The organism is Streptomyces sp. CNS606 (assembly GCF_000426325.1).
In genome coordinates this window covers 114,104-157,639 of record NZ_AUFD01000015.1, presented here as the reverse complement: position 1 = coordinate 157,639, position 43,536 = coordinate 114,104, and the positions used below count along the sequence as shown (strand labels likewise).

Here is a 43,536-nt window from a genome sequence, read left to right as displayed (position 1 = left end):
ATCACGGGCAAGTGTTTCCGGGCGCATCGACCCTGCCCTCCGCCCACGCCCCCTCACGTCCCTGCCGCCGCCCCCGGCCCACCCCCGTGCCCCTGGGGGAGGGAAAGGCGAGGGGGAACCCGGCGAACACGGGCGGGTGTTTCCGGGGGTATCGGCTCTGCTCTCACGTTCCACGCTGCCGTCCTCCGCCCGGCCCTGGGGGGAGGTGGCCCGGTGAAGTGGGGGTCAGAGGAGGGTGGCGCCGGGGGTGGGGGAGGTGGTGGGGCGGGCGGTGCGGCAGGTGCCGGAGCGGCGCAGGGCGTCGGCGACGGTCTCGGCCGTGGCGGCGTCCTCGGTGAGGAAGGCGCAGGTGGGGCCCGAGCCGGAGACCAGGCCCGCGAGGGCTCCGGCGCTCTTTCCGGCCTTCAGGGTGTCCGCGAGGGAGGGCCGGAGGGAGAGGGCGGCGGCCTGGAGGTCGTTGGCCAGGGTGCCGGCGAGGGCGTGCGGGTCGCCCTTGCGGAGGGCGGTGAGGAGGGCGGGGGACGCCTGGGGTTCGGGGACGTCCGCGGTGCCGCGCAGGCGGTCGCACTCGCGGTAGACGGCGGGCGTGGACAGGCCGCCGTCCGCCACGGCGAACACCCAGTGGAAGGTGCCGCCGACCTCCAGGGGGGTCAGCAGCTCGCCGCGGCCGCGGCCCAGCGCGGCGCCGCCGACCAGGCTGAACGGGACGTCGGAGCCCAGGTCGGCGCAGAGGCCGAGGAGGTCCGGGTGGGGGGTGTGGAGGTTCCACAGGGTGTCGCAGGCGAGGAGGGCGCCGGCGGCGTCGGCGCTGCCGCCGGCCATGCCTCCGGCGACCGGGATGTCCTTGGCGATGTGCAGGTGGACGCCGGGGGTGGTGATGCCGTGGTGGGCGGCGAGGGCGTCGGCGGCGCGGGCGGCGAGGTTCGTCGGGTCGAGGGGCACGGCGTCGGCGTCGGGGCCGGTGCAGGTGAGGCGGAACGTGTCGGCGGGCGTCGCCGTCACCTCGTCGTGGAGGCCGACGGCGAGGAAGACGTTGGCCAGGTCGTGGAAGCCGTCGGCGCGGGGCGGGCCCACCGCGAGCTGCACGTTGACCTTGGCGGGGACCCGGACGGTGACGGTCACGCGGCCTCTTCCTTCCGGATGGGGGACGGCCGGTGTTCGGCGATGGCGGCGAACTCCTCGACGGTCAGGGACTCGCCGCGGGCCTTGGGGGAGACGCCGGCGGCGTTCAGCGCCTCTTCGGCGGCCGCGCCGGAGCCGGCCCAGCCGGAGAGGGCGGCGCGCAACGTCTTGCGGCGCTGCGCGAAGGCCGCGTCCACCACGGTGAAGACCTCGGTGCGGGAGGCGGTGGTGGCGGGCGGGTCGCGGCGGACGAGGGAGACCAGCCCGGAGTCGACGTTGGGCGCGGGCCAGAAGACGTTGCGGCCGATCGCCCCGGCGCGCTTCACCTCGCAGTACCAGGCGGCCTTCACCGACGGGACGCCGTACACCTTGGAGCCGGGTGGTGCCGCCAGCCGGTCGGCGACCTCGGACTGCACCATGACCAGGGTGCGTTCGATGCTGGGGAAGCCCGCGAGCATGTGCAGGAGGACCGGCACGGCCACGTTGTAGGGCAGGTTGGCGACCAGCGCGGTGGGCGGAGGGCCGGGCAGGTCGGTGACGTGGAGGGCGTCGGAGTGGACGAGGGCGAAGCGGTCCGCGCGGGACGGCAGGCGCGCCTCGACGGTGGCGGGGAGGGCGGCGGCCAGCACGTCGTCGATCTCGACGGCCGTGACGCGGCGCGCGGTCTCCAGCAGGCCCAGGGTGAGCGAGCCGAGGCCGGGGCCGATCTCCACCACGACGTCGTCCGGGAGGACCTGCGCGGTACGGATGATCCGCCGGACGGTGTTGGCGTCGATGACGAAGTTCTGCCCGCGCTGCTTGGTGGGACGCACCCCCAGCGCGGCGGCCAGTTCGCGGACGTCGGCGGGGGAGAGGAGGGGATCGGGGGCGGAGCTCACCGCAGCAGTCTACGGGCGCGGTTCGTAGCCGAACGCGCGCGCCGTGTTCGCTGCCACATGACCGGCCAGCTCGTCCTCGGACAGGCCCTTGACCTCGGCCATCGCACGGAGCGTGACCGGGACGAGGTAGGGCGCGTTGGGGCGCCCCCGGTACGGCGCGGGGGTGAGGAACGGCGCGTCGGTCTCCACCAGCAGGAGTTCCGGCGGCGCGGCGGACAGGGCGTCCCGCAGCGGCTGGGCGTTCTTGAAGGTGACGTTGCCGGCGAAGGAGAGGAACCAGCCGTGCTCGGTGCAGGTCCGGGCCAGGTCGGGGCCGCCGGAGAAGCAGTGGAAGACGGTGCGCTCCGGTGCGCCCTCCTCGCGCAGGATGCGGACGACGTCGTCGTGCGCCTCCCGGTCGTGGATGACCAGGGCCTTGTCCAGCCGCTTGGCGAGAGCGATGTGCGCGCGGAAGGAACGCTGCTGCTCGGCGATGCCGGCCTCGCCGGTGCGGAAGTAGTCCAGGCCCGTCTCGCCCACGGCGAGCACCTGCGGCAGCGCCGCCAGCTTCTCGATCTCCGCCAGTGCGGCGTCCAGCGCCTGCGGGCCGCCCTCCTCGGCCAGCCGCGGCGCCTCGTTGGGGTGCAGCGCGACCGCCGCGTGCACGGAGGGATGGGCTGCGGCGACCTCCGCCGCCCAGCCCGCCCGCTCCACGTCGCAGCCGATCTGCACGACGGTCGTCACCCCCACCGAGGCGGCCTTGGCAAGGGCCTCCTCGACGGTGCCGTCCTGCATGTCGAGGTGGGTGTGCGAGTCGGCCACCGGCACGCGGAGCGGTTCCGGCAGCGGCGGTGCGGGCTGGGCGGGAGCGGGCATGCCGCGATGATAGGTCCCCGCCCCGACCGGGGCGTCAGTGGTGCTGCCAGGCGTCCACGGCCGTGGCCACCCGCCCGGAACGCATGATCCGCAGCTTGTGACCCTCGCAGTTGGGGCAGGTCGGGTGGGTGAGCGGGGAGGGTACGCGCCGGCCGTCCGCCCAGTAGGTGATCAACGGCTTGCCGTCCGGCCCCGTGCGGTGCTCGATGTCGTACGTCTGCTCCCAGCCGTAGCCGCAGTTCATGCAGGCGAAGCTGTACGCCTCGTGCACCGTCGTTCCGGATGCTCCTGTGCCGCCGGTCTCCGTCATCGAAGCTCCCTTCTTCCCGGGCGAAAGAGCCCACGGCCAGTGGACTCCCGTGCCGGAAGAAACGCAGCAGTCTTGTGGGAAGCGTTGAGGACAATTGGCCCGGAGTTGGGCCCGGAGCGGAGAAACCGCCTCTTTCCTGGGCGAGGTTTTGCTTTTCAGGTTAACGCTTTACCGGGTGGTGCGACATGGGGAGCGGGGTGTGCGGAGCGTGCGCGATCAGTGCCCGCCGGGGCCGGCCCGCTTCGCCGCGACCACCGCGTCGAAGACCTCCCGCTTGGGCACGCCCGCGCCCTGCGCGACCGCCGCGATCGCCTCCTTGCGACGCTCCCCGGCCTCCTCGCGCACCGCCACACGGCGGGCCAGCTCAGCGCCGTCCAGGTCCTCCGGCCCGGGCGGCGCCGCGCCCTCGACGACGACGGTGATCTCGCCGCGCACGCCCTCCGCCGCCCACGCGGTCAGCTCCGCGAGCGGACCACGCCGGACCTCCTCGTAGGTCTTGGTCAGCTCCCGGCACACCGCCGCCCGGCGCCCGCCGCCGAAGACCTCCGCCATCGCCGTCAGCGCGTCGTGCAGGCGGTGCGGGGCCTCGAAGTACACCAGGGTGCGCCGCTCCCGCTCGGCCTCCCGCAGCCGGGTCAGGCGCTCCCCGCGCTTGCGGGGCAGGAAGCCCTCGAAGCAGAAACGGTCCACCGGCAGGCCGGACAGCGCGAGCGCCGTCAGCACCGCCGACGGCCCCGGCACGGCGGTGACCCGCACCCCCCGCTCCACGGCGGCCGCCACCAGCCGGTACCCCGGATCCGACACCGACGGCATGCCCGCGTCGGTCACCAGCAGCACCCGCGCCCCGCCCGCCAGGGCCTCCACCAGCTCCGGCGTCCGGGCGGACTCGTTCCCTTCGAAGTAGGACACCACCCGGCCGCCGACCTGTACGTCCAGCGCCTGCGTGAGCCGGCGCAACCGCCGGGTGTCCTCCGCTGCGACGACGTCCGCGGCCGCGAGCTCGGCGGCCAGCCGCGGCGGGGCGTCGGCGGTGTCGCCGATGGGCGTGCCGGCGAGGACGAGGGTTCCGGTGGAGGTCATGCGCGCGAGTCTCGCCGCCGGACCGCGCCCCGGGCAACTCGCGGCCCGCCCGCCACGCGGTGCCGGAGGGAAGGGGCAAAGGGGAGTGTCGGCTTGCCGTGCCGCAGGGCCGGGGGCGCGTTCCTTACGATGAGCGCTGTGACGACCCAGGAGACCGCCACCGAGGCAGCGCACGAGACCGCCCCGCCCCCCGCGCCGCCCGGGCGGCAGGCGCGGCTGCGCCGCTTCGGCTACCGCCCCGCGCCGCGCGCCGGGCTGCGCGAGCGGCTCGTACCGCCCTACCCCCGTCCCTCCCGCAGGCCGGCGGCCCTCTTCGGCTTCTCCCCGCGCGCGGCGGAGCGGCTGGCCGCCTGGTCGGCCTGGGGCGGGCCGCTGCTCGTCGCCCTGGTCGCCGGTCTGCTGAGGTTCTGGCAGCTCGGGTCGCCGCACGCGGTGATATTCGACGAGACCTACTACGCCAAGGACGCCTGGTCCCTCTGGCAGTTCGGCTACGAGGGGACCTGGGAGGACGGCGCCAACGAACGCATCCTCTCCGGAGCCGGCGACGTCGGGCTCTCCTCCGACCCCTCCTACGTCGTCCACCCCCCGGTCGGGAAGTGGATCATCGGGCTCGGCGAGGTGATGTGGGGGCTGAACCCGTTCGGCTGGCGGTTCATGACCGCCGTGCTCGGCACCCTCTCGGTGCTGATGCTCTGCCGCATCGGCCGCCGGCTGTTCCGCTCCACGGCGCTGGGCTGCCTGGCCGGGGGCCTCCTGGCCGTGGACGGCCTGCACTTCGTGATGAGCCGCACCGCCCTGCTGGACCTGGTGCTGATGTTCTGGGTCCTCGCCGCGTTCGGGTGCCTGCTCGTGGACCGGGACACGGCGCGCGCACGACTGGCGGCCGCCCTCCCGCCCGACCCCGACCGGGAGGGCGGGGCGTCCCCGGACGCGTACGTCGCGGAGCGCGTGAACCTCGGCGTGCGGCCGTGGCGCATCGCCGCCGGGGTGTGCCTCGGACTGGCCTTCGCCACCAAGTGGAACGGCCTGGTGGTCCTCGCCGCGTTCGGCGTGCTCGCCGTGCTGTGGGACATGGGCTCCCGCCGCGCGGCCGGTGCCGGACGGCCGTTCACCGCGATGCTCCGCCGCGACGCCCTGCCCGCCTTCCTCTCCACCGTGCCGGTCGCCCTGCTCACCTACGTCGCCTCGTGGACCGGCTGGTTCGCCACCGACCGCGGCTACCACCGCGACTGGGCGCGCACCGAGGGCGCAGGCCAGGGAGCAACCTGGCTGCCCGACGCGGTGCGGAGCCTGTGGCACTACGAGACGCAGGTCTACGACTTCCACGTCGGTCTCACCGACGGCCACACCTACGAGTCCAACCCGTGGAGCTGGCTGGTCCTGGGGCGCCCGGTCTCCTACTTCTACGAGTCGCCCGACAAGGGTGAGGCCGGGTGCACGGCGGCGGACGGCTGCGCCCGCGAAGTGCTCGCCCTGGGCACGCCGTTGCTGTGGTGGGCCGGCTGCGCCGCCGTGCTGTACGTGCTCTACCGCTGGCTGCTGCGCCGCGACTGGCGCGCCGGCGCGATCCTGTGCGGCATCGCCGCCGGCTACCTGCCGTGGTTCCAGTACCAGGAACGCACCATCTTCTACTTCTACGCCGTCGTCTTCGTGCCGTTCCTCTGCCTCGCGGTCACCATGATGCTCGGGGCGCTCGCCGGTCCGCCCGGTGTCACCGAACGCCGCCGCCTGGTCGGCGTCGTCGCCTCCGGAGTGCTGGTGCTGCTCGTCGTGTGGAACTTCATCTATTTCTGGCCCGTGTACACCGGCGAGACGATCCCGCTCGACGCCTGGCGGCAGCGCATGTGGCTGGACACCTGGATCTGACCGTCGCGAACCGCCGCGCCGATACACCGATTCGATACTCGAAGGAGTGATGTGGGCGCCCGGTCCGTCAAGGTTCGTGCCGTAGGGTGCCTCGGACAAGGTCCCCGGCCGCGTCGGCCGGGGCGGGGTGGAGGGGCACTATCCGGATGGGTCACAGGGAACAGGCGCGGGACAGGCAGCGCATGGCGGTCATCGGCTCCGTGGCCGCCGTCGTCATCGGCGCCACCGGCTTCGGCGTGTACGCGCTGGTCGGCGACGACGAAGCGGGCCGCGGCGGCGTGGGGGCGACGACCGCGGACGGGAAGCAGCCGGAGACCGTCGAGACCGGGCCGCCGACCGCGGAGGAAGTCCGCACGGTGGCGGGCGACTTCCTGGACGCCTGGGCCGCCGGCAAGGAGCGGCAGGCCGCCGCCCTCACCGACGACCAGACCACCGCGCTGAAGGCGCTCACCGCGTTCCGCGAGGACGCCGCCGTCGACGAGATCGCGTTCACCCCGCAGAAGCCGAAGCAGCGCGAGGTCGCCTTCGCGGCCGAGGCGAAGATCGTCCACGAGGAGACCACCGCCGACTGGTCCTACGACGGTGCCGTGAGCGTCGTACGGGACAAGAAGACCGGCGACGCACTCGTCCAGTGGGAACCGTCCGTCCTGCACCCCGGGTTGAAGGACGGCCAGAGCATCGAGACCGGCGAGGCGGGCACCCCGCCGATCAAGGCCGTCGACCGCAACGGCACCGAACTCACCAAGGACGACCACCCGGCGCTGGGCGGCATCCTCGCCGACCTGCGCAAGCGCTACGGCGACAAGGCGGGCGGGAAGCCGGGCATCGAGACCCGCATCCTCGACGCGAAGGGGGAGGAGACCGGCACCACCCTCCTCACCCTCTCCGAAGGGGAGGAGGGCACCCTCCGGACCACGATCGACCTCGGCGTGCAGCAGGCCGCCGAGTCCGCCATCGCCGGCAAGAACAAGGCCGCCGTCGTCGCCGTGAAGCCCAGCACCGGCGAGATCCTGGCCGTCGCCCACACCCCCGCGCCCGGCTTCAACATCGCCTTTCAGGGCCTCTACGCCCCCGGCTCCACGATGAAGGTCGTCACCGCGGGCATGCTCATGGACAAGGGCCTCGCCTCGCCGAACGCGGCGCACCCGTGCCCGAAGGAGTTCGAGTACGGCGACTGGCCCTTCCACAACGACGACCACTTCGAGATCAAGGGCGGCACCTTCGCGCAGAGCTTCGCCCGCTCCTGCAACACCGCGTTCATCAGCCAGGCGCCGGAACTGCAGAACGACTCGCTGACGAACTACGCCCGCGACGTCTTCGGCCTCGGCCTCACCTGGCAGGTCGGCACCTCCACCATGGACGGCCGCGTCCCGGTGCAGAGCGCCGCGCAGATGGGCGCCTCCCTCATCGGGCAGGGCGGCGTGCGGATGAACCCGCTGAACATGGCGTCCGTCTCGGCGACGGTGAAGACCGGCGTCTTCAAGCAGCCGTACATCGTCTCCCCGGAGATCGACGGCCGCACGCTGACCGGCGCCGCGCAGACGATGAAACCGGAGACCGCGAGCGGCCTGCGGCAGATGATGAACCTCACCGCGGTGAGCGGCACCGCGGCCGCGCCCATGGCCGGCATGAGCGGCGACTTCGGCGCGAAGACCGGCTCGGCCGAGGTCATGGGGCAGAAGAAGCCGGACGCGTGGTTCACCGCGTACTCCGGTGACATCGCGGCCGCGGCGGTCGTACCCGCCGTCGGCCACGGCGGCGAGTACGCGGGCCCGGTGGTCCGCAAGGTCCTCGACGCCTACGGCGGCTGACGCCGCACCCCTCCTTCGGGCCCGCCCGCACGCCCCCGCGGCGTGCGGGCGGGCCCGACCGGTGCCGTGCCGGTTCCCGGCCCGTGGGGCGTTAGCGTGGACGGATGACCGCTCCGTCCGCCGCGCACCCGCGCTTCGCCGCCGCACTGGGCCTCGATGCCGTCGAGGTACGCGCCTTTCCCGACGGCACCCGGACCGCCGCCGATGCCGCGACGGCGGTCGGCTGCGAGCTGAGCCAGATCGTGAAGTCGCTCGTCTTCGAGGCCGACGGCAAACCCGTGCTCGTGCTGATGGACGGCGCGACCCGCGTCGACCTCGCCCTGGTGCGGGAACGGCTCGGCGCGGGCACGGTCGGCCGGGCGAACGCCGACGCCGTCCGCCGGGCCACCGGCTACGCCATCGGCGGGGTGCCGCCGTTCGGCCACGTCACGCCGCTGCGCGTGCTCGCCGACCGCGGGCTGCTCGCGCACACCACCGTGTGGGCGGCGGCGGGGACGCCGCACACCGTCTTCCCGATCGGACCGGAGGCGCTGATCGCCCACGCCGGGGCCGACCTCGCCGACGTCGCCGAGACCCGGCAGGCCCCCGCCTGACGGATCTCCCGGTCACCGGGGGCGGCAGGGGTACGGCAGCCGGGCGTCTAGGCTGGGACGCCGTCCCGGAACGCGTCGCAGGAGTGAGATGGCAGTCAACCTCGTCAACCTGGAAGCCGTCGGCAAGGTGTACGGCACCCGTGCCCTGCTGGACGGCCTCTCGCTCGGCGTCAGCGAGGGCGACCGCATCGGCGTCGTCGGGCGGAACGGGGACGGCAAGACCACCCTCATTCGCATTCTCGCCCGGCAGGAGTCCCCCGACGGCGGGCGCGTCACGCACGCGGGCGGGCTGCGCCTCGGGGTGCTCACCCAGCACGACTCCCTCGACCCGGCCGCCACCGTCCGCCACGAGGTGCTGGGCGACATGGCCGACCACGAGTGGGCCGGGAACGCGAAGATCCGCGACGTGCTCACCGGTCTGTTCGGCGGGCTGGACCTGCCGGGCTTCCCGGACGGGCTGGAAACCGTGATCGGCCCGCTCTCCGGCGGGGAGCGCCGCCGCATCGCGCTCGCGCAGCTGCTGATCGCCGAGCAGGACCTGATCGTGCTCGACGAGCCGACCAACCACCTGGACGTCGAGGGCATCTCCTGGCTGGCGGGTCACCTGCGGGCGCGGCGCTCGGCGCTGGTGTGCGTCACCCACGACCGCTGGTTCCTGGACCAGGTGTGCACCCGCATGTGGGACGTGCAGCGCGGCAGCGTGCACGAGTACGACGGCGGGTACAGCGACTACGTGTTCGCCCGCGCCGAGCGGGAACGCATCGCCGCGACCGAGGAGGCCAAGCGGCAGAACCTGATGCGGAAGGAACTGGCCTGGCTCCGGCGCGGCGCCCCCGCCCGCACCAGCAAGCCGCGGTTCCGCATCGAGGCGGCGAACGCGCTGATCGCCGACGTGCCGCCGCCCCGGAACGACGCGGAGCTGATGCGGTTCGCCAACTCCCGGCTCGGGAAGACGGTCCTGGACCTGGAGGACGTCACCGTGCAGGCCGGGCCGAAGGTGCTGCTGCGGCACCTGACCTGGCAGCTGGGGCCGGGCGACCGCATCGGGCTGGTCGGCGTCAACGGTGCCGGCAAGACCTCGCTGCTGCGGGCGATGGAGGAGGCCGCGCGCAGCGGCGGCGAGAAGCAGCCCGCCGCGGGACGCGTCAAGGTCGGCAGGACGGTCAAACTGGCCTATCTCTCGCAGGAGGTGGCCGAGGTCGACCCGAATTGGCGCGTGCTGGAGGCGGTGGAGCGGGTGCGCTCCCGCGTGGAGCTGGGCAAGGGGCGGGAGATGACCGCGTCGCAGCTCTGCGAGAAGTTCGGCTTCGTGAAGGAGAAGCAGTGGACGCCGGTCGGCGACCTGTCCGGCGGCGAGCGCCGCCGACTGCAGATCCTGCGGCTGCTGATGGACGAGCCCAACGTCCTCTTCCTCGACGAGCCCACCAACGACCTGGACATCGAGACGCTGACCCAGCTCGAGGACCTGCTCGACGGCTGGGCAGGCTCCCTCGTCGTCATCTCCCACGACCGCTACTTCCTGGAACGCACCACCGACCGCGTCCACGCGCTGCTGGGCGACGGGACGTTGCGGATGCTGCCGCGCGGCGTCGACGAGTACCTGGAGCGGCGGGCCCGGGTACGCGAGCAGGCGCCCGCCGCGCAGGCCGCGACCCGTCCGGCCGGACAGAAGGGGCAGCCGGGGCAGTCCGGTCAGTCCGGTCAGTCCGGGCAGGCCGCCGCGAAACCGGCCGCGCTGTCCCGTGCCGCACAGAAGGAACTCCAGCGCATCGAGCGGCGGCTGGACAAGATCGGCGCCGAGGAGTCGACGCTGCACGGCGAGATCGCCGAGCACGCCACGGACTTCGAGCGCGTCGCCGGCCTGGACGCCCGGTTGCGCGAACTGGCCTCCGAACGCGACGACTTGGAGACCCGCTGGCTGGAACTCGCCGAAGGCGAGTAGGACCGGAGTTGCCGGTCGCGGGGGGACGGCGCGCCGCGCTTGACAGATCCGTCCCGTGGCCGTGACGGAACCGGAACGCTCCCGCGCGGCGTCCGGTGGTAGAAAGAACCTCACTCACCAGTCAGTCATGGCGGGCTCGATGTCCGATTCGCTCGGCCCTACGGGGGGTTCGGGATGCCGGGCACGACGGTCTGCCCGTTCCGCGAGGACACCGCATGTCTCAGCCGCCCCCTCCTCCCCCCAGCCAGCCGCCCCAGCCCGGTGACGGGTCCGGTGAGTCGAAGGACCCGCACGCGGAGAGCCCGGCCGCGGACAAGCCCTCCCTCGACAAGGAGTCGCCGCAGCAGCCCGCCGCCGGGGGCTACGGCTACCCGCAGCAGCCCCCGCAGGGCGGCGGCTACGGCTACCCGGGGCCGGCCGCTCCGGGCGACGTGTCGCAGCAGCCGACACAGGGCTACGGCTACCCCGGCGCGCCCGGCGCCGCTCCCGGTGCCCCGGGCGCCCCCGGCGGGTACGGCCCGCAGCCCGGCGGCTTCGGGCAGCCCGGTCAGCCCGGCCCGTACGGCCAGCCCGGCCCGTACGCCGCGCCCGGTCCCTACGGCCAGCCCGGTCCGTACGGCCAGCCCGGACCGTACGGGCACCCCGGCATGGCCCAGACCCTGCCGCCCGGCGCGGCGCCGGGCGGTCCGGCGCCCGGCCGTGACAGCAACAAGACCGTCGCGATCATCGCGGCCGCCGTGGCCACGCTGCTGATCGTGGGTGTCGGTGTCTGGTTCCTCACCCAGGACTCCGGCGGCGACCCCGACCCGCAGGGGGACACCCGCGGCACCACGCAGGGCACCACCGGCGGCGACAGCGGCGGGTCCACCGGTGGCGACGGCAACGTCGGCGACGGTCACCAGCCGTCCGGCACCGAGGGCGAGCTGCTGTTCAGCGTGGACGCCCCGAAGGTCGGCGACATCACCTCGGTCCCCGGCATGTGGGCGACCGAGGACATCTTCGTCAAGACCTCGGTCAACGCCATCCTCGGCCTCAACGCCTCCGACGGCTCCGAGGCGTGGAAGATCCCCCTCGACGGACAGGTGTGTGCGGCCGCGCTCCAGCAGACCGAGGACGGCAAGACCGCCGTCGTCACCCGCGAGACCCGCTCCAGCAAGGCGCGGTGCAACCAGATGGCCGTCCTCGACCTGGCCGCGGGCAAGAAGGTGTGGCAGAAGACCATGCCCAACGACGCCAACGTCAACAGCCTCGGTGGCAGCGTCACCATCAGCCAGGGCACCGTGGCGGCGGCCTGGATCGGCGGCTCCGTCGGCTACCCGCTGGCGGGCGGCGAACCCATCTGGGCCGGCGAGTTCGGCGGCGAGTGCCGTGACGACGGCTACGCGGGCGGCGCGAAGCTCATCGCGCTGGTCGAGTGCGGCAGCTACACCAAGCCGCAGTACCTCGTGCAGACGCTGGACCCGAAGACCGGCAAGGCGCAGAGCGAGTTCAAGGTCCCGGGCAGCGTCCGCACGGTGTCGGTGGCCTCCACCGACCCGCTGGTCCTCGTGGTCGGCGCCGGCGGCCCGTCGCCGACCGACATCATGACCGTCTCCGACGACATGAAGCTGATGGCGAAGATCTCCCTCGGCAGCCGCTACGAGGTCGACTGCGACCTGTCCGCCGAGGGCTGCCGCGGCATCGTCGCGACCGACGACGCCGTCTACATGCGCACGCAGATGCACGAGTCGAGCGCGGACTACGGCCGGACGAACGAGATCATGAAGTTCGACATCAAGACCGGCACGACCAAGTGGAAGTCGGCCGCGGGCGAGAAGCGCGCCATGACGCCGCTGCGCTACGACGAGGGCAAGCTGATCGGCTACCGCCTGCCCAGCTACGAGCAGGGCGGGGAGATCGTCGCGATCGACCCGGAGAACGGCAAGCAGACGAGCTGGCTCAAGCTCCAGCAGACGCACATGGAGGAGCAGTTCGTCGCCTACCGGCTGCTGGACAGGGCGCTGTTCGCATACGGCCGGCTGCACCTGCAGACCGACCTGCTCTCCGAGCGTGACGACGGCGACAAGCCGCTGGCGGCGGTCTTCGGCGTCGACTGATCCTCCACCGGCCCGATTTCCCGCATGATCGGGCGAACCGGCCCCGGACCGTGTAGCTTTCGTGCACATGTGTCCGGGGCCGGCGCGTGTCCATGAGCACGGCACCGGGGTGACGGGGGAGCTCGATGGGTGTGCGGGTTGTCGTGGTGGACGAGAAGCGGCTGCTGGCGGAAGCGCTGGCCACGGCGCTGCGACTGCGCGGGCACCGGGTGCTCGCCGCGGCGGCGCCCGGCGCCGGGACGGCCGAGCTGGTCGTCGCGCGGGCGCCGGAGGTGTGCCTGCTGGGCACGGCGGCGCCGTCCGCACCGGGGGCGTTCGATCCGGTGAAACGTATCCGCTCCGCGCGGCCGCAGACCGGCGTGGTGGTGCTCGGGCCGGTGCGCTGCCCGCGCGGCATCGCCGCGGCGTTCGCCGCGGGCGCGTCCGGCTACGTCCGGCAGGACGAGCGGATCGAGGGCGTCGAACGGGCCATGGCCAAGGCCCGGGCGGGCGAGGCGGCCGTGGCGCCGCAGCTGCTCCAGCGGGCGTTCGCCGAATTGCTGCACCCGCCGGCGGAGGCGGACGACGAGGCGGCGCGGCTGCTGCGCCTGCTCACCCCGCGCGAGGTGGCGGTACTGGTGCGCGTGGCCGAGGGCGAGGACACCCGGCTGATCGCCGCGGGCATGGGGATCGCCCCCAGCACCGCACGCACCCACGTGCAGCGGGTGCTGCGGAAGCTGGCCGTGACCTCCCGGCTGGAGGCGGCCGCGCTGGCGGCACGTACCGGGCTGCTGGACCGGGCCGCGAACGGGTCACTCCCCGCCGGGGAGTGACCCCGACGGGGCCCGCCCGTCCGCAGCCGGTCCGCCGCCGCCGGGGTCAGCTCCGGGGAGCGCCGGGGTCCGGGGCTGCGGGGTCCGGGGCTGCCGGGTCCGCTTCGCCGGGCCCGGGCGGTGCGGGGGGCGGCACGGCAGGGCTCAGCCGGAGCCAGAGCAGGAAGAAGACGCCGAGCGCGAGCATCCCGATCCCCGTCCACAGGTTGATGTTGATGCCCTGGGCCTTCTCGAGGTCGGCCTCGGAGGCGGTGACGCCGGCGACCGTGACGATGAGGCCGTAGACGACGAACAGGCCGCCGATGATGCGGCGTACGTCGAAGAGGCGGGCGGCGGTGCTGGAGCGTCGTTCCAGGTCCTCCATCTGCCGGGCGTACGCCGCCGGGTCGTAGTGCTCGCGCTCGTGTGCGTGCTCGTGCGGGTGCCCGCCGGGGTCCTTCGCGTTGTCGGTCACAGGAGTTCCGTCCTTCGTCGCGCGGGCGGGGTCAGAGGGAGAAGGGGATGTAGGCGGCTGCGGCGAGGAGGACCGCACCCCAGCCGAGCAGCGCGGGCTTGCGGTACCACGCCTGGTCGCCCTCCGCGGGCGGTTCCTGCATGCCCGGGGAGACCGTTCCGTAGACCAGTCCGGCCAGTTCCTCCACCGGCTTCGGCCTGGTGACCATGGTGAGCGCCGTCATGATCACGCCGCCGACGACGAACGCGACGATCGCGGAGACGAAGTTGGCTCCCTGGTCGCTGGGGAAGTCGATGATGCCCTGCTGGTAGAACCAGAAGTAGTTGACCATCGCCGCGACGGTGCCGCCGAGCAGCCCCCAGAAGCCGGCGGCAGGGGTGGTGCGCTTCCAGAACATGCCGATGATGAACACCGCGAACAGCGGCACGTTGAAGAACGAGAAGAGCGTCTGCAGGTAGTTCATGATGTTGCTGAAGCTGGAGGCGATGAACGCCGTCCCCATGCCGATCAGCACCCCGACGACGGTCACCCAGCGGGCCACGGAGACGTAGTGCTCGTCCGGCCGGTCCTTCTTCAGGTACGCGCCCCAGATGTCGTTGGTGAAGACGGTGTTGAAGGAGGAGACGTTCGCCGCCATGCCGGCCATGAAGGCGGCGATCAGTCCGGTGATGGCGATGCCCAGCACGCCGTTCGGCAGCAGGTCGCGCATCAGGACCGGGATCGCGTCGTTGTACTGGAGTCCGTCCGCGGTGCGGCCGATGCCCGGCTCCAGGACCAGGGCGATCAGGCCGGGCACCACCACGACCATCGGTATGAGGATCTTGGGGAAGGCGGCGATCAGCGGGGTCCGCTTCGCGGCGGAGAGGTTCTTCGCGGACAGCGCGCGCTGCACCTCGGCGAAGTTGGTCGTCCAGTAGCCGAAGCTGAGCACGAAGCCGAGGCCGAGCACGATGGTCAGCCAGTTGGCGCCCAGCGGGTTGTCCGTGCCGATGCCGGTGCCCTCCCAGGCGGTGACGAACTCCGGTCCCTGGGAGCCGGTGAGCTTGTCGGTCAGCCCGTCCCAGCCGCCGACGCGCTGCAGGCCGACGACGGTGAGGGGGATCAGCGCCGCCAGGATGACGAAGAACTGGAGCACCTCGTTGTAGATGGCCGAGGAGAGGCCGCCGAGGGTGATGTAGGCGAGCACGAAGAAGCCGGAGACGACGATGGCCAGCCACTGCGGCCAGCCCAGCAGGGCCTCCAGCACGATCGCGAGGGCGTACAGGTTGACCCCGGCGATGAGCAGCGAGGCGACGGCGAAGATGACCGAGCTGAGCAGGTGTGAGGACGGCCCGAAGCGGTGCAGCAGGAATTCGGGCACCGAGCGGACCTTGGAACCGTAGTAGAACGGCATCATCACCAGGCCCAGGAACACCATCGCGGGGATGGCGCCGACCCAGTACCAGTGGACGGTGTAGACGCCGTACTGCGCGCCGTTGGCGGCCATGCCGAGGATCTCGGTGGCCCCGAGGTTGGCGGCGACGAAGGCGAGGCCGGTGATCCAGGCCGGCAGCGAGCGGCCGGAGAGGAAGAAGTCCAGTGACGTCTTCACGCTGCGGCGGGCGGCGAAGCCGATGCCGAGGACGACGACGAAGTAGATGCCCAGCAGGGTGTAGTCGAGCGCGTTGACAGGAAGCCGAAGTCCTTCGGCGAGATGTTCCATGGGGGGTCACTCGCTTCCGTCGGGGTGGTTGCGTCGTGAACGTACTCGGATTCCGTCCGTGCTTGAAGGGATCTGTTGGTCAGCTTTGTTTAAAAATGATGAGCAGGCGTGGTGGATGGTCGGCGCACGCGGCGCATCTTGTCCGGTGTGTGTGCGAAGTGGTGTCGTCGTGCACGCCGCTGCTTCCGTTCGGTGAGGGCTCTGGCTATGATGATTACTGTTCGATTCTGTTGATCTCCGGAGTGAGGGCCCGTGCAGAAGACCACCAGGCGGCTCGCCGACGGCCGGGAGATCCTCTACTTCGACACGGGGGACGGCAGGCGCCACGACGCCGTCGACCGGCGCCCCCTCGACCCCACCGCCACGGCCTCGGAGATCCGGCACGACCCGCTGCTGGACGAGTGGGTCGCCGTCACCGCCCACCGCCAGAGGCGCACGTACCACCCGCCGGCCGACGAATGCCCGCTGTGCCCCTCCCGCGAGGGCCGCCGTACCGAGATCCCCGAGGCGGACTACCAGGTCGCCGTCTTCGAGAACCGCTTCCCCTCCTTCGCCGGTGGCCCCGGCCCCCTCGCCGCCCAGAATCCGGACGGCCTCTTCGGGCACCGCCCCGGCGCCGGACGCTGCGAGGTCGTCTGCTTCACCGCCGACCACGACGCGTCCTTCGCCGACCTCACGCCCGCGCGGGCCCGCCTCGTCCTCGACGCCTGGACCGACCGCACCGCCGCGCTCTCCCGCCTGCCCGGCGTCGAACAGGTCTTCTGCTTCGAGAACCGCGGCCGCGAGATCGGCGTCACCCTCGGCCACCCCCACGGGCAGATCTACGCCTATCCGTTCACCACCCCGCGCACCGCCCGCATGCTGCACACGGCCACCGCCCACCGCGAACGCACCGGCCGCAACCTCTTCGACGACGTGGTCGCCGCCGAACGCGCCGACAAGAGCCGCGTCGTCGCCGAGGGCGAGCACTGGACGGCCTTCGTCCCGCACGCCGCCCACTGGCCGTACGAGGTGCACCTCTACCCCCGGTGCCGGGTCGCCGACCTGACCGCGCTGGACGAAGGGGCCCGCGCCGAGTTCCCGCACCTCTACCTCGACGTGCTGCGCCGCTTCGACCGGATCTTCGGCCCCGGCGAGCCGCCCACCCCGTACATCTCCGCCTGGCACCAGGCCCCGCGCACCGCTTTGGGGCGCCACGACTTCGCCCTCCACCTCGAGCTTTTCACCATTCGCCGTACTTCGGGCAAGCTGAAGTTCCTCGCGGGTTCCGAATCCGGCATGAACGTGTTCATCAACGATGTGCCGCCGGAGACCGCGGCTCAGCGACTGCGAGAGGTAGGCAACGAGTGAAGTACCTGGTGACAGGCGGCGCGGGATACGTGGGCAGCGTCGTCGCCGCACACCTGCTGGAAGCGGGCCACACGGTCACCGTGCTGGACGACCTCTCCACCGGCTTCCGGGCCGGCGTCCCGCAGGGCGCCGACTTCGTCGAGGGGCGCGTGCAGGACGCCGCCCGCCACCTCGACCCCTCCTACGACGGCGTGCTGCACTTCGCCGCCTGCTCGCAGGTCGGCGAGTCCGTCGCGGACCCCGAGAAGTACTGGCGCAACAACCTCGGCGGCAGCATCGAACTCCTCGCCGCCATGCGCGAGCACGGCGTCCGCCGCCTGGTGTTCTCCTCCACGGCCGCCACCTACGGCGAGCCGGCCGGCTCCCCGATCACCGAGGACGACCCCACCGCGCCGACCAGCCCGTACGGCGCCACCAAGCTCGCCGTCGACCACATGATCACCGGCGAGTGCCGTGCGCACGGCCTGGCCGCCGCCTCGCTGCGCTACTTCAACGTCGCCGGCGCGTACGCCGCCCGCGACGGGCACGTCTACGGCGAGCGGCACGACCCCGAGTCGCACCTCATCCCGCTCGTCCTCCAGGTCGCCCAGGGCCGCCGCGAGCACATCAACGTCTTCGGCGACGACTACCCCACCCCCGACGGCACCTGCATCCGCGACTACATCCACGTCGCCGACCTCGCCGACGCCCACCTCCTCGCGCTGTCGAAGGCCGCCCCCGGCGAGCACCTGGTCTGCAACCTCGGCAACGGCAACGGCTTCTCCGTCCGCGAGGTGATCGAGACCGTCCGCAAGGTCACCGGCCACCCCGTGCCGGAGGTCGTCGCGGACCGCCGCGGCGGCGACCCTGCCGTCCTCGTCGCCTCCGCCGAACGCGCCCGACGCCTGCTCGGCTGGCAGCCCTCGCGCGCCGACCTGGCCGGCATCGTCCAGGACGCCTGGGACTTCACCCGGCACACCGCCGGGACCGACTGAGCCGGGGAGAGGGATGACCTTCCGCGAGGTGTACGGGGGCGCGCCGGACGGCGTGTGGGCGGCGCCCGGCCGGGTCAACCTGATCGGTGAACACACTGACTACAACGACGGCTTCGTGCTGCCGCTGGCCCTCCCGCACACCACGCGGGTCGCCGCGGCGCGCCGGAACGACGGCGTGCTGCGGCTGCACTCCGCGCAGACCGGCGGCCCTGCGGCTCCGGTCGAACTGCGCCTCGACACGCTCGACCCGGCCGCCGCCGACGGCTGGGCCGCCTACCCCGCCGGGGTCGTCTGGGCGCTGCGCGAGGCCGGCCACCCGGTGGGCGGAGCCGACCTGCACGTCGACTCCACCGTGCCGACCGGCGCCGGGCTGTCCTCCTCCGCCGCCCTGGAGGTCGCCACCGGCCTCGCGCTGAACGACCTGTACGGCCTCGGGCTCGACCCCGCGCGCCTCGCCGGACTCTGTCGCCGCGCGGAGAACGCCTACGTGGGCGTGCCCTGCGGGATCATGGACCAGATGGCCTCCGCCTGCTGCACCGGGGGCCACGCCCTGCACCTGGACACCCGCGACCTCACCCGCCGACAGGTCCCCCTCGACCTGGCCGCACACCGGCTGCGGCTGCTGGTCGTCGACACCCGGGTGCAGCACTCCCTCGGCGACGGCGCCTACGCCGAACGCCGGTCCGGCTGCGAGGAGGGCGCCCGCCGGCTCGGCGTGTCCGCGCTGCGCGACGTGACCGTCGAGGAGCTGGACGCGGCGACGGCCCGGCTGGGCGACGAGCCCACCCTGCGGCGCCTGGTGCGGCACGTCGTCACCGAGAACCGGCGGGTCCAGGAGACGATCGCGCTGCTCGACGCGGAGCACGTCCGCGCCGTGGGACCGGTCCTCACCGCCGGACACGCCTCGCTGCGCGACGACTTCGCCGTCTCCTGCCCCGAACTCGACCTGGCCGTCGACACCGCCCTGGAGGCGGGCGCGCTGGGCGCACGGATGACCGGCGGCGGCTTCGGCGGCTCCGCGATCGTGCTGCTCGACGAGGCGCTGACCGCCAAGGTCGGCGACGCGGTGACGGAGGCGTTCGCCGCCGCGGGCCACCGCTCGCCCCGCCTCTTCGACGCGGTCCCGTCCCCGGGCGCCCACCGCGTGCCGTCGTAGCCGGGACGTGCACGCCCGGCCGTCCGCTCCGGCGGTGTGTGCGGCCGGTCGGGGGGTTCCCCTCGGGCGAAGGTGTCGGCGTGCGCGGGCCGTTGACGGCGTCCGGGCTCTGCTGGAAGCTCCCGGGGACGACCGGCCCCACACGGGAGGACACATGGTGAGCGACGGTTCGGCACGACGGAGTACCGGCGGCAGAGGCGACGGCACGGACGGACGGCGCGGGCTGAGCCGCAAGGCGTTCCTCCGCGCGACCGCCGGGGCGGCCCTCGGCGGCGCGGCGGCACTGGGCACGGCGGGCGGCGCCCACGCCGCCACCCAGGCGTTGCAGGTCACCAAGATCAAGGACCTGACCGGCCCCGGACTGACCACACGGTTCCGGATGGAGGCCACCGACCTCGGCATCCCGGCGCGGACGCCCGACGGACGGACGCTGTTCGTCTTCGGCGACACCTTCGAGCAGGCCCGCGTCGGCGGCGGCTGGTGGCGCTCGCCCGTCGCGCTGTGGTCGGAGACCACCGACCTCGACGCCGGGGTGACCTGGTCCGGCGCCCACGGAGGCGCGGCCGCCGAACAGTTGTGGTTCTACGAGCACAACAACCCGGTGTTCTCCACGGTGCTGCCCTCCGACGTGATCACCATCGGCGGCACCATGTACCTGCACGCCATGGTCAACAAGGGCCTCGGCAACGTCGTGTGGACGGAGATCTGGCGCTCCGACGACTCCGGTGCGAGCTGGCAGCACACCGGCGCGAAGTTCCCCGCGAACCACGCCGGGGGACTGTTCCAGCTGCTGACCTGGGGCCGGGGGAACGACGGCTACGTGTACGTCTTCTCGACGGGCTTCCAGCGCGACAAGCCGCTGATCCTGCACCGGGTGCGGGAGGACCGCCTCACCGACCTCGCGGCGTACGAGCCGTGGGGCTGGCGGGACGGCGTGTGGGCGTGGGGCCACGCGCCGACGCCGGTGCTGGAGGGCCGGTTCGGCGAGCTGTGCCTGCGTCCGCTGGGCGGCAAGTGGCTGCTCACCTGGTTCAACGCCGGCGACTACCGCATCGACGGCATCCTCATGGACTACCCGACCTCCAACCTCCACACCGCGCACCGCCGCACCCTGGTGTGGGGCGGTCAGTGGGGCCAGGAGGACGACGCGCACGTGGCCCAGCTCTACGGCGGCTACGTCATCCCCGGCTCGACGCTCACCGACCTCCACCTGGCCGTCAGCCAGTGGAACACCGCGCAGGGCTGGCCGTACCGGGTGATGCAGCACCGGGTGCGCGGCTTCGTGTGAGAGACGCGCGGAGGGGCGCGGCGCAAGGGCGCGCGGAGGGGCGCGGCGTGCCCCGGCGCCGTGTGCGGGGCGTGGTGCGCGCGGTGCCGGGCCCCGGCGGGCGGGCCGGTCGCGGCAGAGTGTGGGGAACCGGCCAGTTTCGCGGTTTCCCTTCCCTCTCCGGCTCCCCGCCGTAGGGTGGACCCTTGTGCACCGCGCCGATGGGGGTCGGCGGGTGCGTTCGTCAGGGGGCGAGACAACCGGGGGCGTCACCCGGGCACGGGAGAGCGGCGGTACGTGAGACCGGCGGCGGCCGGGGTGTCGCCGTGTCCTCGTACCGGGTGACGCGTCCGCACCGTCATGGGGGCGACACATGCAACGGATCCGTGTCCTGGTGGTCGACGATCACCGGATCTTCGCCGAGTCCTTGGCCGCGGCGCTGGCCGCCGAGCAGGACGTCGAGGTGACCGCGGTGGGCAGCGGCGCGGCAGCCGTACACACTCTCGAGCGCGGCGCGGCCGAAGGGCGCCGTTTCGCCGTGCTGCTGGTCGACGCGTACCTGAGCGGCCCCGGACCCGCCCCGCCCGCGGACGAGCCGTCGTCCGCCGCCCCGCCACCGCCCGAACCTTCCGGGGCCGCATCGCCGCCGCTGGCGATTCCGTCGCCGCGCAGCGAACTCACGCCCGGTCAGCTCGCCGGCGGCCGGGACGGGTCGCCCGGCGCCGGACCGGGCTCCGCCGCCGCGGGCCCGGGCGGCCTGACGCTGCTGGCCCGGATGCGCACCGCCCATCCCGGGCTGCGCGCGGTCGTCCTCGCCGAACGCGACGATCCCGCCGTGGCCGCCGCCGCCCTCCAGGCGGGCGCCTGCGGCTGGGTTGCCAAGGACAGTTCGCTGAGCCGCCTGCTGCACGTGGTGCGCGGCGTGCTCAAGGGGGAGACGCATCTGCCGCCGCTGCTCCTCACCGGCGTGCTGGAGGAGCTGACCGCGTCGCGCGAGCACCGCTCGGAGAGCGAACGGCTGGTCCATGCGCTGACGCCCCGTGAATACGAGGTGCTGCGGTGCATGGTGGCCGGGCTGGGCCGCAAGGCCGTGGCCGAACGGCTCTACCTCTCCCCGCACACGGTGCGCACCCACATGCAGAACGTGCTGGGCAAGCTGGGCGTCCACTCCACTCTCGCCGCCGTCGCCCTGGCCCGCCGCGCCGGCGTGCCGCCGGTCGGCCCGGGCGCGGTGGATTCCTGACGGCACCCGGCGGCACGGTGCCTGCCGGGCCGCTGCCGGGGAGCGCGGCTCAGATCGGCGTGTTGTCGAAGGGGGCGGTGAGCTGGCGGAGGAGGTCGGCGAGTTCGCCGCGCTGGGTGTGGGACAGCTCCACCAGGATCGCCCGCTCCTGGTCCAGCAGGCCGGCCAGCGCGCCGTCCGCCCGGTGGCGGCCGTCGGCGGTCAGGCGCACCAGGACCCCGCGCCGGTCGCTGGGGTCGGGCAGCCGCTCGACGAGGCCCTTCTTGGCGAGCCGGTCGATGCGGTTGGTCATGGTGCCGGACGTGACCAGCGTCTGGGTGAGCAGCTGGCCGGGGGACAGCTGGTAGGGCGTGCCCGCGCGCCGCAGCGCCGTCAGCACGTCGAACTCCCACGGCTCCAGGCCGTGTTCCGCGAACGCGATCCGCCGTGCCCGGTCCAGGTGGCGGGCGAGCCTGCTGACGCGGCTGAGCACCTCCAGCGGTTCCACGTCGAGGTCCGGGCGCTCCCGGCGCCATGCTGAAACCAGTCGGTCGACCTCGTCCTCCATGGAGATCAGTGTAGTAGTTCTGTCGACGTGAAGTCTCTTGACGTCGAGATAGTTGGGGTGGATGATCGCCTCATGGAGACGCCGGACGCCCAGGAAGCCCGAGCCGTCCCGGACTGGGACCCCGCGCAGTACGCCCGCTACGCGGACCACCGCACCCGCCCGCTGCGGGACCTCCTCGCCCGTGTGCCCGACCCTCCCCCCAGGCGCGGCGAGGTGCCTCGCGTCGCCGACCTCGGCTGCGGCCCGGGCGCGCCGACCGCTCTCCTCGCCGAGCGGTGGCCCACCGCGCACCTCACCGGCTACGACAGCTCGCCGGCCATGCTGGCACGGGCGGCGGCCCACGCCGGACCGACCGCGGGCGGCGGCACGCTCGGTTTCGTCCACGCCGACCTCGCCGACTGGCGCCCCGCCCAGCCGCACGACGTCCTCTTCTCCAACGCCGCCCTCCAGTGGTGGCCGGGCCACCCCGAAGCCCTCCCCGCCTACGTCGACGCCCTCGTCCCCGGCGGCACGCTGGCCTTCCAGGTCCCCGGCAACTTCGACGCCCCCAGCCACGTCCTGCTGCACGAACTGCGCAACACCCCGCGCTGGCGCGACCGCCTCGGCGCTCCCGCGCGCACCGACGCGGTCCTGCAGCCCGCCGCATACGCCGCCGCCCTGGCGCCGCTCGGCTGCGAGGTCGACGCCTGGGAGACCACGTACGTGCAGATCCTGCACGGCGAGGACGCGGTGCTGGAATGGACGAAGGGCACCGCACTGCGGCCGGTGCTCGGCCGGCTCGCCGACGACCCGCAGGCGCGCGACGCCTTCCTCGCCGAGTACGCCGCCGCGCTCCGCGACGCCTACCCGCCCACCCCGCACGGCACCCTCTTCCCCTTCCGCCGCGTCTTCGTCGTGGCGGTCCGCCGATGACCGCCTTCGCCCTGGACGCACTCGACCACGTGCAGCTCGCCCTGCCGCCGGGCGGCGAGGAGGCGGCACACGCGTACTACACCGGCGTCCTCGGCATGCCGGAGAAGCCCAAGCCCGCCGCCCTCGCCGCGCGGGGCGGCTGCTGGTTCCGGAGCGGCGCCGTCGAACTGCACCTCGGCGTCGAGCAGGGCTTCCTCCCCGCCCGCACGGCCCACCCCGGCATCCGGATCCGCGGCCTCGACGCCCTCGCCGCGCGGCTGACGGCGTACGGCGCCCCGGTGACCTGGGACGCCGCGATCCCCGGCCGCCGCCGCTTCCACACCACGGACCCCTTCGGCAACCGCCTCGAATTCCTCGAAGACACCTGACCGCCGAACCGTCGACGCGTCCGCCGAGACCTCGAAAGAGTGACAAGAGCCCCGGAAGCCGGTCAGGACTTGCGGTGGCCGATGAGGCGGGGCTTCTGCTCCATGCCGTGCAGGCCGTGCCAGGCGAGGTTGACCAGGTGGGCGGCGACCTCGGCCTTCTTCGGCTTGCGGACGTTCAGCCACCACTGCCCGGTGAGCGCCACCATGCCCACCAGGGCCTGCGCGTACAGCGGCGACAGCTTCGGGTCGAAGCCGCGCATCTTGAACTCGCGGCCCAGGATGTCCTCGACCTGGGTGGCGATGTCGCTGATCAGCGAGGCGAAGGTGCCGGTGGACTGCGCGACGGGCGAGTCGCGCACCAGGATGCGGAAGCCGTCGGTGTACTGCTCGATGTAGTCCAGCAGCGCGAACGCCGCCTGCTCCAGCAACTCCCGCGGGTGGCCACCGGTCAGCGCGCCCGTCACCATGTCGAGGAGCTGCCGCATCTCGCGGTCCACGACCACCGCGTACAGGCCCTCCTTGCCGCCGAAGTGCTCGTAGACGACCGGCTTGGACACCCCCGCCTTGTGCGCGATCTCCTCCACCGACGTCGCTTCGAACCCGCGCTCGGCGAACAGCGAGCGCCCGATGTCGAGCAACTGCTCCCGGCGCTCCTTGCCCGTCATGCGTCTGCGGGCCCGCCGGGAGGTCGGAGCCGCGCCCGGCTTGGGGGATATGTCCTGCGGGTTGACGTGGTTCGCGCGGTCGTCGGTCGGCACGGACACCATCATGCCGCTTCGGCGGCACGCTCCTGGCGGCGGGAGTCGATTCGGTCCGGCTTGGGCCAGCGCACGTCGTACGCCCAGCCCAGCTGTTCGAACCAGCGGATGATCCGCGCGCTGGAGTCCAGCTGCCCGCGCAGCACGCCGTGACGTGCGCACGTCGGGTCGGCGTGGTGCAGGTTGTGCCACGACTCGCCGCACGACAGGACCGCCAGCCACCACACGTTGCCCGACTTGTCCCGGGATTTGAACGGCCGCTTGCCGACCGCGTGGCAGATCGAGTTGATCGACCACGTGACGTGGTGCAGCAACGCCACTCGTACGAGTGAACCCCAGAAGAAGGCGGTCAGCGCGCCCTGCCAGGACCAGGTGGCCAGCCCCCCGATCAGCGGCGGCAGCAGCAGCGACACCGCCGTCCACAGCACGAACTGCCGCGAGACCGCCCGGATGGCGGGGTCCCTGACCAGGTCCGGGGCGTACTTCTGCTGGGACGTCTGCTCCTCGTCGAACATCCAGCCCACGTGGGCCCACCACAGGCCCTTCATCAGCGCCGGCACGGTCTCGCCGTACCGCCACGGGGAGTGCGGGTCGCCCTCGGCGTCGGAGAACTTGTGGTGCTTGCGGTGGTCGGCCACCCAGCGCACCAGCGGGCCCTCCACGGCGAGCGAGCCCATCACCGCGAGCGCGATCCTCAGCGGCCGCTTCGCCTTGAACGAGCCGTGCGTGAAATAGCGGTGGAAACCGATCGTGATGCCGTGGCAACCGATGTAGTACATGGCCACGAGCAGCCCCAGGTCCAGCCAGCTCACGCCCCAGCCCCAGACCAGCGGCACCGCCGCGAGCAGCGCGAGGAAGGGGAGGACGATGAAGGCCAGCAGGGCGACCTGCTCGACCGATCGCCGCTGCTCGCCACCCAGCGTGGCGAGCTCGGGGGGCGCGGTGGGGGAAGCCGTTCGGGAGCTCGAATCCTTGTCGAGGACGTCCGGGCCAGGAGTCATGGTGCTGTCCCTCGGGGGAGCGGGGGCGGGGGTCAGAGCGTGCGGGGAGTGGCGGTCCGGGGCCCCGGCGGGGACGACGCCGCCTTCACCACACGCCCCAGCAGGCTACGGAACCGTAACCTACGGCGTCGTAAGTATGGCAGCCCTCAGCGACGGGGCAACAGGGCCGGTGTGCCCACCCAGCGTGACCGGCACCCGGACACCCGCCACGGCCTCCGCGCCCGGCGGCCTATCCTGTACGGCGTCGGACAGCGCGGTCCGTGACCAGCCGGAAGCACACCGGAAAGCCCACCCGCTTGCCAAGGAGCCCGCACCCGTGAGCAGTGCCGACAGCGACACCGCCGGCGACACCACCAGCCGGCCGGAGGAGCCCGACAACCCCGGCAGCCCCGATTTCGCCGACAACGCCGACAACGCCGACAACACAGCCCTGCGTGCCGACATCCGGCGCCTCGGCGACCTGCTCGGCGAGACCCTCGTACGCCAGGAAGGGGCCGAGCTGCTCGATCTCGTCGAGCGCGTCCGCGCCCTCACCCGCAGTGACGGCGAGGCCGCCGCCGCCGCCCTCCTGGGACGCACCGACCTGGAGACCGCCACCAAGCTCGTGCGCGCCTTCTCCATCTACTTCCACCTCGCCAACGTCACCGAGCAGGTGCACCGCGGCCGGGAGCTGCGGGCCCGCCGCGCGGCGGAGGGCGGCCTGCTCTCCCGCACCGCCGACATGCTCAAGGACGCCGATGCCCAGCACCTGCGGGAGACCGCCCGCAACCTCGGCGTCCGGCCCGTCTTCACCGCCCACCCCACCGAAGCCGCCCGCCGGTCCGTCCTCACCAAGCTCCGCAAGATCGCCGAACTGCTCGACGCCGACGAGAACGACCGCCGCCGCACCGACCTGCGCCTCGCCGAGAACATCGACCTGGTCTGGCAGACCGACGAGCTGCGCGTCGCCCGCCCCGAGCCCGCCGACGAGGCCCGCAACGCCGTCTACTACCTCGACGAACTGCACTCCGGCGCCGTCGGCGACGTCCTCGAGGACCTGTCCGCAGAACTCGAACGCGCCGGCGCGCCGCTGCCGCCCGGAAGCCGCCCGCTGACCTTCGGCACCTGGATCGGCGGCGACCGCGACGGCAACCCCAACGTCACCCCCCAGGTCACCTGGGACGTGCTGCTGCTCCAGCACGAGCACGGCATCACCGACGCCCTGCTGCACGTCGACGAACTCCGCGGCGCGCTCTCCAACTCGGTCCGCAACAGCGGCGCCACCGACGAACTGCTCGACTCCCTGGAAGCCGACCTCGAACGGCTCCCCGAGATCAGCCCCCGCTACAAGCGGCTCAACGCCGAGGAGCCCTACCGGCTCAAGGCCACCTGCATCCGGCAGAAGCTCCTCAACACCCGCGACCGGCTCGCCGCCGACGCCCCGCACGCCCCCGGCCGCGACTACCTGGGCACCGGCGAACTCCTCGCCGACCTCACCCTGCTCCAGACCTCGCTGCGCGCACACAAGGGCGGCCTCGTCGCCGACGGTCACCTCGAACGGCTGCTGCGCACCCTCGCCGCGTTCGGCCTCCAGCTGGCCACCATGGACGTCCGCGAGCACGCCGAAGCCCACCACCAGGCACTCGGCCAGCTCTTCGACCGGCTCGGCGAGGAGTCCTGGCGCTACCTCGACATGCCCCGCGACTACCGGCAGAAGCTGCTTGCCAAGGAGTTGCGCTCACGCCGCCCGCTGGCCCCCAGCCCGGCCCCGCTGGACGACGCGGGCGCCCGCACCCTCGGCGTCTTCCAGACCGTCCGCCGCGCCCTGGACACCTTCGGGCCCGAGGTCGTCGAGTCCTACATCCTCTCCATGTGCCAGGGCGCCGACGACGTCTTCGCCGCCGCCGTGCTCGCCCGCGAGGCCGGGCTGATCGACCTGCACGCCGGCTGGGCCCGCATCGGCATCGTCCCGCTGCTGGAGACCACGGACGAGCTGAAGATCGCCGACGAACTGCTCGACGCCATGCTGTCCGACCCCTCCTACCGGCGGCTCGTCGCCCTGCGAGGCGACCGGCAGGAGGTCATGCTCGGCTACTCCGACTCCTCCAAGTTCGGCGGCATCACCACCTCCCAGTGGGAGATCCACCGCGCACAGCGCCGGCTCCGCGACGTCGCCCACCGCCACGGTGTGCGCCTCCGCCTCTTCCACGGCCGCGGCGGCACCGTCGGCCGCGGCGGCGGCCCCACCCACGACGCGATCCTCGCCCAGCCCTGGGGCACCCTCGAAGGCGAGATCAAGGTCACCGAACAGGGCGAGGTCATCTCCGACAAGTACCTGGTGCCGTCCCTGGCCCGCGAGAACCTCGAACTGACCGTCGCGGCCACCCTCCAGGCATCCGCGCTGCACACCGCGCCGCGCCAGTCCGACGAGGCCCTGGCCCGCTGGGACGCCGCCATGGACACCGTCTCCGACGCCGCCCACACCGCGTACCGCGCGCTGGTGCAGGACCCCGACCTGCCCGCGTACTTCTTCGCGTCCACCCCCGTCGATCAGCTCGCCGAACTCCACCTCGGCTCCCGCCCCTCCCGCCGCCCCGACAGCGGCAAGGGACTCGAGGGCCTCCGTGCCATCCCGTGGGTCTTCGGCTGGACGCAGTCCCGGCAGATCGTGCCCGGCTGGTACGGCGTCGGCACCGGCCTGCGCGCCGCCCGGGAGGCCGGCCTCGACACCGTGCTCGACGAGGCCTACGCGCACTGGCACTTCTTCCGCAACTTCCTCTCCAACGTCGAGATGACGCTCGCCAAGACCGACCTGCGGATCGCCCGCCACTACGTCGACACCCTCGTCCCCGGCGAGCTGCGGCACGTCTTCGCCACCATCGAGGCCGAACACGCCCTCACCGTCACCGAGGTGCTCCGCATCACCGGCGAGGACAAGCTGCTCGACGCCGATCCCGTACTCCGGCAGACCTTCCAGATCCGCGACGCCTACCTCGACCCGATCTCCTACCTCCAGGTCGCCCTGCTGGACCGTCAACGGCAGGCCGCCGAAAGGGAGGAGGAGCCCGACCCCGACCTGAGCCGTGCCCTGCTGCTCACCGTCAACGGTGTCGCGGCCGGCCTGCGCAACACTGGTTAACGGGTAGCCAACAGGTCCGTACCGAGGCGCCGTTCACCCCCGGGGTGGGCGGCGCCTCGCCGTGCGGGCGGAGGAGGGACGGGCCCCACCGCACCCGCGGCGACGTGCGCGAACCGTTCGAAAGTGGCAACGTGCTGCAACTCCGCGGGCCTTCAGGACGCCCTCGGTGGCAGGGACCTGCCATGCTTAACAGTTCACTAGGGCGGCCCGGGGTGGCAAGGTCCTGTACTGCCGGGACCACGCAGGAACCGGTGCGGTAGACCGAACCGCGTGACGCCCCGAAGGTCGCCGCCCAGGGCCGACCACCCTGAGCGGCGACCTCCCCCCTCACGCTCTGCCCGTCCGGACGCCGACCAACGCCCGGACGGGCGGAGCAACCACACCCCCGTCCCCCTCCCACCCCACGAACCCCCATCCCCCCGACACACCTCGAGAACCGCCCTCCGCCGGGGCGTCATGGAGGTAGCTGTGAAAGCTCTGGCACTCACCGGAGTCGGCATAGGCCTGTGCGGCGTCGCCGCACTCGCCTCACCCCTGGTGACCCTCGTCCTCGCCGGGGGCCGCACCCGCCCGGCCACCACCACCGGCCCGCTCCTCGACGACCTCGTCGCCGCGGCCGAACGCAGCCGAACCGAACGCAGCCGAACCGACGCCGACAGCCGGCACGACGGCGACAGCGCGAGCGGCCACACCCCACAGCACCGCAGCGGCAGCACCGCGCTCCCGCCCGGCACCGCCGGTACGCCCGGCGCACTGCCCTTCATCCCCGCCCAGCGCACCAGGCGCTGACGGCCGCACACCACGCTGCGCACACCGCGCCGGCACAACGCTCAGGGCGCCGCTCCACGGGGGAGCGGCGCCCTGACGCCTGCCGTGACCTGCCGCGCTCAGCGCCGGTGCGCACGCCCTTCCCGGCGGCGCAGCACCAGATACGTGCCCGCGCCCAGCAGCGACGCCCCGGCCGCAGCCAACGCGCCGGCCGGAACCTCCGAGCCCGTCTCCGCCAGATCCCCGGAACGCGTAGCTCCCGGCGCCTCGGAACGCTCGTCCGAACCGTCCGGCGTGGGCCTCGCGCCCTCGTCCGTCGTGGTTTCCGGGGCGGGCTCGGTGGTGGTGGGCGTCGAGCCCGAGTCGCCGTCCGGGGCCTCCGCGTCCTCTCCACCCGCGCCCGGCTCCGCCGACGCGGACGAAGACGGCGAAGCGGACGCCTGCGGCCCGCCCGCGGTCTCCTCCGCGGACACACCGTCGCAGTCCACCTCGAACGCCCGGTGCCCGCCGCCCTCGCCGTCGGCCCCCCGCCGGTCCCACACCAGCCGGTAGCGGCCTTCGTCCAGCGCCAGATCACCGCTCCGCCCGGAGCCCTCACCGTCCAGCAGCAGCTCACCCGTCTCGGCCACCGTGCCGGAAGCCCGTTCCACGACCTTCCAGCCGACCTGCTGCCGCCCGTCGAAACCCGCCGCGACCAGGAAGAACGAACAGACCCGGCGGTCCTCGCCCGACAACTGCCCACCCGAGGCGGCGTCGTGCATCCGCACCGTGCCGGAACCACCGTGCGGGGACGCGAACGCGGCGGGGACCCACAGCAGCGAAGCCGCTGCGGCAACCGTCACCACGGACGCCGAAGAAAGGGCGCGCATGGGCATACCAACTTCGGGTGAAGAAGAGGGGGCTCGCGAGGGGAATGCGCGAGATACGTGACCGGCACAGCTTCCGGCGCCGCCCGGAATCCGGTCAAGCGGGAACTGTCCCACTGGTCCCCTTACGTCACCACTGCACCATTGGCGAGGCATAACGATCCAGTGTCGAGCCCGCCGACGCCGCCGGCCAACGCCGCCACACCGCCAACACCCCCCGCCACACGCCCCCCTGACGCCACCTCACAAACAGCCGCGAGGGCGCGTCACAACAGTACGAACGCCCCCACCATCACGGCCGCGCCCAGCAGTCCGGCCACCCACCCCGTACGCCGCATCCGCAGCCCGCCCGCCAGCACCAGCGACGCCAACAACAGCCCGCCCGCCAACGGCACCCACGCGAAAAGCACACCGGCGGCATCCGTACGCACCGCCTCCTCACCCTCCGCGAGCCGCGCGACCTCCAGCCGCTCACCGCCGCCGTCCGCAACCTGCGCGGCCACCCACACCCCGTCGCGCCGAGCACCCCCGCCCTCCGGCGAGAACACACCCCGGCAACGCTCCTCGCCGCACCGCTCGACGACCAGCGTCCCCCGCTCGGCCACCCCCGCCCGCATCGCCGGCTGCGCCGCGTCCCACGAGGCCCACGCGCCCGCCACCACCAGCAGCAGCGCCAGCAGCGCCATGAAGGTGTTCTTGAGCACCAGCAGGAGCCCGTACGCGCTCTCACCGGCGCGACGGACGCGGCTGCGTCTCACGGTGCTGTGGGGCATGGCGCGATACTCAGCCATTCCGCCCCCCGGGTCAACCGACTGCCCGAAAGGTGCGCTTATCGAGGAAATGCGCTCACGAATTGTAGGTACTCTGCGCCCGTTCCAGACCATCCGCGATCAACGACTCGACCGAGTCGGCCGCCCGGTCCACGAAATAGTCCAGCTCCTTGCGCTCCGCACCCGAGAAATCACGCAACACGAAATCCGCCACCGCCATACGCCCCGGCGGACGCCCCACCCCGAAACGCACCCGGTGATAGTCCGGACCCAGCGACTTCGTGATCGACTTCAGCCCGTTGTGGCCGTTGTCCCCGCCCCCCAGCTTCAACCGCAGCGCGCCATAGCCGATGTCCAACTCGTCGTGCACCACGACCATCCGCGCAACGGGCACCTTGTAGAAGTCCCGCAGCGCCGTCACCGGCCCACCCGAGACGTTCATGAACGACATCGGCTTCGCCAGCACCACCCGCCGGCTCGACACCCCCGGCGTACCGACCCGCCCCTCACACACCTCTGCACGCGACCGGTGCGCCTTGAACCGGCCGCCCATCCGCTCCGCCAGCAGATCCGCGACCAGGAACCCCACGTTGTGCCGGTTCCCCGCATACTGCGGACCCGGATTCCCCAGCCCCACGATCAGCCACGGCCCCTCCGGCACGGGGCCGCCACCACCGGTGTTCGTCGTCATCGAAGGCCCTCCGCGGCCGTGTAAGAACTCCAGTACGGCGACCGCCGCCCCGCGTGCCCGAGGCACCCGGGACGGCGGCCACCCGACGTCCGGCGAAGCCGCGGACTACTCCGCGGCGGCCTCCGTGCTCTCCGCCTCCGCCGGGGGCTCCTCGCCCTCGGCCTCCTCGTCGGCGGGCTCCTCGATCTGCGGCGCCAGGACCTGGATGACGATGACGTCGTCCTCCACGGCCAGCGAGGTGTTGCCCGGCAGCTTGATGTCCTTGGCCTGCACCGAGTCACCCGCGGCCAGACCCTCGATCGACACCGTCACCGACTCCGGGATGTGCGTCGCCTCGGCCTCGACCGGCAGCGAGTTCAGGCCGTGCTCCAGCACGTGCTGCCCCGGGGCCAGCTCCCCCTCGATGTGGATCGGGACCTCGACGTGGACCTTCTCGCCCTTCTTCACGGTGAGCAGGTCGATGTGCACCAGGAAGCCGCGAATGGCCTCACGCTGCACGGCCTTCGGGATCACCAGCTCCTTCTTGCCCTCGACGTCCAGGTTGATCAGGACGTTCGGGGTCTTCAGGGCCATCATCAGGTCGTAGCTGGGCATCTCGACGTGCACCGGCTCGGCCCCGTGACCGTAGATGACGGCGGGGACCTTCTCCTCGCGGCGCAGACGGCGCGCGGCACCCTTGCCGAACTCGCTGCGGATCTTCGCGGAAAGGTTGACGTCAGCCATGACTGCGCTCCTCGTATGGACATTCCGTTGGACAGGGAGTCACCCGGCCCACGACAGGCCTGCTACGAAGAGCGCGTCGATAACGGAGACCCCACCCGCGCGTCCTTGCGACGACACGCGAACGGCCTCCCTCGCCGAGCAACCCCAGGAGTCTACCCGGCGCGGAAGGCCGCACGAAAATCGATCACCCCCGGCCGGAGCCGGGACGGCAGGTCAGGCCTGCTCCTCGAAGAGAGAAGTCACCGAACCGTCCTCGAACACCTCACGCACCGCACGCGCGATCGTCGGCGCCATCGACAACACCGTGATCTTGTCCAGATCCAGCTCACCCGGCGTCGGCAACGTGTTCGTGAACACGAACTCGCTCACCTTCGAATTCTTCAGCCGGTCCGCCGCCGGACCCGACAGCACCCCGTGCGTCGCCGTCACCATCACGTCCTCCGCGCCGTTCGCGAACAACGCGTCCGCCGCCGCACAGATCGTGCCACCGGTGTCGATCATGTCGTCCACCAGCACACACACCCGGCCCTCGACGCTGCCGACCACCTCGTGCACCGTCACCTGGTTCGCCACATCCGGATCACGCCGCTTGTGCACGATCGCCAGCGGCGCACCCAGCCGGTCCGCCCAACGATCCGCCACCCGCACCCGGCCCGCGTCCGGCGACACCACCGTCAGCTTCGACCGGTCCACCTTCTCGCCCACGTAATCCGCCAGAATCGGCAGCGCGAACAGATGATCCACCGGACCGTCGAAGAAACCCTGGATCTGATCCGTGTGCAGATCCACCGTGAGAATCCGGTCCGCACCCGCCGACCGCAGAAGATCCGCGATCATCCGCGCCGAAATCGGCTCCCGCCCACGGTGCTTCTTGTCCTGACGCGCATAACCGTAGAACGGCACGATCACCGTGATGCTCCGCGCCGAAGCCCGCTTCAACGCATCGATCATGATCAACTGCTCCATGATCCATTTGTTGATCGGAGCAGTGTGGCTCTGCATCAGAAAACAGTCCGCCCCACGAGCGGACTCCTGGAAGCGGACGTAGATCTCACCGTTGGCGAAGTCGAAAGCCTTCGTCGGGACCACACTGATACCCAGCTGCTGAGCGACCTCCTCCGCAAGCTCGGGGTGAGCGCGGCCGGAGAAGAGCATCAACTTCTTCTCGCCGGTCGTCTTGATCCCGGTCACAGCACAGTCTCCTTGCGTTCCGCTGGGCGTGAGTGCCCCTTAACCGTAAACCCCGCCGACCTGCCCCGCGTACCCCACACCGCACACCGGGGCGCAGCTCACACCCCCTCCGAACCCTCCGAAGATCCATCCTCCACACGCTGCGCCGCCTGCGCCGCCGCACTGCCCGGCCGCTTCCGCGCCACCCAGCCCGCGATATTCCGCTGCTGCCCCCGTGCAACAGCCAACGACCCCGCCGGCACGTCCTTCGTGATCACCGAACCCGCGGCCGTATACGCGCCGTCCCCGACCGTCACCGGAGCCACGAACATGTTGTCCGCACCCGTCCGGCAATGCGAGCCGATCGACGTCCGGTGCTTGTGCACACCGTCATAGTTCACGAACACGCTCGCCGCACCGATGTTGGTGTGCTCACCGATCGACGCGTCCCCCACGTACGACAGGTGCGGCACCTTCGTCCCCTCGCCCAGCTCCGCGTTCTTCATCTCCACGAAACTGCCCGCCTTCACGCCCCCGCCCAACCGCGTACCCGGCCGCAGGTACGTGTACGGACCCACCGACGCACCCGCGCCGATCTCCGCCCCCAGTGCCACCGTGTGCACCACCGACGCGCCCTCGCCCACCGAGGTGTCCGTCAGCCGCGAACCCGGACCCACCTCCGCCCGCGCCGCCACATGCGTCGCCCCCAGCAACTGCGTCCCCGGCTCCACCACCGCGTCCGGACCGAACGACACCGTCACGTCCAGCCACGTCGACGCCGGATCGACGACCGTCACCCCCGCGAGCATCGCCCCCTCCAGCAACCGGTCGTTCAGCATCCGCCGCGCCTGCGCCAGCTGCACCCGGTTGTTGATCCCCACGATCTCCCGGTGATCGCCCGCGACCGACGCACCCACCCGGTGCCCGGCCTCCCGCGCGATCCCCAGCACGTCCGTCAGGTACTCCTCGCCCTGACTGTTGTCCGTCCGGAGCTTCCCCAGCGCGTCGATCAGCAGCTTCGCGTCGAACGCGAACACCCCCGAGTTGATCTCCCGCACCGCGCGCTGCGCGTCCGACGCGTCCTTGTGCTCCACGATCGCGGACACCGCGCCGTTCGCCTCGTCCCGGATGATCCGGCCGTACCCGGTCGCGTCCGGCACCTCCGCCGACAACACGGTCACGGCGTTCCCCTCCGCCGCGTGCGCGTCGGCGAGCGCCTGCAGCGTCCCGGCCGTCAGCAGCGGAGTGTCGCCGCACGTCACGAGCACGGTCCCGTCCAGCGCGACACCGGCGGCCGACAACTCCTCCAGCGCCTGCCGCACGGCGTGGCCCGTCCCGTTCTGCTCCTGCTGCACGGCGGTACGGACGCCGCCGTCCACCTCCGCCAGGTGCGCGGTGACCTGCTCCCGCGCATGGCCCACGACGACGACCAGATGCTCGGGGTCGAGGCTGCGGGAGGCGTGGACGACATGGCCGACGAGAGAACGGCCGCAGATCTCGTGCAGGACCTTCGGGGTCGCCGACTTCATGCGGGTGCCCTCACCCGCTGCGAGAACGACGACGGCTGCCGGGCGGTTGGCGCTCACGGTGTGCCCTTCGGCTTCGGGTGAAGATGACCCCCGCAGGATACCGGTGGGCTTCCCCTGCACCGGAGACCACTGTTGATCGGCGCCAGGGCCCGAACCTAGCTCTGCTCCCCCGCCAGGACTCGAACCTAGAATGGTCGGACCAAAACCGACAGTGTTAACCATTTACACCACGGGGGACCATGTCGGGGAAATCGGACATTCCGCGTTACCCCGGCTGCGTGCACGACTCTACTATGCCGGACCACCAGCCCTCGATTCTGCGGTACAGCTGGGCACTTCGGCTCACCCGCACGGCGAGGCAGCCACGGTAAGAGGGGCCTACGTTCTTGCGCACGGTCTTCGGGTTGTGCTTCTTGAGGGTCGTCTTCTGGAGTTGCGTCACTTCGACGCCGACGTGTGCGGACCAGTACGCCTCCGCATTCTCCACCTCGGCGGACTCGTGGATGGAGACCGCGAACCTGAGGTCGTCTCTGTCCACGCCCAGGAGGTCCAGCCAGGCCAGAAAGAGGCCGATGACGTCCGGATCGCTGTTGATGAAGACCACGCGTTCCCGGCGAGCATGTGGTTTGTCCTTCGCCCCCTCCGCCCAGTACAGGGCGACCCCCGTCAGGAACAGCTCCCGTTCGCTCACGCCTCCGATCTCCTGTCGTGCGGTGTTCTTGACGTGTTGCCGCTCCTCCTCGCGAAGCTGGAGTGTCCGCTCCCAGCCCTTCCGGGCGATCGCGGACGCCTCCTCGCGGGTGCGGGGTGGTCGCTCCGGCTTGGGCAGGTCCCGGACCCAGAGCGAGATCGACGACTTGGAGACGCCCAGTTCGAGCTGGATGCGGTCGTAGGTCCAGCCCTGGCGGCGCAGCTCCCGGGCGCGCTCGCGGAGGTCGTCCTTGGCGTTGGGGCGGCGGGTCCAGGCCGGGGGTGGCTCGTCTGCGACGAGGCGGTTGAGCAGGTCGTTGTTGTGGACCTTGAGCGCGTCGCGGATCTGGCGGCGGCTGAGGCCCCGGCGCCGGAGGGCGACCGCCCTGGCGCGCAGCTCCTCGTAGGTGGCGGTGCCTCGCAGGATGCCGCCCGTGCCGTCGCCGTTGCGTCGGCGCCGCTGGTGCGGGATGAGCGGTCCGTCCTGAGATGCCCCGTGTGTGTCGGTCATGTGCTCACTCTCGTCGCACATGCGGTCGCATGGGGCGAAAGGGCGTCGCATTCACCAGTTCGAGTGGTGCACGCGGTCGGGAGAGCGGGCCGGGGCGGTCTTAGGGTGGGCGGTATGACCGAGTCGGGGGAAGTTGCTCGAGCCCAGGACCAGGGCGGGCGGTCGGGTGCGCCGGAGGGCGGCGGCGGTCCGTGGTGGTGGGAGCGCCGCCGGGGCATGGTGCTGGACGTGGTGCTGGGGGTGCTGTCGGCCGCGGAGTGTGCGGCGGAGGGGGTGAAGTTCTCGGGCACGGCCGGTGTGCCGGTGGTGTTCGGGGTGCTGCTGGGGGTGGTGGCGGGTTCGGTGCTGGTGCTGCGGCGCCGGTGGCCGATCGTCGTGGTGCTGGTGGCGATCGCGGTGACGCCTGCGGAGATGGGTTTTCTGCTGAGCACCGTGGGCCTGTACACGCTGGCGGCGTCGGACGTGCCGCGTCGGATCACGGTGTGGCTGGCCGGGATGATGGTGGTCGGCGGTGTGATCATCACGTTCGTCCGGGTGCATCAGAGCGTGAGTCAGGAGTCGGGGTTCGATCCGCCGGGGTGGTTCGTGCCGACGGTGTCGCTGGCGGCGTCGGTCGGGGTGACGGTGCCGCCGTTGCTGCTGGGGATGTACGCGGGGGCGCGGCGTCGGCTGGTGGAGAGCCTGCGGGAGCGGGCGGACGGCCTGGAGTGGGAGCTGTCGCTTCTGGCGGACCGGGCCGAGGAGCGTGCGGAGTGGGCGCGGAACGAGGAGCGCACGCGGATCGCGCGGGAGATGCACGATGTGGTCGCGCATCGGGTGAGTCTGATGGTGGTGCATGCGGCGGCGTTGCAGGCGGTGGCGTTGAAGGATCCGGAGAAGGCGTCGAAGAACGCGGCTCTGGTGGGGGACATGGGGCGGCAGGCGCTGACGGAGCTGCGGACGATGCTGGGTGTGCTGCGCACCGCGGACGGTGGGGGGCGTGCGGTGCCGGCGGCGGAGCGGGAGCGTGCGGAGGGGGAGCGGCCTTCGCGGCTGGCGGATCTGGCGGCTGCGGCGTCCGGGGCGGCGTCCGAGGGGGCGTCGGTGTCGTCGTCCGGGGAGGGTGCGCGGGTGCCGTCGGGTGTGGGGCCGGGTGCGGCGTACGGGCCTCCGGAGGAGGACGGGGCGGCGGGGCCGTCCTTGGGTGAGTTGGAGGTGCTGGTGGGGCAGTCGCGGCAGGCGGGGATGGCGGTGGAGCTGTCGGTGTCGGGGGAGTCCCCGGCGGCGGGCTACGCGGCGCGGGTCGAGCGGACGGCGTACCGGGTGGTGCAGGAGGCGCTGACGAATGTGCACAAGCATGCGGCGGGTGCGCGGACGCGGGTGCGGCTGGCGCATCGCGAGGGGGAGGTCGCGTTGCAGGTGGAGAACGAGCCGCCGTCGGCGGGGGTGGCGGACGCGGGTCTGCCGAGCGGGGGGAACGGTCTGGTGGGTATGCGGGAGCGGGTGTCGGCGCTGGGCGGGGTGTTCGTGTCCGGGCCGACGGATGCGGGGGGTTTCCGGGTGTCGGCGGTGATTCCGGAGGGCGGCGCGGCCTGAGCGGCGCCGCCTCGCGGGGTGGCCGGGTCAGCCGTCGGAGCGTTTCGTCTGCTCCGGCAGGTGGGGTTCCGTTTCGGTGGCGGTGTCGTTGCGGCCGGGTTCCGTTTCGGCGCCGTCGGCAGGGGGTTCGGTGCGGTCCGTGGGGGCGTCGCCGTCGTCGCCGTCGGTGTCGTGTGTGTCGTCGACGGTGTTGCCTCGGCCGGTGAGGGTGGCGAGGCTGCTGCGGACGTGGGCCATGTGGGAGCGGAGTTCCTCGGCCTGTTCGTCGTGGTCGCGCAGGATGCGGTCGGTGTCGCGTTCGATGCGGTCCTGTTGTGCGCGGGCCTGGGCGAGCAGGTCGGCGGCCTGGGCCTCGGCGTCCTCCTGGCGGTGGCGGGCGGCCTCTTCGGCCTCGGCGTGGGCGCGTTCTGCTTCGGCGAGGACGGTGCGGCCGTGGTCGTCGAGGCCGGCGAGGCGTGCCGCGGTGGCGGCCTGGTGTTCGCCGAGTTCGCGGTCGAGGGCGTCGCTGTCGGCGGTGTGCTCCTTGCGCTGGTCGGCGAGGAGGGACTGGCAGCGCCGGGTCATCTCCTCGTGGGCGTCGGCGGCTTCGCCGCGGATCTCGGCGGCGGCTTCGCGGGCGGCGGTGCGGAGTTCGTCGGCCGCGGTCTGGGCGGCGTCGCGGGTGCGGCGGGCGGCGGCTTCGCCGGCCTCGCGGGTGCGGGAGGCCCACTCGTGTGCGGCGTCGCGGGTGGCGGTGGCGTCGTGTTCGGCCTGTTCGGTGCGGTGCCGGGCTTCCGTTTCCGCCGTGCTGTGGACTTCGGCGGCTTCCGTTTCCACTTCGGCGAGGAGTTCCTGGGCCCGGGCGCCGAGGCTTTCGTAGGTCTGCGGGGGGAGGGTGGCGACGAGGTGGTGGAGGCGTTCGGCCTCTTCGGTGAGTTCCTTGGCGAGCAGGGTGAGCCGGGCGGCGCGTTCGCCGGCCTCGTCGCGTTCCTGGGTGAGGTCGGCTACGCGGCCGTCGACCTGGTCGGGCCGGTAGCCGCGACGTACGACGACGAAGCCGTGCGGCGACGACGCACTCATGGATGCCCCTTGTCTCGAGCTGCTGCGTGTCCTCGCGCGGCGGGTGCCGCGAGGGGGTGGCGACGCGGTCGGGTGTGCCCGGTTCGCCCGTACCCGCGTTCCAGCATGCGTCATGCCTCCCGTCGGGCCGTAATCGGCACATCCTGTCGCAAGCGAGCGGATTCAGGCGGGTGTCGGGGCGGGGTGGAAGGCGGTTGTGGCCCGTGTGACCGGTGTTTTCGCCGTGGGACGGGGCTTCGGCGGTGGTGGCGGTGCGTCAGCGCGTCGTTCTGCCGGGCCACCCTGTCGGGTGACCCGGCGGTGCCGGCGGGGCACGCCTCAGAACAGGCCGTCCCACATCTGTTCGAGCAGCACCGACCACCAGTTCTCCGGAGTGGAGAGGGCGGCGGGGTCGAGCATGGCGAGCTGCATCTGGAAGTCGACGGTCCAGCGGCCGGCTTGTTCCGGCGTGAGGCCGTAGCGCAGGCGCCACATGCGGCCGAGCAGGGCGAGGCAGCGGATGAACTCGGGCAGACCGGTGTTGACGAACTGCGGGGTGGCGGAGCTGCCGTCGGCCTCCGCGTCCAGCGGGACGGCGACGATGTGCGCGGTGCCGTACTGGACGCAGAGCTGGCGGCCGAAGTCGTTGCCCATGACGAGGTACGAGCCGGCGTCGGGCGCGGGCCGGGCGCCGCGTTCCTGGGCGAGTTCGGCGAGGGTGGGCACGGGGCGGCCGGGCTGGGCCTGGCCCCAGAAGAAGGGGCCCACGTCGACGGGTACGCCGGCCCAGACCAGCACCTGGCCGACGATGTCGGGGACGCCGTGCCGGGAGACGGCCCGCTGGTCGAAGCGGAAGACGCCCTGCGGGCCGAACGCCTGCGCCAGTTCGTGGCCGATGGCGTCCGGCGGGATGGGCGGCGCGAGCTGGATCTGGTGCGGCGGGGGCAGCGGTACGCGGTGGGGTGCGGGGCGCGGCGGCGCGTCGGCGACCTGGTGCAGTTCGCCCTGGTGCTCGACGAGGTGCCGCATGCCCTGCTGGCGGGAGGCGTGGTCGGTGCCGTAGGCGGCGGTGTGGCTGACGCGTACCTGGGGCCAGGTCTCGCGGATCATGCGGGCGCAGTAGCCGCCGGGCAGGTCGCAGGATTCGAGTTCGGTGTGCAGTTCCAGGACCTGCTGCGGCGGCACGTTCATCGCGCGGAGTTCGTGCAGGATCTGCCACTCGGGGTGCGGGGTGCCGGGTGCGGAGCGCCGGATGAGCTGCTGTTCGGAGCCGTCGGGTGCGCGGTAGCGCAGGACGGCCATGTAGCCGGGGCCGACGGTGGGGGCGCCGCCGGGCTGCTGGGGTGGGCCGTAGGCGGGGGGTGCCGCGCCGGCGTGCGGCGGGGGCGTGCCGTGGGGCATCGGGGCCGCGGCGTGTGGGGGCGGGCCCGGGTGCGGGGCGGGGACGCCCGGTGGCGGTGTGCCGGGGGTGTGCGGCGGCTGCGGTGCGGCGGGGGGGGGGGGCGTCGGGGCGGCGCCGGGGCCGCCGGGGAGGGGGCCGGCCAGCATGGTCGCGGCGTGGTGGAGACCGCCGGGGCCGTCGGCGGGCCCGTCCGGGGCTGAGCCGCCCTCCGGGGCGTCGCCGCCCTGGGAGGCGATGTCGTCGGCGGAGACCATCTGGGTCGGCACGTAGCCGCCGGTGCTTCCGGTTCCGGTGCTGCCGCCGCCGGTGCTTCCGGCGCCGCTCGGGGTGCCGGGTGCCGGTGGTGGGCCGGGCGGGGGCGGCACGGACGGGCCGCGGGAGGACTTGGGCGGGGAGGACGGGCGGCGGTCGGTGTCGAAGTCGGTGAGGCCGGCGCCGGGTGTGGGGGCCGGTGGGGGTGCTGCCGGCGGAGGCGGCGGGGTGCCGGCGCCCTGGGACGTGCCGTGGGTGCCGGACGTGCCGGGGGACGTGCCGGACGTGCGGTGCTCGCCGGTGGCGGTGGGCTCGTCGACGGCGCCGACCCGGTCGTCCTCGACGGCGGGCGCGGTGGTGGTCCTGGCCGGCGCGGCGCGCTCGGCGAGGAAGGCGGTCGGGGTCTCGTCGCCGTGTGCGGCGGGTGGCGGGGTGTCCTCGTCGTCGCTGCCGCTCAGCGGCGGCGCGAACACGGTGGCGGGCGGCTCCTGGCCGAATCCCTCGCCGGAGCTGCTGGTGTCGGCGGCGTCCCAGGGGCTGGTGCTTCCGCCGCTGCTGCCGGCCTCCGGCCACGCGCCGGAAGGGTCGCCGGATGGGGCGGACCCGGCGTCCGTCCCGTCGGCCCCTGCGTCCCGCCCGCTGCTCGTCCCGTCGGGCGCGGCCGCGCCCGGGGCCGACGCGTCGTCGGGCCGGCGCCGGTCGGGGATGCCCATCCGGTCCGCGGCCTCCTGGAGCCACTCCGGTGGCGTGAGCAGGAAGGACGTGGCCTCCAGGTCGACGCGCTGCGGCGGGACCGGGGCGGGCGCCGGGCCGGCGTCGCCGTACTCCTCGGTGTACCGGCGGACGACCTCGTCCACGGGCAGCCCCGGCCACAGCGTGGCCTCGCCGCCGTCGCGGGCGATGACCAGGCGGGTGCGGGCGCCCTCGGACGTGGGGCCGTCCTCCCGGTCCTCGGCCCAGGCGACGAACCCGAGGTCGAACTCGCGCAGCTGCACGGCGCGGCGCTGGTAGCCGGGTACGTCCGTGTTGATCCAGCGCTCGGCGCGGTCCTGGGCCTCTGCGAAGGTCACCACTGCGTTCACCCCTCCACCGGTACGGCGCGCGTGAAGCCGCCGTCGACCATCAGTTTCGCCACGGTCTCCAGCTCCGGGGGGTTGCCCGCGAGCCGGAGCAGGAAGTCGTCGAAGTCGTCGCCGCAGGGCCGCAGGAGGGTCTCGGTGCGCTGCCGCACGTCGAGGCCGTCGTGGTCGCGGGCGTCGTCGTGGGGGCAGAACCAGACGCTGCCGATCGCCTCGCCCCGCACCTTGACCGCGACGATGCCGCCCTGCGTGAACACGACGCCCAGGTAGTCCTTGGTGAGGTGGTCGCGCAGGCATTTGTTGACGTAGACGAGGTCGTTGACGGCGGCCTCGTCGCGCAGGGTGAAGAACGGCTGGTCGAGGAGGAGTCCCAGGTCGGGGTCGAGGGCGACGCCGCGTGGCGCGCTGCCGCCGGCGGCCTTGAGGAAGCTGCGGTAGGCGGCGGGGAGCCGGTAGCCGAGACGTTCCTCCGCCTCCACCACCTGCCGTTCGGTGACGGCGACCGGCTGGGGGACGGCGACGTGGACGGGCCGGGTCTCCTGGAGGGGCCGGGTGCCGAGCTTGTCGTGGTCGACGGCGGCGGTGGCCAGTCCGGCGTGGTGCCGCAACAGCGCCTTGACCTCGGCCGGGACGAGTTCCATCCGGCGGGAGTGGGCGACGTGGTGCCAGACCCAGCCGTGCGGGGTGGCGACGGGCGGCAGCCCGGCCCACAGTTCGTGGCCCGCGGCGTGCAGGGCGGCGTTGGCCGAGACGACGTCGGTCAGGCGGAGTTCGTCGCCGCCGAAGCCCTCGGGGGGTTCGGCGATCTCGGCGGCGGCACGCGCGTAGCGGGAGAAGTCCGGGTGGCCCGCTTCGTCCATGCGTACCCCGTCCGGGTGGCGTGCGGCGCGCACCGGATCGGGAAACCGCACGACCTGCCCGGCGTAGGCCGCGTTCGGAGGCGCGGTCGTCGTCCCTCGCCGACCTGTCGTCATGGCTGGAAGCTCCCCTGCTGCGTCTGGCTGACCCGCACAGCCTATGCGTTCGGCACGGGCCCGGTCATCGCCGCTCGGCGGAGGAACCCGCGGTCCGGCGGGGGGCGTCTCCCGGCATACTGAGCGCGGATCTCCACGCCAGGGGGTCGCGGAAGGACAGCACGACCATGAACATCGCTCCACGGCAGGCCGGGGCGCCGCCGGCCCCGCCCTCCGGGCCGCGGGCGGACGACCCGCGGCTCGGCCTGATGCGGGACGGCGCGGCCGCCGGGTCCGGCGGGCCCGCCGCCGCGTTCGCCGCGGCGCCGTTCCTCCACCACCGCCGCGACGGCATCCTTCCCGCCGTCGCCGGGGCGCTCTCGGTCCGCGGCAGCACCCTGACCGGCACCGGCAGCCGGTCGGACACCCCGCCCGGACTGCATCCGCTGGTCGCGGACTTCCTCGCCGGGCTGCCGGCGGCCGACCGCGGGCGGAGCCCCGGGCGCTGCTCCGAAGCCGTGCTGCTGTCGCGCTTCCTGACCTCGGCGGACGCGGCGCGCAGCGGCCGGAAGGCGGAGCGGCCCATGAGTGAGGGTGAGGCCCGCAAGGCGCTGAGGCAGGCGCGGCTGACGGCCCGGCACGTGCGGGAGGACGGCGATCCGCGGCACGGGGCCTACGCGCCGCCGTGCCGGTCGTGCGCCCGTCTGCTGGACCACTTCGGGGTCGCGGCCGTCGACCCCGGCGCCTACGCCGAGGCGGGTGCGGGCGAGGGCGAGGGCGAGGGCGAGGGGGAGGGTTCGTGAGCGTTCCGCACGCGCGCAGCTCCGCCACCCGGTTCCCCGTCGCCGTCGACGCGGTGCTGCGGGAAGCGGGCTGGCGTCCGGGCCGGTGGGAGATGCGGGACGCGGAGGTGTGGGCGGACACCCTCCGGGCGCACGTGGCGCCCGGAGGGCACCAGCACGCCGTGTTCCCGGCGGCGGTCGAGGCGTGGGCCGAGTTCGGCGGGCTGCACCTGGTGCCGCGCGGGCCGGGCCGCGACCTGGCGCCCACCGGGCTGCACCTCGACCCGCTGCACGGTCTGTACGCGGCGCGCACGCTCGCCGACCTGGGGCGGGCGCTGGACTCGGCGGTGGCGCCGCTGGGCGCGGAGGTTCCGGTCGGCGGCGACCCGGACGACGCGACCGGTCTCCTCGCCGTCGACGCCGAGGGCCGGGTCTACTGCCTGGACCACACCGGCGACTGGTTCCTGGGCCAGGACGCCGACGCGGCCTTCGCCACCCTCCTCACCGGTCTGCTGCCCGCCC

General features: G+C 72.9%; 38 protein-coding genes and 1 tRNA gene (1 of these 39 running past the window's edge). 18 read left to right on the top strand and 21 right to left on the bottom strand.

Annotated elements, in window-relative coordinates; all coding sequences use genetic code 11:
* Positions 1-225: 225 nt before the first annotated feature.
* From K304_RS0112790 to rsmI, 5 genes are all read right to left on the bottom strand, one after another.
* Positions 226-1,122: a 4-(cytidine 5'-diphospho)-2-C-methyl-D-erythritol kinase gene (locus K304_RS0112790; RefSeq protein ID WP_027764079.1), complete on the bottom strand. Its 897-nt coding sequence runs from the start codon at positions 1,120-1,122 to the stop codon at positions 226-228.
* Positions 1,119-2,000: a 16S rRNA (adenine(1518)-N(6)/adenine(1519)-N(6))-dimethyltransferase RsmA gene (gene rsmA / locus K304_RS0112785; RefSeq protein WP_027764078.1), complete on the bottom strand. Its 882-nt coding sequence runs from the start codon at positions 1,998-2,000 to the stop codon at positions 1,119-1,121. Before rsmA ends, K304_RS0112790 begins: the two co-directional genes overlap by 4 nt.
* A gap of 9 nt (positions 2,001-2,009) precedes the next feature.
* Positions 2,010-2,855 (bottom strand): TatD family hydrolase, encoded by an 846-nt coding sequence (locus tag K304_RS0112780; RefSeq protein WP_027764077.1) that lies wholly within the window; start codon positions 2,853-2,855, stop codon positions 2,010-2,012.
* 34 nt (positions 2,856-2,889) lie between these two features.
* Positions 2,890-3,165, bottom strand: a complete 276-nt coding sequence (locus K304_RS28735) for a hypothetical protein (RefSeq protein ID WP_037790175.1) — start codon at positions 3,163-3,165, stop codon at positions 2,890-2,892.
* A 216-nt stretch (positions 3,166-3,381) separates the two neighbouring features.
* Positions 3,382-4,245, bottom strand: a complete 864-nt coding sequence (gene rsmI / locus K304_RS0112770; RefSeq protein WP_027764076.1) for a 16S rRNA (cytidine(1402)-2'-O)-methyltransferase — start codon at positions 4,243-4,245, stop codon at positions 3,382-3,384.
* Between the two features lie 129 nt (positions 4,246-4,374).
* Between rsmI and K304_RS0112765 the strand changes: the two genes are divergently transcribed.
* The 6 genes from K304_RS0112765 (at position 4,375) to K304_RS0112740 (ending at position 13,365) form a co-directional block, all read left to right on the top strand.
* The gene (locus K304_RS0112765; RefSeq protein WP_027764075.1) at positions 4,375-6,111 is read left to right on the top strand and encodes a phospholipid carrier-dependent glycosyltransferase; all 1,737 of its coding nucleotides are present in this window, start codon (positions 4,375-4,377) and stop codon (positions 6,109-6,111) included.
* A gap of 146 nt (positions 6,112-6,257) precedes the next feature.
* A complete protein-coding gene (locus K304_RS0112760) occupies positions 6,258-7,922 on the top strand; it encodes a penicillin-binding transpeptidase domain-containing protein (protein ID WP_486591647.1) in 1,665 nt (554 codons plus the stop codon).
* Positions 7,923-8,026: 104 nt separating this feature from the next.
* Complete coding sequence (locus K304_RS0112755) at positions 8,027-8,515, top strand: YbaK/EbsC family protein (protein WP_027764073.1); 489 nt, start codon at positions 8,027-8,029, stop codon at positions 8,513-8,515.
* A gap of 88 nt (positions 8,516-8,603) precedes the next feature.
* Positions 8,604-10,457 (top strand): ABC-F family ATP-binding cassette domain-containing protein, encoded by a 1,854-nt coding sequence (locus tag K304_RS0112750; protein WP_027764072.1) that lies wholly within the window; start codon positions 8,604-8,606, stop codon positions 10,455-10,457.
* Positions 10,458-10,672: 215 nt separating this feature from the next.
* A complete protein-coding gene (locus K304_RS0112745; RefSeq protein ID WP_027764071.1) occupies positions 10,673-12,553 on the top strand; it encodes an outer membrane protein assembly factor BamB family protein in 1,881 nt (626 codons plus the stop codon).
* A 125-nt stretch (positions 12,554-12,678) separates the two neighbouring features.
* Positions 12,679-13,365, top strand: coding sequence for a LuxR C-terminal-related transcriptional regulator (locus K304_RS0112740; protein WP_027764070.1), 687 nt, complete (start codon positions 12,679-12,681; stop codon positions 13,363-13,365).
* A gap of 46 nt (positions 13,366-13,411) precedes the next feature.
* Here the strand turns inward: K304_RS0112740 and K304_RS28730 are convergent, their stop codons facing one another.
* Positions 13,412-13,729 carry a hypothetical protein gene (locus K304_RS28730; protein ID WP_051308396.1) on the bottom strand — a complete coding sequence of 106 codons (318 nt, stop codon included), beginning with the start codon at positions 13,727-13,729 and terminating at the stop codon, positions 13,412-13,414.
* A 121-nt stretch (positions 13,730-13,850) separates the two neighbouring features.
* Positions 13,851-15,521 carry a sodium:solute symporter family protein gene (locus K304_RS0112730; RefSeq protein ID WP_027764069.1) on the bottom strand — a complete coding sequence of 557 codons (1,671 nt, stop codon included), beginning with the start codon at positions 15,519-15,521 and terminating at the stop codon, positions 13,851-13,853.
* 252 nt (positions 15,522-15,773) lie between these two features.
* On the opposite strand from K304_RS0112730, the gene galT reads away from it, so the two are divergent.
* From galT to K304_RS0112705, 5 genes are all read left to right on the top strand, one after another.
* On the top strand, positions 15,774-16,871 hold the full coding sequence (gene galT, locus K304_RS0112725; protein WP_027764068.1) for a galactose-1-phosphate uridylyltransferase: 1,098 nt from the start codon (positions 15,774-15,776) through the stop codon (positions 16,869-16,871).
* The gene (gene galE, locus K304_RS0112720; protein WP_027764067.1) at positions 16,868-17,845 is read left to right on the top strand and encodes a UDP-glucose 4-epimerase GalE; all 978 of its coding nucleotides are present in this window, start codon (positions 16,868-16,870) and stop codon (positions 17,843-17,845) included. Before galT ends, galE begins: the two co-directional genes overlap by 4 nt.
* Positions 17,846-17,858: 13 nt before the next feature.
* Positions 17,859-19,001 carry a galactokinase gene (galK, locus tag K304_RS0112715; RefSeq protein WP_027764066.1) on the top strand — a complete coding sequence of 381 codons (1,143 nt, stop codon included), beginning with the start codon at positions 17,859-17,861 and terminating at the stop codon, positions 18,999-19,001.
* Positions 19,002-19,155: 154 nt separating this feature from the next.
* Positions 19,156-20,289, top strand: coding sequence for a glycoside hydrolase family 183 protein (locus K304_RS0112710; RefSeq protein WP_486591646.1), 1,134 nt, complete (start codon positions 19,156-19,158; stop codon positions 20,287-20,289).
* Positions 20,290-20,641: 352 nt separating this feature from the next.
* Positions 20,642-21,511, top strand: a complete 870-nt coding sequence (locus K304_RS0112705; protein WP_027764064.1) for a response regulator transcription factor — start codon at positions 20,642-20,644, stop codon at positions 21,509-21,511.
* Between the two features lie 49 nt (positions 21,512-21,560).
* Here the strand turns inward: K304_RS0112705 and K304_RS0112700 are convergent, their stop codons facing one another.
* Complete coding sequence (locus K304_RS0112700; RefSeq protein WP_027764063.1) at positions 21,561-22,058, bottom strand: MarR family transcriptional regulator; 498 nt, start codon at positions 22,056-22,058, stop codon at positions 21,561-21,563.
* A gap of 72 nt (positions 22,059-22,130) precedes the next feature.
* Here K304_RS0112700 and K304_RS0112695 point away from each other — a divergent pair, with 72 nt between their 5' ends.
* Both K304_RS0112695 and K304_RS0112690 read left to right on the top strand, forming a co-directional pair.
* Positions 22,131-22,970 (top strand): trans-aconitate 2-methyltransferase, encoded by an 840-nt coding sequence (locus K304_RS0112695; RefSeq protein ID WP_027764062.1) that lies wholly within the window; start codon positions 22,131-22,133, stop codon positions 22,968-22,970.
* Complete coding sequence (locus tag K304_RS0112690; RefSeq protein WP_027764061.1) at positions 22,967-23,338, top strand: glyoxalase; 372 nt, start codon at positions 22,967-22,969, stop codon at positions 23,336-23,338. The genes K304_RS0112695 and K304_RS0112690 overlap by 4 nt, the downstream gene beginning before the upstream one ends.
* 62 nt (positions 23,339-23,400) lie before the next feature.
* On the opposite strand, the gene K304_RS0112685 is transcribed toward K304_RS0112690, so the two are convergent.
* Together K304_RS0112685 and K304_RS0112680 are read right to left on the bottom strand one after the other, a co-directional pair.
* Positions 23,401-24,105, bottom strand: a complete 705-nt coding sequence (locus tag K304_RS0112685; RefSeq protein ID WP_037790229.1) for a TetR/AcrR family transcriptional regulator — start codon at positions 24,103-24,105, stop codon at positions 23,401-23,403.
* Positions 24,105-25,097 (bottom strand): acyl-CoA desaturase, encoded by a 993-nt coding sequence (locus K304_RS0112680; protein WP_027764059.1) that lies wholly within the window; start codon positions 25,095-25,097, stop codon positions 24,105-24,107. Before K304_RS0112680 ends, K304_RS0112685 begins: the two co-directional genes overlap by 1 nt.
* A gap of 316 nt (positions 25,098-25,413) precedes the next feature.
* On the opposite strand from K304_RS0112680, the gene ppc reads away from it, so the two are divergent.
* On the top strand, positions 25,414-28,215 hold the full coding sequence (gene ppc / locus K304_RS0112675; RefSeq protein WP_027764058.1) for a phosphoenolpyruvate carboxylase: 2,802 nt from the start codon (positions 25,414-25,416) through the stop codon (positions 28,213-28,215).
* A 468-nt stretch (positions 28,216-28,683) separates the two neighbouring features.
* Positions 28,684-29,004 (top strand): hypothetical protein, encoded by a 321-nt coding sequence (locus K304_RS0112670; protein ID WP_027764057.1) that lies wholly within the window; start codon positions 28,684-28,686, stop codon positions 29,002-29,004.
* 98 nt (positions 29,005-29,102) lie between these two features.
* Here the strand turns inward: K304_RS0112670 and K304_RS0112665 are convergent, their stop codons facing one another.
* From K304_RS0112665 to K304_RS0112630, 8 genes are all read right to left on the bottom strand, one after another.
* A complete protein-coding gene (locus tag K304_RS0112665) occupies positions 29,103-29,852 on the bottom strand; it encodes an LPXTG cell wall anchor domain-containing protein (protein WP_027764056.1) in 750 nt (249 codons plus the stop codon).
* A gap of 263 nt (positions 29,853-30,115) precedes the next feature.
* The gene (locus K304_RS0112660; RefSeq protein ID WP_027764055.1) at positions 30,116-30,622 is read right to left on the bottom strand and encodes a hypothetical protein; all 507 of its coding nucleotides are present in this window, start codon (positions 30,620-30,622) and stop codon (positions 30,116-30,118) included.
* 73 nt (positions 30,623-30,695) lie between these two features.
* Positions 30,696-31,310: an aminoacyl-tRNA hydrolase gene (gene pth, locus K304_RS0112655; RefSeq protein ID WP_037790171.1), complete on the bottom strand. Its 615-nt coding sequence runs from the start codon at positions 31,308-31,310 to the stop codon at positions 30,696-30,698.
* Positions 31,311-31,415: 105 nt separating this feature from the next.
* The gene (locus tag K304_RS0112650; protein WP_027764053.1) at positions 31,416-32,033 is read right to left on the bottom strand and encodes a 50S ribosomal protein L25/general stress protein Ctc; all 618 of its coding nucleotides are present in this window, start codon (positions 32,031-32,033) and stop codon (positions 31,416-31,418) included.
* A gap of 213 nt (positions 32,034-32,246) precedes the next feature.
* The gene (locus K304_RS0112645; RefSeq protein WP_027764052.1) at positions 32,247-33,224 is read right to left on the bottom strand and encodes a ribose-phosphate diphosphokinase; all 978 of its coding nucleotides are present in this window, start codon (positions 33,222-33,224) and stop codon (positions 32,247-32,249) included.
* A gap of 98 nt (positions 33,225-33,322) precedes the next feature.
* On the bottom strand, positions 33,323-34,789 hold the full coding sequence (gene glmU / locus K304_RS0112640) for a bifunctional UDP-N-acetylglucosamine diphosphorylase/glucosamine-1-phosphate N-acetyltransferase GlmU (RefSeq protein ID WP_027764051.1): 1,467 nt from the start codon (positions 34,787-34,789) through the stop codon (positions 33,323-33,325).
* 107 nt (positions 34,790-34,896) lie between these two features.
* A tRNA-Gln gene (locus K304_RS0112635) sits at positions 34,897-34,969 on the bottom strand.
* Positions 34,970-34,997: 28 nt separating this feature from the next.
* Positions 34,998-35,933: a hypothetical protein gene (locus K304_RS0112630; protein WP_486591645.1), complete on the bottom strand. Its 936-nt coding sequence runs from the start codon at positions 35,931-35,933 to the stop codon at positions 34,998-35,000.
* Between the two features lie 114 nt (positions 35,934-36,047).
* Between K304_RS0112630 and K304_RS28725 the strand changes: the two genes are divergently transcribed.
* Positions 36,048-37,508, top strand: a complete 1,461-nt coding sequence (locus tag K304_RS28725) for a histidine kinase (RefSeq protein WP_037790164.1) — start codon at positions 36,048-36,050, stop codon at positions 37,506-37,508.
* Positions 37,509-37,535: 27 nt separating this feature from the next.
* Here the strand turns inward: K304_RS28725 and K304_RS28720 are convergent, their stop codons facing one another.
* The 3 genes from K304_RS28720 to K304_RS0112610 form a co-directional block, all read right to left on the bottom strand.
* On the bottom strand, positions 37,536-38,567 hold the full coding sequence (locus K304_RS28720; protein ID WP_199779601.1) for a cellulose-binding protein: 1,032 nt from the start codon (positions 38,565-38,567) through the stop codon (positions 37,536-37,538).
* A 318-nt stretch (positions 38,568-38,885) separates the two neighbouring features.
* The gene (locus K304_RS0112615; RefSeq protein WP_027764049.1) at positions 38,886-41,273 is read right to left on the bottom strand and encodes an SUKH-4 family immunity protein; all 2,388 of its coding nucleotides are present in this window, start codon (positions 41,271-41,273) and stop codon (positions 38,886-38,888) included.
* A gap of 5 nt (positions 41,274-41,278) precedes the next feature.
* The gene (locus K304_RS0112610; protein ID WP_027764048.1) at positions 41,279-42,253 is read right to left on the bottom strand and encodes an SMI1/KNR4 family protein; all 975 of its coding nucleotides are present in this window, start codon (positions 42,251-42,253) and stop codon (positions 41,279-41,281) included.
* A gap of 167 nt (positions 42,254-42,420) precedes the next feature.
* On the opposite strand from K304_RS0112610, the gene K304_RS28715 reads away from it, so the two are divergent.
* Together K304_RS28715 and K304_RS0112600 are read left to right on the top strand one after the other, a co-directional pair.
* Positions 42,421-43,035: a YwqJ-related putative deaminase gene (locus K304_RS28715; RefSeq protein WP_051308391.1), complete on the top strand. Its 615-nt coding sequence runs from the start codon at positions 42,421-42,423 to the stop codon at positions 43,033-43,035.
* Positions 43,032-43,536 carry the 5' portion of an SUKH-3 domain-containing protein gene (locus K304_RS0112600; RefSeq protein ID WP_027764047.1) on the top strand. The gene runs 17 nt beyond the window's last position, so 505 of the gene's 522 nt are visible here — the first part of the coding sequence; its start codon is at positions 43,032-43,034; its stop codon lies beyond the right edge, outside the window. Before K304_RS28715 ends, K304_RS0112600 begins: the two co-directional genes overlap by 4 nt.

What these genes read in the sequence shown, in the direction of transcription:
- rsmI (WP_027764076.1), bottom strand. Translation starts at nt 4,245, where the DNA reads ATGACCTCCACCGGAACCCTCGTCCTCGCCGGCACGCCCATCGGCGAC.
- K304_RS28730 (WP_051308396.1), bottom strand. Translation starts at nt 13,729, where the DNA reads ATGGAGGACCTGGAACGACGCTCCAGCACCGCCGCCCGCCTCTTCGAC.
- K304_RS0112780 (WP_027764077.1), bottom strand. Translation starts at nt 2,855, where the DNA reads ATGCCCGCTCCCGCCCAGCCCGCACCGCCGCTGCCGGAACCGCTCCGC.
- galK (WP_027764066.1), top strand. Translation starts at nt 17,859, where the DNA reads ATGACCTTCCGCGAGGTGTACGGGGGCGCGCCGGACGGCGTGTGGGCG.
- K304_RS0112660 (WP_027764055.1), bottom strand. Translation starts at nt 30,622, where the DNA reads ATGCCCCACAGCACCGTGAGACGCAGCCGCGTCCGTCGCGCCGGTGAG.
- K304_RS0112750 (WP_027764072.1), top strand. Translation starts at nt 8,604, where the DNA reads ATGGCAGTCAACCTCGTCAACCTGGAAGCCGTCGGCAAGGTGTACGGC.
- K304_RS28725 (WP_037790164.1), top strand. Translation starts at nt 36,048, where the DNA reads ATGACCGAGTCGGGGGAAGTTGCTCGAGCCCAGGACCAGGGCGGGCGG.
- K304_RS0112730 (WP_027764069.1), bottom strand. Translation starts at nt 15,521, where the DNA reads ATGGAACATCTCGCCGAAGGACTTCGGCTTCCTGTCAACGCGCTCGAC.
- K304_RS0112710 (WP_486591646.1), top strand. Translation starts at nt 19,156, where the DNA reads ATGGTGAGCGACGGTTCGGCACGACGGAGTACCGGCGGCAGAGGCGAC.
- K304_RS0112610 (WP_027764048.1), bottom strand. Translation starts at nt 42,253, where the DNA reads ATGACGACAGGTCGGCGAGGGACGACGACCGCGCCTCCGAACGCGGCC.
- K304_RS0112650 (WP_027764053.1), bottom strand. Translation starts at nt 32,033, where the DNA reads ATGGCTGACGTCAACCTTTCCGCGAAGATCCGCAGCGAGTTCGGCAAG.
- K304_RS28735 (WP_037790175.1), bottom strand. Translation starts at nt 3,165, where the DNA reads ATGACGGAGACCGGCGGCACAGGAGCATCCGGAACGACGGTGCACGAG.
- K304_RS0112705 (WP_027764064.1), top strand. Translation starts at nt 20,642, where the DNA reads ATGCAACGGATCCGTGTCCTGGTGGTCGACGATCACCGGATCTTCGCC.
- K304_RS0112760 (WP_486591647.1), top strand. Translation starts at nt 6,258, where the DNA reads ATGGGTCACAGGGAACAGGCGCGGGACAGGCAGCGCATGGCGGTCATC.
- K304_RS0112765 (WP_027764075.1), top strand. Translation starts at nt 4,375, where the DNA reads ATGAGCGCTGTGACGACCCAGGAGACCGCCACCGAGGCAGCGCACGAG.
- K304_RS0112700 (WP_027764063.1), bottom strand. Translation starts at nt 22,058, where the DNA reads ATGGAGGACGAGGTCGACCGACTGGTTTCAGCATGGCGCCGGGAGCGC.
- K304_RS28720 (WP_199779601.1), bottom strand. Translation starts at nt 38,567, where the DNA reads ATGAGTGCGTCGTCGCCGCACGGCTTCGTCGTCGTACGTCGCGGCTAC.
- K304_RS0112685 (WP_037790229.1), bottom strand. Translation starts at nt 24,105, where the DNA reads ATGGTGTCCGTGCCGACCGACGACCGCGCGAACCACGTCAACCCGCAG.
- K304_RS28715 (WP_051308391.1), top strand. Translation starts at nt 42,421, where the DNA reads ATGAACATCGCTCCACGGCAGGCCGGGGCGCCGCCGGCCCCGCCCTCC.
- K304_RS0112630 (WP_486591645.1), bottom strand. Translation starts at nt 35,933, where the DNA reads ATGACCGACACACACGGGGCATCTCAGGACGGACCGCTCATCCCGCAC.
- K304_RS0112740 (WP_027764070.1), top strand. Translation starts at nt 12,679, where the DNA reads ATGGGTGTGCGGGTTGTCGTGGTGGACGAGAAGCGGCTGCTGGCGGAA.
- K304_RS0112755 (WP_027764073.1), top strand. Translation starts at nt 8,027, where the DNA reads ATGACCGCTCCGTCCGCCGCGCACCCGCGCTTCGCCGCCGCACTGGGC.
- K304_RS0112745 (WP_027764071.1), top strand. Translation starts at nt 10,673, where the DNA reads ATGTCTCAGCCGCCCCCTCCTCCCCCCAGCCAGCCGCCCCAGCCCGGT.
- pth (WP_037790171.1), bottom strand. Translation starts at nt 31,310, where the DNA reads ATGACGACGAACACCGGTGGTGGCGGCCCCGTGCCGGAGGGGCCGTGG.
- K304_RS0112665 (WP_027764056.1), bottom strand. Translation starts at nt 29,852, where the DNA reads ATGCGCGCCCTTTCTTCGGCGTCCGTGGTGACGGTTGCCGCAGCGGCT.
- K304_RS0112690 (WP_027764061.1), top strand. Translation starts at nt 22,967, where the DNA reads ATGACCGCCTTCGCCCTGGACGCACTCGACCACGTGCAGCTCGCCCTG.
- K304_RS0112680 (WP_027764059.1), bottom strand. Translation starts at nt 25,097, where the DNA reads ATGACTCCTGGCCCGGACGTCCTCGACAAGGATTCGAGCTCCCGAACG.
- K304_RS0112695 (WP_027764062.1), top strand. Translation starts at nt 22,131, where the DNA reads ATGGAGACGCCGGACGCCCAGGAAGCCCGAGCCGTCCCGGACTGGGAC.